Annotated in this window: 54 protein-coding genes and 1 pseudogene (1 of these 55 cut by a window edge); 23 read left to right on the plus strand and 32 right to left on the minus strand. The window is 44.8% G+C overall.

Annotation, left to right across the window (positions count from 1 at the left end; genetic code table 11):
• The 11 genes and pseudogenes from DXC57_RS09805 to DXC57_RS09855 form a co-directional block, all read right to left on the minus strand.
• Positions 1-2,038: the 5' portion of an AAA family ATPase gene (locus DXC57_RS09805; RefSeq protein WP_118652390.1), read on the minus strand. The gene continues 86 nt to the left of window position 1, outside the view; only the first 2,038 of its 2,124 coding nucleotides appear in the window; its start codon is at positions 2,036-2,038; the stop codon falls past the left edge of the window.
• Positions 2,039-2,101: 63 nt separating this feature from the next.
• Positions 2,102-2,551: a very short patch repair endonuclease gene (locus tag DXC57_RS09810; protein ID WP_118652392.1), complete on the minus strand. Its 450-nt coding sequence runs from the start codon at positions 2,549-2,551 to the stop codon at positions 2,102-2,104.
• A gap of 1 nt (position 2,552) precedes the next feature.
• Positions 2,553-3,728: a type II restriction endonuclease gene (locus tag DXC57_RS09815; RefSeq protein ID WP_118652394.1), complete on the minus strand. Its 1,176-nt coding sequence runs from the start codon at positions 3,726-3,728 to the stop codon at positions 2,553-2,555.
• Positions 3,729-4,877: a DNA (cytosine-5-)-methyltransferase gene (gene dcm, locus DXC57_RS09820; protein ID WP_118652396.1), complete on the minus strand. Its 1,149-nt coding sequence runs from the start codon at positions 4,875-4,877 to the stop codon at positions 3,729-3,731.
• Positions 4,878-5,090: 213 nt separating this feature from the next.
• Positions 5,091-5,558, minus strand: coding sequence for a hypothetical protein (locus DXC57_RS15730; protein ID WP_243101442.1), 468 nt, complete (start codon positions 5,556-5,558; stop codon positions 5,091-5,093).
• Between the two features lie 146 nt (positions 5,559-5,704).
• Positions 5,705-6,382 (minus strand): annotated as a pseudogene (locus tag DXC57_RS15735) (plasmid recombination protein); the annotation flags it as partial.
• Positions 6,383-6,804: 422 nt separating this feature from the next.
• The gene (locus tag DXC57_RS09835) at positions 6,805-7,038 is read right to left on the minus strand and encodes a complexin-2 (protein ID WP_118652400.1); all 234 of its coding nucleotides are present in this window, start codon (positions 7,036-7,038) and stop codon (positions 6,805-6,807) included.
• Between the two features lie 98 nt (positions 7,039-7,136).
• Positions 7,137-8,267 carry an AAA family ATPase gene (locus DXC57_RS09840; RefSeq protein WP_118652402.1) on the minus strand — a complete coding sequence of 377 codons (1,131 nt, stop codon included), beginning with the start codon at positions 8,265-8,267 and terminating at the stop codon, positions 7,137-7,139.
• On the minus strand, positions 8,264-8,587 hold the full coding sequence (locus DXC57_RS09845; protein ID WP_118652404.1) for a mobilization protein: 324 nt from the start codon (positions 8,585-8,587) through the stop codon (positions 8,264-8,266). The genes DXC57_RS09840 and DXC57_RS09845 overlap by 4 nt, the downstream gene beginning before the upstream one ends.
• The gene (locus DXC57_RS09850; RefSeq protein ID WP_118652512.1) at positions 8,571-9,671 is read right to left on the minus strand and encodes a site-specific integrase; all 1,101 of its coding nucleotides are present in this window, start codon (positions 9,669-9,671) and stop codon (positions 8,571-8,573) included. The genes DXC57_RS09845 and DXC57_RS09850 overlap by 17 nt, the downstream gene beginning before the upstream one ends.
• Before the next feature lie 20 nt (positions 9,672-9,691).
• Positions 9,692-9,871 (minus strand): DNA-binding protein, encoded by a 180-nt coding sequence (locus DXC57_RS09855; protein WP_118652406.1) that lies wholly within the window; start codon positions 9,869-9,871, stop codon positions 9,692-9,694.
• Positions 9,872-10,191: 320 nt separating this feature from the next.
• On the opposite strand from DXC57_RS09855, the gene DXC57_RS09860 reads away from it, so the two are divergent.
• The 14 genes from DXC57_RS09860 (at position 10,192) to DXC57_RS09930 (ending at position 24,381) form a co-directional block, all read left to right on the plus strand.
• Positions 10,192-10,719: a helix-turn-helix transcriptional regulator gene (locus tag DXC57_RS09860; protein ID WP_118652408.1), complete on the plus strand. Its 528-nt coding sequence runs from the start codon at positions 10,192-10,194 to the stop codon at positions 10,717-10,719.
• Positions 10,720-11,582: 863 nt separating this feature from the next.
• Positions 11,583-11,897 (plus strand): YdcP family protein, encoded by a 315-nt coding sequence (locus DXC57_RS09865; protein ID WP_015552526.1) that lies wholly within the window; start codon positions 11,583-11,585, stop codon positions 11,895-11,897.
• A 21-nt stretch (positions 11,898-11,918) separates the two neighbouring features.
• Positions 11,919-12,296, plus strand: coding sequence for a YdcP family protein (locus tag DXC57_RS09870; RefSeq protein ID WP_009009569.1), 378 nt, complete (start codon positions 11,919-11,921; stop codon positions 12,294-12,296).
• A 38-nt stretch (positions 12,297-12,334) separates the two neighbouring features.
• Positions 12,335-13,732, plus strand: a complete 1,398-nt coding sequence (locus tag DXC57_RS09875; RefSeq protein ID WP_118652410.1) for an FtsK/SpoIIIE domain-containing protein — start codon at positions 12,335-12,337, stop codon at positions 13,730-13,732.
• A 163-nt stretch (positions 13,733-13,895) separates the two neighbouring features.
• Entirely contained in the window at positions 13,896-15,107 is a 1,212-nt protein-coding gene (gene mobT / locus DXC57_RS09885; RefSeq protein ID WP_244353836.1) for a MobT family relaxase, read from the plus strand.
• Between the two features lie 51 nt (positions 15,108-15,158).
• Positions 15,159-15,380, plus strand: coding sequence for a hypothetical protein (locus tag DXC57_RS09890; RefSeq protein ID WP_002570387.1), 222 nt, complete (start codon positions 15,159-15,161; stop codon positions 15,378-15,380).
• A 187-nt stretch (positions 15,381-15,567) separates the two neighbouring features.
• Positions 15,568-16,074, plus strand: a complete 507-nt coding sequence (locus DXC57_RS09895; protein WP_011861920.1) for a superinfection exclusion B family protein — start codon at positions 15,568-15,570, stop codon at positions 16,072-16,074.
• 72 nt (positions 16,075-16,146) lie between these two features.
• Positions 16,147-16,641 (plus strand): antirestriction protein ArdA, encoded by a 495-nt coding sequence (locus DXC57_RS09900; protein WP_015552522.1) that lies wholly within the window; start codon positions 16,147-16,149, stop codon positions 16,639-16,641.
• A 16-nt stretch (positions 16,642-16,657) separates the two neighbouring features.
• Positions 16,658-17,155 carry an antirestriction protein ArdA gene (locus tag DXC57_RS09905; RefSeq protein ID WP_109258194.1) on the plus strand — a complete coding sequence of 166 codons (498 nt, stop codon included), beginning with the start codon at positions 16,658-16,660 and terminating at the stop codon, positions 17,153-17,155.
• Between the two features lie 92 nt (positions 17,156-17,247).
• A complete protein-coding gene (locus DXC57_RS09910) occupies positions 17,248-17,640 on the plus strand; it encodes a conjugal transfer protein (RefSeq protein WP_005427021.1) in 393 nt (130 codons plus the stop codon).
• Complete coding sequence (locus DXC57_RS09915; RefSeq protein WP_015552521.1) at positions 17,624-20,074, plus strand: ATP-binding protein; 2,451 nt, start codon at positions 17,624-17,626, stop codon at positions 20,072-20,074. The genes DXC57_RS09910 and DXC57_RS09915 overlap by 17 nt, the downstream gene beginning before the upstream one ends.
• A gap of 716 nt (positions 20,075-20,790) precedes the next feature.
• Positions 20,791-22,455 carry a hypothetical protein gene (locus DXC57_RS09920; RefSeq protein WP_347501993.1) on the plus strand — a complete coding sequence of 555 codons (1,665 nt, stop codon included), beginning with the start codon at positions 20,791-20,793 and terminating at the stop codon, positions 22,453-22,455.
• Positions 22,452-23,456, plus strand: coding sequence for a bifunctional lysozyme/C40 family peptidase (locus tag DXC57_RS09925; RefSeq protein WP_015552520.1), 1,005 nt, complete (start codon positions 22,452-22,454; stop codon positions 23,454-23,456). The genes DXC57_RS09920 and DXC57_RS09925 overlap by 4 nt, the downstream gene beginning before the upstream one ends.
• A gap of 16 nt (positions 23,457-23,472) precedes the next feature.
• Positions 23,473-24,381, plus strand: a complete 909-nt coding sequence (locus DXC57_RS09930) for a conjugal transfer protein (protein WP_118652412.1) — start codon at positions 23,473-23,475, stop codon at positions 24,379-24,381.
• A 75-nt stretch (positions 24,382-24,456) separates the two neighbouring features.
• Here the strand turns inward: DXC57_RS09930 and DXC57_RS09935 are convergent, their stop codons facing one another.
• On the minus strand, positions 24,457-25,017 hold the full coding sequence (locus DXC57_RS09935) for a TetR/AcrR family transcriptional regulator (protein ID WP_015552518.1): 561 nt from the start codon (positions 25,015-25,017) through the stop codon (positions 24,457-24,459).
• 179 nt (positions 25,018-25,196) lie between these two features.
• Between DXC57_RS09935 and DXC57_RS09940 the strand changes: the two genes are divergently transcribed.
• Positions 25,197-25,892, plus strand: coding sequence for a hypothetical protein (locus tag DXC57_RS09940; protein WP_015552517.1), 696 nt, complete (start codon positions 25,197-25,199; stop codon positions 25,890-25,892).
• Between the two features lie 32 nt (positions 25,893-25,924).
• Here the strand turns inward: DXC57_RS09940 and DXC57_RS09945 are convergent, their stop codons facing one another.
• Positions 25,925-26,281, minus strand: a complete 357-nt coding sequence (locus tag DXC57_RS09945; protein WP_009009558.1) for a helix-turn-helix domain-containing protein — start codon at positions 26,279-26,281, stop codon at positions 25,925-25,927.
• Positions 26,282-26,881: 600 nt separating this feature from the next.
• On the opposite strand from DXC57_RS09945, the gene DXC57_RS09950 reads away from it, so the two are divergent.
• From DXC57_RS09950 to DXC57_RS09970, 5 genes are all read left to right on the plus strand, one after another.
• Positions 26,882-27,301 carry a sigma factor-like helix-turn-helix DNA-binding protein gene (locus DXC57_RS09950; protein ID WP_009255078.1) on the plus strand — a complete coding sequence of 140 codons (420 nt, stop codon included), beginning with the start codon at positions 26,882-26,884 and terminating at the stop codon, positions 27,299-27,301.
• A complete protein-coding gene (locus DXC57_RS09955) occupies positions 27,298-27,537 on the plus strand; it encodes a helix-turn-helix domain-containing protein (RefSeq protein ID WP_015552516.1) in 240 nt (79 codons plus the stop codon). The genes DXC57_RS09950 and DXC57_RS09955 overlap by 4 nt, the downstream gene beginning before the upstream one ends.
• A 221-nt stretch (positions 27,538-27,758) precedes the next feature.
• The gene (locus tag DXC57_RS15525; RefSeq protein WP_172749838.1) at positions 27,759-27,908 is read left to right on the plus strand and encodes a hypothetical protein; all 150 of its coding nucleotides are present in this window, start codon (positions 27,759-27,761) and stop codon (positions 27,906-27,908) included.
• A gap of 202 nt (positions 27,909-28,110) precedes the next feature.
• Entirely contained in the window at positions 28,111-28,305 is a 195-nt protein-coding gene (locus tag DXC57_RS09965) for a DUF3173 domain-containing protein (protein WP_011861908.1), read from the plus strand.
• A 36-nt stretch (positions 28,306-28,341) separates the two neighbouring features.
• Complete coding sequence (locus tag DXC57_RS09970; RefSeq protein WP_015552515.1) at positions 28,342-29,526, plus strand: site-specific integrase; 1,185 nt, start codon at positions 28,342-28,344, stop codon at positions 29,524-29,526.
• Positions 29,527-29,836: 310 nt separating this feature from the next.
• Here DXC57_RS09970 and DXC57_RS09975 read toward each other — a convergent pair whose 3' ends face one another.
• The 8 genes from DXC57_RS09975 to DXC57_RS10010 all read right to left on the minus strand — a co-directional run bounded on the left by DXC57_RS09975 (position 29,837) and on the right by DXC57_RS10010 (position 37,065).
• Entirely contained in the window at positions 29,837-30,334 is a 498-nt protein-coding gene (locus DXC57_RS09975; protein ID WP_009247521.1) for an aminoglycoside nucleotidyltransferase, read from the minus strand.
• 84 nt (positions 30,335-30,418) lie between these two features.
• Complete coding sequence (locus DXC57_RS09980; RefSeq protein WP_009247522.1) at positions 30,419-31,963, minus strand: ATP-binding cassette domain-containing protein; 1,545 nt, start codon at positions 31,961-31,963, stop codon at positions 30,419-30,421.
• 453 nt (positions 31,964-32,416) lie between these two features.
• Positions 32,417-32,794, minus strand: a complete 378-nt coding sequence (locus DXC57_RS09985; RefSeq protein ID WP_009247523.1) for a TnpV protein — start codon at positions 32,792-32,794, stop codon at positions 32,417-32,419.
• 26 nt (positions 32,795-32,820) lie between these two features.
• Positions 32,821-33,981 (minus strand): plasmid recombination protein, encoded by a 1,161-nt coding sequence (locus DXC57_RS09990; protein WP_009247524.1) that lies wholly within the window; start codon positions 33,979-33,981, stop codon positions 32,821-32,823.
• A gap of 334 nt (positions 33,982-34,315) precedes the next feature.
• Positions 34,316-35,470 (minus strand): AAA family ATPase, encoded by a 1,155-nt coding sequence (locus DXC57_RS09995; protein WP_009247525.1) that lies wholly within the window; start codon positions 35,468-35,470, stop codon positions 34,316-34,318.
• Entirely contained in the window at positions 35,460-35,795 is a 336-nt protein-coding gene (locus DXC57_RS10000; RefSeq protein ID WP_009247526.1) for a hypothetical protein, read from the minus strand. The genes DXC57_RS09995 and DXC57_RS10000 overlap by 11 nt, the downstream gene beginning before the upstream one ends.
• A complete protein-coding gene (locus DXC57_RS10005; protein WP_009247527.1) occupies positions 35,785-36,876 on the minus strand; it encodes a site-specific integrase in 1,092 nt (363 codons plus the stop codon). Before DXC57_RS10005 ends, DXC57_RS10000 begins: the two co-directional genes overlap by 11 nt.
• The gene (locus DXC57_RS10010; protein ID WP_009247528.1) at positions 36,877-37,065 is read right to left on the minus strand and encodes a transcriptional regulator; all 189 of its coding nucleotides are present in this window, start codon (positions 37,063-37,065) and stop codon (positions 36,877-36,879) included.
• A gap of 448 nt (positions 37,066-37,513) precedes the next feature.
• On the opposite strand from DXC57_RS10010, the gene DXC57_RS10015 reads away from it, so the two are divergent.
• On the plus strand, positions 37,514-38,044 hold the full coding sequence (locus DXC57_RS10015; RefSeq protein WP_009247529.1) for a helix-turn-helix transcriptional regulator: 531 nt from the start codon (positions 37,514-37,516) through the stop codon (positions 38,042-38,044).
• Between the two features lie 292 nt (positions 38,045-38,336).
• On the opposite strand, the gene guaA is transcribed toward DXC57_RS10015, so the two are convergent.
• The 8 genes from guaA to ftsH all read right to left on the minus strand — a co-directional run bounded on the left by guaA (position 38,337) and on the right by ftsH (position 52,112).
• Positions 38,337-39,878 carry a glutamine-hydrolyzing GMP synthase gene (guaA, locus tag DXC57_RS10020; RefSeq protein WP_118652414.1) on the minus strand — a complete coding sequence of 514 codons (1,542 nt, stop codon included), beginning with the start codon at positions 39,876-39,878 and terminating at the stop codon, positions 38,337-38,339.
• A gap of 667 nt (positions 39,879-40,545) precedes the next feature.
• The gene (uvrA, locus tag DXC57_RS10025; RefSeq protein ID WP_118652416.1) at positions 40,546-43,398 is read right to left on the minus strand and encodes an excinuclease ABC subunit UvrA; all 2,853 of its coding nucleotides are present in this window, start codon (positions 43,396-43,398) and stop codon (positions 40,546-40,548) included.
• A gap of 300 nt (positions 43,399-43,698) precedes the next feature.
• Entirely contained in the window at positions 43,699-44,502 is an 804-nt protein-coding gene (locus tag DXC57_RS10030; RefSeq protein WP_182457282.1) for a formate/nitrite transporter family protein, read from the minus strand.
• Positions 44,503-44,832: 330 nt separating this feature from the next.
• A complete protein-coding gene (locus DXC57_RS10035; RefSeq protein WP_022360158.1) occupies positions 44,833-45,795 on the minus strand; it encodes an ABC transporter permease in 963 nt (320 codons plus the stop codon).
• The gene (locus DXC57_RS10040) at positions 45,792-46,868 is read right to left on the minus strand and encodes an ABC transporter permease (protein WP_022360157.1); all 1,077 of its coding nucleotides are present in this window, start codon (positions 46,866-46,868) and stop codon (positions 45,792-45,794) included. Before DXC57_RS10040 ends, DXC57_RS10035 begins: the two co-directional genes overlap by 4 nt.
• A complete protein-coding gene (locus tag DXC57_RS10045; RefSeq protein ID WP_107000563.1) occupies positions 46,865-48,421 on the minus strand; it encodes an ABC transporter ATP-binding protein in 1,557 nt (518 codons plus the stop codon). Before DXC57_RS10045 ends, DXC57_RS10040 begins: the two co-directional genes overlap by 4 nt.
• 191 nt (positions 48,422-48,612) lie before the next feature.
• Positions 48,613-49,806: a BMP family ABC transporter substrate-binding protein gene (locus DXC57_RS10050; RefSeq protein ID WP_107000564.1), complete on the minus strand. Its 1,194-nt coding sequence runs from the start codon at positions 49,804-49,806 to the stop codon at positions 48,613-48,615.
• 428 nt (positions 49,807-50,234) lie between these two features.
• On the minus strand, positions 50,235-52,112 hold the full coding sequence (gene ftsH / locus DXC57_RS10055; protein ID WP_118468261.1) for an ATP-dependent zinc metalloprotease FtsH: 1,878 nt from the start codon (positions 52,110-52,112) through the stop codon (positions 50,235-50,237).
• Positions 52,113-52,372: 260 nt separating this feature from the next.
• Here ftsH and DXC57_RS10060 point away from each other — a divergent pair, with 260 nt between their 5' ends.
• Together DXC57_RS10060 and DXC57_RS10070 are read left to right on the plus strand one after the other, a co-directional pair.
• The gene (locus DXC57_RS10060; RefSeq protein ID WP_118524508.1) at positions 52,373-52,873 is read left to right on the plus strand and encodes a MarR family transcriptional regulator; all 501 of its coding nucleotides are present in this window, start codon (positions 52,373-52,375) and stop codon (positions 52,871-52,873) included.
• 202 nt (positions 52,874-53,075) lie between these two features.
• Positions 53,076-54,023, plus strand: a complete 948-nt coding sequence (locus tag DXC57_RS10070; protein ID WP_243101444.1) for a tyrosine-type recombinase/integrase — start codon at positions 53,076-53,078, stop codon at positions 54,021-54,023.
• 476 nt (positions 54,024-54,499) lie between these two features.
• Here DXC57_RS10070 and DXC57_RS10075 read toward each other — a convergent pair whose 3' ends face one another.
• The 3 genes from DXC57_RS10075 to DXC57_RS10085 form a co-directional block, all read right to left on the minus strand.
• Positions 54,500-55,252, minus strand: coding sequence for an amino acid ABC transporter ATP-binding protein (locus DXC57_RS10075; protein WP_022360149.1), 753 nt, complete (start codon positions 55,250-55,252; stop codon positions 54,500-54,502).
• Entirely contained in the window at positions 55,242-55,931 is a 690-nt protein-coding gene (locus tag DXC57_RS10080) for an amino acid ABC transporter permease (RefSeq protein WP_022360148.1), read from the minus strand. Before DXC57_RS10080 ends, DXC57_RS10075 begins: the two co-directional genes overlap by 11 nt.
• Before the next feature lie 118 nt (positions 55,932-56,049).
• A complete protein-coding gene (locus DXC57_RS10085; RefSeq protein WP_118524506.1) occupies positions 56,050-56,883 on the minus strand; it encodes a basic amino acid ABC transporter substrate-binding protein in 834 nt (277 codons plus the stop codon).
• Between the last annotated feature and the right edge of the window lie 788 nt (positions 56,884-57,671).

A 57,671-nucleotide genomic window follows, 5' to 3' on the forward strand; every position in this document is an offset into this window, starting at 1 on the left:
AATCATTTTCAATATGATACGTTTCGTCTATGAATTTATACCAAGCACCATCCATTTGCGTAATTCTAACTTCATTGTGAGTTAATATTTCATTCATTTCTCTAAATAACTGCACTTTTAAATACGCATTAGTTTCAGCGTTATATAAATTTTTAACACCCTCTTTGGTATAGATATTATTTTTAAGTTCATCATAATCAAAATCTGGAATATACTCCTTAATCTTAGATATTCCCATAGCAATGTCTCCCGGATCAATGTCAATATATGTATTATTTCCCAGCTTTCTCTTTATTTCATTTGCATGAATGAGGCAAGATAAAATTTCATACACAAAATCCCAATCTCCATTCCGCCCATTTAATTCACTTAACTTTCTTAAAAAAGCCACACGACTAACTATGTTTATATCTGTATTTTTTGCAATTTCACTACACTCTATTGTAATAAGTTTCACATCAGAATTCGGGTCTATCTTATGCGCTTTAACAATTCCATGTTCATTACAAACAAAAGAAGCCTGTGCCTTTTCTTCCCCTAATTTTCCTACTACGATAAAATCTGTAATAGGCTCAAAGTCATGTGTTAAAAACAAAACTGTTTTTCCCTCTAGAGAAACATCCCGTTTTCCAATATTCTTAAACATTCTATGAAGAATAGCATACTTTTTATTAGTATCAAATGATGAAATTGGATCATCCAGTATGATTAAATCTGGATTTTGCATAACAGCATAATACATGAACAGAATTAATGCAAAAGCATTTTTCTCTCCCCAACTTAAATGATCTCGTATCTTTGTCACATCTGTTCTTTCTTCGCTAAAACATTGTTTTAATATTGTACGACTATTATTTTCATCCTCCGCAAGTATCACTAATTCATAGTTTATGCCCGCCGTTTTCAAGAACTCATTAATATCCGTTTGCGATGCTTGTATAGTTGCTTGCATTACGCCTTTCAATGCACCCATTTCTCTTTTTAATACTGCTGCTTCTGAACGTAATTCAAGCACCTGATCATTTATTCGCTTAATAACATTTTCAATCTTTTCTCCACCAAAAATCTCAAAAAAATTTTTCGGAATTTCCATTTCATTAATCTGTTGATCAAGTTTAGAGATATCTGCAAGAACAATCTTCCTGTTTCCAAACTCGACAATAGCCGCAAACCGTTTTAACATTATGTCCAATTCCAATAATAATTTTTCAAGAATGGCCGATATAATATCTTCTGGAACATCTGTTTTTACATAAGATACCAGTTCATCGTACTTCTCCGGTTTAATATATATTCTCAAACTTTCAAGCAAATCTAATAAGTCTTTAAGATTTTGCGAATCAGCTTTTTTATAAGTCTTCTTAAATACCTCTTTTCTCTGATTATGTACAGACCTGTTTAATGTTTCTGAACAATATGGACAGCCATCTCCGACATCAAAGGCATCTCCCTTAGATTTCCAATCTATCCATGGAATATTGATCTCTGTATTTGTAATAAACGGTCTGTAACTATCCAGCTCTTCTGGTATATTATACAGATTACTTTTAGACAACACGCTTTTATATACACCTGTTTTACTAAGTTTTCCATTAGTATTACGTTTAAATTTGCCTGCAATTTGCTCTAATAATCTCTGCAACCCTTGTATCTCTTCATCTTGCTTCATAATATTATGTAAAGCTTGAAGATGTCGATCAAGCTGTGCCTTTTTTTGAGAATAATTAGGTGTTTTCAAAAACACTTCAAATGAATTCTGTATTACTTCATCTTCTTTAAAAACAATATCCCTGACAAAATCTTCATTAAACACCAGTATCTTTCCAACTTCCGGACTGATTGAAACAGATGCTGGATTCTCTGTAAAAAAAGACTGTAATTCTTCTATTTTTTGTGGTTCCTTTGAAAATTCTATTGCTTTTGCAATCGTTGTTTTTCCAGTACCATTTATTCCATAAAGGATGTTAAGTTTTCCATCCTCAATAGTTAATTCTCCCTCTGCAATATTATTGCAATTTTCTATTTTAATCTGGTACATTAAACGCCTCCTCCCTTGCAACTTTCAAAAATCCTAAAATAATCTTTCATTCAACACAGTATATTAGATTTCCAGAAACATTTGGTTTCTCTCCAAAAACTCTTCTATCTCTTTTAAATATTTTTCACAATCGGCTAAATTTTTTTTCATTCTCTTAACCGTACATTCCCACACAATCAGACACTTAATCCCCTTATCCTGCAATTCCATTCCGACAACATGATCTCTTTTTACATTCGCTTCAAATTTCTTCTGCCAAAATTCAACTCTTGATTTTGGCATATACGCATATTGACAGCCAGTATGTCTGTGCCAGAAACATCCGTGAACAAAAATAGCAGTATTATATTTACGCAAATAAATGTCCGGGTGTCCGGGTACTTTACCGGAATTAAGACTGTATCTGTATCCCTTCGCAAAAAGCAATTTTCTGAAATACACTTCCGGTTTTGTATTTTTTGAGCGGATAGCCGCCATGTTCTTACTTCGTTCCTCCGGGCTTTTTATATCCATCTTATTTGCCCTCTATTGTTTTTACATACTGAACAAACCGGGCCAATGTCCATATTCTGTTTCTGCGATCCTTTGGATATGTCGCTATATAAGGTTTCGGTACAACCAGTATAACATTCTCCGCCTGCATTTCATCCATCTGTGCCCCGGATATTCCCTGTTGAAGCGTACACAGATATTTCGGCTTGTCCCGCAAGCGATCCGCTTCGTTCAGCACCTGCCTCCACCTGTCCTTACAGGTTGTTTTTGCTGCCAGAGAAATAATATAATCTGTTGAAAAATCATAGTCATGATATGCCTCCTGTGAGGGAAACAGAAAATCCGGCTTCTTATTTCCTTCCGTAACGGCCTGCGACGAATACTCTATACCATTCCCGTCAAATATTGCCGATAAATGATGTTCAAGGCTTTTACCCGCCCGACTTTTTCTGCGATTCAGCACTACATTAGCAACTCTTACAAATTCGTCCACCGACTGAAATCCTTTTGTAATTATATCGCCATATCTTGCATATTCCAGTGCCCTGAAAAGAGTATATTCCATATTTGTCCAACTGATAATTTTTTCATCAGGATTAGTGAGAATATATTCCACATGATCATATGCCTTTTCTTCAATCGTTCTTGCCGCCGCTGACATTACATCCGATGTCGGAAAATCCACATCAAGTCCGCTGATAAACTCCTGTATTGCCAATTTTTCCTGTGTTTCTGACGATATTTTCCCGGTATCAATAAGACTGTTCGTTTCTGTAGGGCTGATTCCAAATGTGTCAAGAAATTCTTCTATTTCCTCATCCGTTTCCAGAAAATATCCGCAATAATCAAAATCCGTCTGTTGTGTAAATACAAACAACGCTCCTGTCTGCTCAGGCTTCAAAAATGGAAATCCTCTTCCAAATCGTGTGATTCTCAACTCATTTTTACTTTCATAATATGTAAAACAGCTTTCTGTTTCAAAATCATCCTGCCATCTGATCTTCACTGTCCTTTTGGGGATTCCCGCCTGTTCAAGTTCCTGTTTGCTAAACATCATTTCCATAGCTGATTTTGAAATCAAAATACCAGACTGATGACCGCCTGTTGCGCCCGTATCATTTGCAGAAAGAAATTTACAAAATCCTTTTTCACTGTTAAGAACAGATTTTATCGTCTGTCCCGCGTATCCTGTAGTCATCTAAATCACCATCCTCTGTAATTCTTTTCCCTCTGCCAAGTCCATTTCTTCCATTTTCTTTACTATCAGCTTTGCTACGTTTTCCATCAGCGGCACTACGACAGAATTTCCGAACTGCTTATATGCCTGTGTATCAGATACAGGGATTTTGAAATCATCCGGAAAGCCCTGTAATCTCGCACATTCACGCGGTGTCAGCCGCCGAGGATTTTTGCCCTCCTGTGCAATCAGTATTTCCGAACCGTCTTTGTAATATCTCGCGCTGATTGTTCTTGATACACCATCCAATGGAGCAATACCATATCCAAATCCATTTCCTGCAGCTCTGTGCTTTTCTGCATAATTTTGAAGATATGTCCAGAGTTTATCCGACAATGTATATTTCTCATCAACATTTTCATCCAGAATATCCCGCATAACAGGTTTGGGAAATTTAGGTGTCAGTTTAAAATCAAACTGTACATTTTTCCCATACTTCTGACGGTCAAATCCCACAATAAGAATACGTTCCCTGTGCTGCGGCACATAATTTTGTCCGTCCAGTACAGAATAGAACACACTATAGTTCAATTCTTCCAATGATTCCAATATTACTTTAAATGTTCTGCCCTTATCATGGCTGCACAAATTTTTTACATTCTCCAGCATAAAGGCTTTTGGTCTTTTTTCTTTTAATATCCTGCAAACATCAAAGAAAAGCGTTCCCTGTGTTTTATCCTCAAATCCTGTTGCTCTGCCAAGACTGTTCTTTTTGGAAACACCCGCAATGGAAAATGGCTGACAGGGAAATCCGGCTACCAGAATATCGTGATCTGGTATAGACGAAGCTGGCACCTGCGTAATATCTCCCTCCGGCTGTTCTCCAAAATTAGCAAAATATGTCTGCTGACTGTATTTATTCCACTCATTAGAATAAACACAATGCCCGCCGGCCCTCTCAAAAGCAATTCGCATTCCACCTATTCCGGCAAACAAATCAATAAATGTAAACTGACGATCTTTCACTGCTTGCTGCTTTCTTCTCATATCAGTAACATAATACGCAACTGCCTCTCTCACACAGTCCTGCATTGTCTGTTCCATCATCACAGAATATGCGTTCAATTCATTATATAACTCATCATCAACCCTTAAATGTACCTGTTTCATTCACATCACTCCTGGGAAATATTTTATACCTGATTTTTCCCTTATTATACTATCAAACCAACTCAAAATCAAGCAAAATCCACCGAACGTATATTCTTTTTTAATTTCTCACCAGCCAGTCAGTAGTAAACTTCACGGCTACGCTGCTCCTGACTAACTAGCAGAGATTCACTTTATGACAGCTAAGAGGGCTTTAAAGCAGCCCTCCTCCTATCAGCGGGCATCCCGATTATGTTTTCTCCTTGCTGCCCGTTTCTGCTCGGCTTCTATCTGTTCCTGCTGCTTTACCCGGTTAATCACAGCATTAACCTGTTCAGAGCCGACCACAGCTTTTATACGCTCAAAATCTGTCGCCACTATCCTCAATTCCCGGTTTTCCTCCAAAACTTCTTCCAGCCTGTTTGTCAGCCGCTCGTTTCCGCTCCGTTCCCTGTTATACGCTGCTTGCAACTTTGTAAACTTATTTGAAATATCCAGATATGCCGAATAAACATAGCGCATGACTTGTACAATTTTCTTTACCAGCGGTTTTGCTTTCTTCTCCCGATACGACTTTGCAGATTCCATAACCGCCGCTTCTGGAAGCGTCTGCTCCGGGTCTGCGGAAAAATCTGCCGCCAGCTTCTCCATGTTCTTTACCATAGGGGCAAGTTCATTCATGCGCTTCTGGTATTTGTCCACCTGTTTCTGCGCTTTTTCTGCTTCCTGCCGGGACTCCTGTAAATCTTCCTGTAAGGAACGAATCTCATCATCAACATGTAACAACTGTTCTGCAAATCTTTGTTAATTTCTTGAAAAATGGCATTCTTTTCCTGTAATTCTGCTTTTTTCGCTTCCAGTTCTGCAACTTCCTTTGCCCGCTCCTTTTTCTCAAAATCCAGGACAGATAAATGCTTTTCATGTGTGCCTTTCTTCTCCCACTCAATCCCATGTTCCAGCATGACAACGGCAAGCTGTTCTTTCTCATAAGCCACCCACTGATTTAATTCTGTTTCTCGTCTTGTACCGCCTTTAAAGCCAAGAGCTGCTAACGCCTGTTTCAAAGATACTCTTGTATCAAGTCCCCGCTTGCTTCCTGTCGTATATGGTACAAAATCTATATGCAAGTGGGGCGTCGCTTCGTCCATATGAAGATAGGCACTGAACACCCTCAACGTAGGATTTCGCCGCTGAAAGTCCAGCATATATTTATCCAGCACCTTTGCCGCAAGCTGTCCACTCTCCGTCTTTGCTCCCATGTTGTCCTTATCCCCGATTTGCAGGATAATCTCATGGAATGGCTTTTCCTGCTTGCCGGAACGGATTTTCTCATAATAATTGTCAATCCGGCGGTCACTTCTGGTCTGTTTCTCATTGTACCGGGCGAGTGCTTCATCAAACAATTCGTGATATACGTCCTTAACATTTTTGTTGCAGTATTCCACGTTCAGACAGCTTCTCTCCAGGTCAGTATTCTTTGCATGGAATTTTCTGCTGTTATGGTTGACAGAACCTTTTCCTGTCATAAAGCTAATCGTTCGCTTCAATCAATATCCTTTCTCCCTGTTCGGGTAATCAGCGCCGGATACGGCGCATAGGCTTTGTTACTTTCGTCGAAAGCAACGCAAAAGCACTTTTGACAGCCGTTCCGTCCATCAAAAGCTGCCTTTGCGCTCTCCGAGGGTGCAAGACATCCGGGGGACGTCTGCTCTGCACCGACCGTAGCAGAGCGGACGTGCTTGCACGTCCATTTGGCGACTGCTGCGAGAGCCAGATGCCGCAAGGTATCTGGCGGGGGCAACAATCCTACGGGCTTCACTTTCGTAAAAATATTTGTTCACATTCTGGGTTCCCCATTCCGGCTGAATTATCATCAAATCACACCTTTCTCGTTGTCTGCTATCCACAGGAGCGTGACACGCTCCTGTCTGTTATCATCAAAGAAAAATTACCAGCGGAAGCTATCCGGCACTCCACGTTTTTCCAGATATTCCCGTCTGGCTTTTTCCCGTTCTTCCCGTGTGGGAGCAGTCTTATATTTCGCATATAATTCATGGCGAACCAGAGAATCCAATTTCCGTTCCACCCCCTGCCGGATTTCATTCAGACAATCATCTTCTTCCATTAGATGATAGCGGAGCAGAGATACAAATAATTCATAAGGGATTTGCACGTTTTTCATAAAAATCCTTTCTGCGTCGGTTTGCGTCGATAGCGTCGATATTTTCCACACCAGCCCGCTACCAAAAATACCGTCGCAACCGACGCATATCGCCGCTTTTATTCCTTTGCTTCAAGGCGTTTCAGAATGATTTTTCTTTCATGCCCCCGCTTATTATCATAGAAAATCCCATAGTCATTGAGTAACTGGCTGTTGACGGTATTCAATCTTCGTGAAAGCACATTCGCCTGTAGCTGTATATCCGGCAGTTGCTTTACAAGTTCTGTCGCTGTTCCCTCCCACTCCTGTCTGTCCTCTATCAGAAACGCATTGATTGCCTCTAAAAGCGGATTCGGTGGCTGTTTCCACAACTCTGTTTCTGCTTTCTTGAATTTCCATACACAACGCTCCCTGTCAAATTCTATAGTCAGTTCCTGATCCGGCTGGTCACGCCCCACAATATCCATCACTGCTTTATTGTCTGTCCGTTTCTTTTTGTGCATGATAAATGCCCCATCTGCCGCACCCAACAGTCCATTTGTGCCGGAAATCATATCAAAGCTATCCTCCGATTCCAGCTTGCGTGTATGATGAACCACTAACAGGCAGATACTATATTTATCGTTGAATGATTTCAGCTTTGTCACAATCTCATAATCGCCGGAATAGCTGTATCTGTCCCCGCCGACTTCACGCACTTTCTGGAGCGTATCAATGATAACCAGCCTTGCGTCTTTATGCTCTTTCAAAAATTCTTCTAATTGCCTGTCCAACCCCTCATTCAAAGTCTTTGCCTGTGTTGCAAAATACAGATTATCGGCACACTCTACACCAAACATACCAGACAGTCGGCGTTGAAGTCTTGCATAATCATCTTCCAATGCCAGATACAGCACTGTTCCTTTCCGCACCGGGTAATCCCACAACGGAATCCCCATTGCCACATGATAGGCAAGCTGTGCCATGAAGAATGATTTTCCTACCTTTGGCGCGCCTACAAATAGATATGTGCCACCATAGAGAAAACCGTCTACAATCGGTACTCTCGGCACAAAAACAGTATCATACAATTCCGGCATGGACATGGTATGCAGTCCGCTATTCCCGGATTTCTCTGGGTTTTTGGTGGCTTGCTGATTGATTTGTTCCTGTGAATTTGCTATAATTTCATTGTGATTTTTTACATTCGGCTGCGCCCCATCTGCGCCAACAGATGATACGGGAGCAGTCGTTTTCATTTTTCCCATCATTCATCTTCTCCTTTCAATCCCTCTAACGTAATTGCAATTACCTGCAACGTATAGAGCAGTTCATCATTATCCGGGCTTACTGTTTCCAGCCGCTTTAATTCTTCATAGATAGCTGCCATCTGATTTTTTAATGCCTTATAAACTCTCGGATTTCCCTGTACAACCACATCCCTGCACGTCAATCGTCTTATGATATATTCCTGCTTTGTCAAACCAGACAATGCTACCAAATCATTAAGCAGCTTTGCTTCTTCATCCGATACCCGAAATGCTACGGTATGATTTCTCCAACGCCCTTTATAATCAAGACTTCTTTCCATTGCTGTCCTCCTTTTCCATTCGCTCCATTTCCAGCTTTTCTGCCATTTCTGTCTGAACCGTCGGAAACAAATGAGCATATCTGTAAGTAATTTTTTCTGCTTCGTGTCCTACCCGTTCTCCAATCGCCAGCACTGAAAATCCCATATTTATCAGCAGTGCTACATGGCTGTGACGAATATCATGCACCCGAATCTTTTTCACTCCCGCCTGTTTTGCCCCTCGTTCCATCTCATGATTGAGATAAGATTTCGTAACCGTAAACAGCCGTTCATCCGGCTTGATTTCATAGAACATTTTGATATACTCCTGCATTTCTTCGCAAAGAAACGGAGACATTTTTACAGTACGATTGCTTTTCGCTGTTTTGGGGCTTGTAATAATATCACGCCCTTTGGAACGATAGTACGTCTTGCTGATCGTGACCGTCTGTTTCTGAAAATCAAAATCAGCAACAGTAAGAGCCAACAACTCGCCGGAACGGATACCGCACCAGTAAAGCATTTCAAAAGCATAAAAGGAACGTGGTTTATCCATCATGGCTTCTGAAAATTTCAGATACTCCTCTTTTGTCCAGAAGTCCATCTCCTTCGGAATTTCATTGCCTATTGTGCCAGCCCGTCTTGCCGGATTGTAAGGCAGGTTATAAAAGTTTACAGCGTGATTAAAAATTGCTGTAAGCTGTGCGTGTATTGTCTTTAGAAAATCAGCAGAATAGGGCTTCCCTTTCTCATCCCGATACGCCATAAGCTCATTCTGCCATGCGATAATGTCCTTTGCTTCAATCTCTGCAATCTTCCGATTTCCAAAATACGGTAAAATCTTTGTGCGAATTACCTGGCTTTTGGATTCCCATGTGCTTTCCTTGACACGCTGTTTTTTATCTGCTTCATAACGTTCAAAAAAACTGGCAAATGTCATATCCAGTTTGGAGTTCTGTTTCAGCATAACCTCATGTTCCCAGACTTGTGCCTCTCTTTTTGTTGCAAACCCACGTTTCTGCGTCTGCTTCCGTTCCCCTTTCCAATTCGTGAAACGATAAATTACCCGCCACGTTCCCGTAGCATTGTCTTTATATACAGCCATTTCCATCATCCCCTTCCAACTTAATCGCTGTAACAGACCTTCTTATGAAAGAAAGTAGTGTTTACACGCCCCGCTACTGTCATATACCCTTGTTTCTGCAATTCTGCGTTCAGTTCCCTCACAACCTGATAGGCTTTAGACTTTGATACCCGTAATTCTGTTGCTACTTCTTCCACCGTCATAAATGATTTTTCTTCCATCCATACCCTCTCCTTTCCTAAAATCCCTGCCGTTCTCTCCTCCCCGTTCTGACAGGCAACCCTGTGCGGCGCTGTGCCAGTCCCTCTGTATCAGGGACGCTCGCTTCTTTTGAAGGTCGTGGCGTTTGTTCGGTTTGGACGATCATTTAGTTTTTAACTCTTTTTATTTAAGTTATTATTTTATAATACTAAACAAATTCCGTTAAGTCAGGTGGTTTTCAGAAGAATATTAACTTTTTTTATTTAAGTTTTACATGCTATTTCTATTTCATCATGTTATACTAACTTCAACAGAAATGTTTAATATCGGAGGTTTTATTATGGCAATCGGCAAAAGAATCCGCTTTTTCCGCAATCGGAAAGGCATGACGCAGAAACAGTTAGGCGAACTCCTCGGTTTTCTGGGAAAGACCTCTGATGTCCGTATGGCACAGTACGAATCAGAATCCCGAACACCGAAACAAGACCTTGTAAAGGAAATGGCACATCTCCTTGACGTAAGTCCTCGTGCAATCACTGTGCCGGAAATAGACAGTTATATCGGACTTATGCACACGCTTTTTGCGTTGGAAGATATGTATGGCTTGAAAATCGGAGAGATTGACGGAGAAGTATGTCTGCGGTTAGATAAAGCCACCGGAACAACCTACACCACCATGTTTGATATGTTCCACGCATGGCAGGAACAGGCTGCCCGTCTGAAACAAGGTGAGATAACCAAAGAAGAGTACGACCAGTGGCGGTACAAATATCCCGAATCAGACACCTCTAAACAAGGTAGAAAAGTAGTCCCATCTCAAGAACTCAGCGACCTTATCTTACAGGATTTACAATCCGAATCCGACTAATTTTTAACTTCTACATACAAAAAAACCTTACTGACTTTCAGCTTTATTTCTGAAAATCAGTAAGGTTTTTCTGTTATTGAAGTATTCTATTATCTAATGAGTGATACCTGAAATGTTGCCAAATCGTTGCCAATCATTAAACAAATATACTTGCAATCCGCATAAATAAAGGCTTTTTCAAAGGCATTTAATCACTCAAACTCCAGACAGACAGTATGCTATATAAGTGAAAATCATTGATTTTAAGGCATTTTCAGGAACTATCAACCACTAAAATCTATGTGAAAAAAAATAAAAAATGCAATAAAAATGCAATCGAAGTACATTCAGATTTTATAAGATAGACCAGCAAACCTCAATATCATCCAAAAATAGACGTTCAACAATGAGCGTCTATTTTTTGTTTCAAAATTAAATGGGGCTGAAAACAGCCCCGATGGGAATTGGAGATTTGACCCTCCCGGATTCTTCATGTCATGCCAGCCGTAATTTTTTCCATTGCCCCTGCACATTTTAGCAAAAATTCCCAGAAATTCCGTCGCCCACCATAATGCTTTTTACAGTTGTTATTATTGTCATAAGCGTACCTCCTGATATTATAAATCTCCACTGAAATCTACTTTTAAGTTGTTGGGAGTACATGACAGAGCTACATGAGAAAACACAAGCTAACAATCCTAACCATGACTATTTAATTTTTAACACCTAGATAATATCACAACCCTGTAATTTCTTCAATAGCCCCAGAAAGGATGTGATACCACGAAGAAATCACCACCGCCGGAGCGTTCCCCTCCGGCTTCCAGACCGGAACCCGAAACCTACCATCAAACACAACATTCAGAAAGGACAGGTACATCTATATGGAATTAAAATTTGTTATCCCCAACATGGAAAAAACATTCGGCAACTTGGAGTTTGCCGGAGAAGACAAAACAGAACAGAGAAGAATCAACGGACGCATAGCGGTACTCTCTCGCAGCTTCAACCTTTATTCAGACGTACAGAGGGCGGATGATATTGTGGTTATCCTCCCTGCCGAAGCCGGAGAGAAACATTTTGACTTTGAGGAACGTGTAAAGCTCGTCAATCCCCGTATTACCGCAGAGGGCTATAAAATCGGCACAAGGGGCTTTACCAACTACATTTTACACGCTGACGATATGGTAAAAGCATAAGGAAAAGGAGGACATCAAACTATGAGATTAGCAAACGGAATCGTGATTGACAAGGAAGCAACATTCGGGGCATTGAAATTTTCTGCCCTCCGCCGTGAGGTTCACCTCCAGAATGAAGACGGCTCGGTATCAGAAGAAATCAAGGAGCGTACCTATGACTTAAAATCCAGAGGACAGGGGCGTATGATTCAGGTTTCTATCCCTGCCAGCGTGCCGTTAAAGGAGTTCGATTACAACGCAGAGGTGGAACTTATCAATCCAGTGGCAGATACCGTGGCAACGGCTACCTTTCAGGGAGCAGAGGTGGACTGGTACATCAAAGCAGAGGATATTGTCCTGAAAAAAGGGGCTGCCATGAATCCGCAGACACCGAAGAAAGACGCTCCCCCTGTAAAATAGCAGCTAAATAAGAGAAAAGCGAAAGGAGGATTGTTCCCATGAAGCAGCTTTTTCCCCGTGGAAAACGTATCCGCCCCACGGATAAAGACCTTGTGTTCCATACTGCCCTTGCCGCCCTGTTCCCTGTCTTCCTGCTGGTTGTCCTGCTGTTTCATACAGGGCAAATAGCCGGAACCAACTGGCAGGAAGTGTCCCTCTCCCAGATAGTACAGGATGTAAACATCCCTTACCTGTTATTTAGTATGGGCGTGGCAGTGCTGGTGTGTCTTACAGCCGTTCTTCTGTTCTGGCGATACCGCAGGGACGAAGTAAAGCAGCTCATCCACCGCCAAAAGCTGGCAAGGATGGTATTGGAAAACAAGTGGTATGAATCGGAACAGAGAAAGGAAGACGCTTTTTTCAAGGACTTGTCTTCCAGCCGTTCCAAAGAAACCATCACTTACTTTCCCAAAATCTACTACCGGATGAAGCAGGGCTTGCTCCATATCCGTGTGGAAATCACCTTGGGGAAATATCAGGAACAGCTCTTAAACTTGGAGAGAAAGCTGGAAAGCGGCTTGTACTGTGAGCTGACGGATAAGGAATTAAAGGATTCCTATGTGGAGTACACCCTGATCTATGATACCATTGGAGGTCGTATTTCCATTGAGGATGTACAGGCAAAGGACGGCAGGCTCCGGCTCATGGAAAATGTCTGGTGGGAGTATGACAAGCTCCCCCATATGCTCATTGCCGGAGGAACCGGCGGCGGAAAGACCTATTTCATCCTGACCCTCATTGAAGCCCTGCTCCGCACTAACGCCGTCCTGTTCGTGTTAGACCCAAAGAACGCCGACCTTGCGGATTTACAGGCGGTTATGCCGGATGTGTACTACAAAAAGGAAGATATGCTCGCCTGCATTGACCGTTTCTATGAGGAAATGATGAAACGCAGCGAAGACATGAAGCTCATGGAGAATTACCGGACAGGGGAAAACTACGCTTACTTGGGACTTCCGGCAAATTTCCTTATCTTTGATGAATATGTGGCATTTATGGAAATGCTCGGCACAAAAGAAAATGCCGCTGTTCTCAACAAATTAAAGCAAATCGTTATGCTTGGGCGGCAGGCTGGTTTCTTCCTGATTCTCGCCTGCCAGCGTCCAGACGCAAAGTATCTGGGGGACGGAATCCGTGACCAGTTCAATTTCCGTGTGGCTCTGGGGCGGATGTCGGAAATGGGCTATGGGATGATGTTCGGGGAAACCACAAAGGACTTCTTCCTAAAGCAGATAAAGGGGCGTGGCTATGTGGATGTGGGAACTAGCGTTATCTCGGAGTTTTACACGCCCCTTGTACAAAAAGGACACGATTTCCTCAAAGAAATAAAAAAACTGACAGACAGCAGGCAGGGAGTGCAGGCGGCGTGCGAAGCGAAAGCCGCAGAAGCGGACTGACCTGCTGTGGCTGGTGTGCCGCAAGGCACGCCAGCATAAACCCCTCGTATCTAACAGAGGGGTACAAATCGACAGGCAACAACCAAACAACAGGGCAGAATCCCATGGTACACAAGGGATTTTCCCATATCCGGCGTGTGTCAACAAGGCTCTGAAAGTTGACATACGCTTTTTTAGACAGGAGGGATTTTCACTGAATGAAGAAACATGGGTACGGGACATCAAAGAAAAACGGGAAAGTTACGGTATCTCACAACAGAAACTTGCCCTAGCTGCCGGAATCACCCGTCCGTACCTGAGCGACATTGAAACAGGCAAGGCTCACCCGTCCGAAGTATTACAGGAAGCCATCACGGAAGCTCTGGAACGATTCAACCCAGACGCTCCCCTTGAAATGCTCTTTGACTATGTGCGGATTCGCTTTCCCACTACGGATGTGAAGCATATCGTGGAAGACGTGCTGCGGCTAAAGCTCCCCTACTTTATCCATGAAGACTACGGTTTCTACTCTTACACAGAGCATTACTATCTGGGGGATATTTTCGTTCTGGTATCACCGGAACTGGAAAAAGGGGTGCTGCTGGAACTGAAAGGGCGTGGCTGCCGCCAGTTTGAAAGCTATCTGCTGGCACAGGAACGGAGCTGGTATGAGTTTTTCATGGATGTTCTCATGGAGGACGGCGTGATGAAGCGGCTTGACCTCGCCATCAATGACAAAACGGGAATCCTGAACATTCCCCATCTGACAGAGAAGTGCCGGAATGAGGAATGTATCTCGGTCTTCCGCAGCTTCAAAAGCTACCGCAGCGGCGAACTGGTACGGCGTGAGGAAAAAGAATGTATGGGGAACACCCTGTATATCGGCTCCCTCCAAAGTGAGGTGTACTTCTGCATTTACGAAAAGGACTATGAGCAGTACAAAAAGCATGATATTCCCATTGCGGACGCAGAGGTAAAGAACCGCTTTGAAATCCGGCTGAAAAATGAGCGTGCCTTTTACGCCATCCGTGACCTGTTAGAACATGACAATCCAGAACGGACAGCCTTTCAAATCATCAACCGCTATGTCCGGTTCGTGGACAAGGACGATACGAAACCCCGTTCTGACTGGCGTATCAGTGAGGAATGGGCGTGGTTCATTGGGGAACACAGGGGAAGCCTGAAACTGACAACCAAACCGGAACCCTATTCCTTTGAACGCACTCTGCACTGGCTCTCCCATCAGGTAGCACCCACATTAAAGCTGGCTCTCCGTCTGGATAAGATGAACCACACCCAGATTGTCCATGACATCATCACCCATGCAAAGCTGACGGAGAAGCACGAAAAAATCCTGAAGCAGCAAGCCGCCGCTGCAAAAGAGGTGGTGCTTTAACGGCGGCAATTTTGGAACCTAAGAACTCTTACAGGAAAGAAAGGAGCTTTTATGAATTTCGGACAGAATCTTTACAACTGGTTTTTATCCAACGCCCAGTCCCTTGTGCTGCTGGCAATCGTGGTAATTGGACTGTACCTCGGATTTAAGAGGGAATTTTCCAAACTTATCGGTTTTCTGGTAGTTTCCCTTGTAGCGGTTGGGCTGGTCTTCAATGCGGACGGTGTAAAGGACATCTTACTGGAACTGTTCAATAAGATTATCGGTGCATAGAAAAACCCATTTTACACTTCCGTTATGGAGCAAGCTCTGATTGCTTCATGGCGGAAGTCCACTAGGGGCTTGGGGAGCGTAACTCCCCAAAAGAAAGAAGATGTAATATGATAGTGTATGATAATTGAGATAAACTAAGAATGGTGGTATAATTTCTTTATATAGTAATTGAAAGCGGAGGAAATGTATGAAGGATTTTATTGATTTTTTGAAATTACCACCGAACATTTTAGGAGCTTTATCTATTGCCAGTGGTACATTATTATTATTGCCTCAAAAGTTAGCCCAAAAGTTTTATATTATAAATTTTCGAGAAAAATATGGTTTTACAATAGGCATTGTTTTTGTGATTTCCACAGCCTTACTAATAGTTTTATTACTATCTAAAATTTTTCATTTCTTTTATGACAAGTATGCTTCAAAGAGATTAGGAACTGCTCAGATTAAATATTTGAAAAATATGACACCAGAACAGGTGACAATCATTCGGGAGTTTTTACGTGAACCAACTCACACCCTGCCATTACCCATGAACAATGGATTAGTAATAGAACTTCAACATTTACAAATATTAACCCCTGCCGGACAAACTCATTTAGTAAGTATGTTAGACCCACAAATCAATTATTTTTTACAACCTTGGGTAATTAAAAAAATCAATAGTGATGAAGAATTAAAGCGAATATTTTATTAGAAAAATGGCAACTGACAAACAAAGTTAGTTGCCATTTTTGTTCTAAGAAAGGACGTGATACTAATTGAGAAAATGAGAATCTACATCCTGAACACCACACGGTTTTACCATGAGGATTTTGAGGAGTACCCTGGGGCATGGTTTTCCTGTCCCGTGGATTTTGAGGAAGTCAAGGAACGTCTTGGCGTTCAGAGTGAGGAAGAAATCGAAATTGAAGACTATGAGCTGCCGTTTCCGTTGGAGGGCAACACAAGGCTCTGGGAAATCAACGCCCTTTGCCGGATGGTACAGGAAATGCAGGGAACGCCCCTCTATTATGAAATGGATGTGGTACAAAAGCGGTGGTTTTCCAGCTTTACGGAATTTATCGACCACAAAGACCAGATACGCTGCTATCCGGTTCAGGACGGGGAATCCCTCGCCCGTTATCTGGTGCAGGAGGTACAGATATTTGGAGAAGTACATCCAGACCTGTTGAACCATATCGACTACGCTTCCATTGGTCGGGAGCTGGAAACCAGCGAAAACTATCTGTTTACGGACAATGGTATCTTTTATTACCGCTAAAAGGAGGTGGAGGAACTTGGAAGAAATGCGGATTTACATTGCCAACTTAGGAAAATACAATGAGGGCGAACTGGTAGGGGCATGGTTCACGCCGCCTGTGGATTTTGAGGAAGTCAAGGAACGTATCAGTTTGAATGATGAATATGAGGAATACGCCATCCATGACTATGAACTGCCCTTTGAGATTGACGAATATACCCCCATTGAGGAAGTCAACCGCCTGTGTGAAATGGTGGAGGACTTACCGGAGTACATTCAGGAGGAACTATCAGAGCTGCAATCCTACTTTGGCAGTATCGAAGAACTCTGTGAGCATGAAGACGATATTATCTGCCATTCCGGCTGTGACGATATGGCGGATGTGGCTCGCTACTATCTGGAAGAAAGCGGACAGCTTGGAGAACTTCCGGCACACTTACAAAACTATATCGACTATGCAGCCTATGGGCGTGACATGGAATTGGAGGGAACCTTTGTTGTCACGAACCACGGCGTATATGAAATCTTACGGTAGACCCGTCTGTATCTCTTTCAGGAAATACAGGCGGATTTTTTATTCAGGGGCGGCTCTTTTGCTGTCCCCATCTTTTAGAAAGGACGGACAACATGAAGAAAATACGAAGCTATACCAGTATCTGGTCGGTGGAAAAGGTACTCTATTCCATCAATGATTTTAAGCTGCCATTCCCCATCACGTTCACACAGATGGCGTGGTTCGTGGTATCGGTGTTTGCAGTTATGCTCTTGGGGAACCTCCCTCCCCTTTCATTCATTGACGGGGCATTTTTAAAATATTTCGGCGTACCTTTTGCCCTCACTTGGTTCATGTGCCAGAAGACCTTTGACGGGAAGAAGCCTTACGGCTTCCTGAAATCCGTACTGGCATATCTGGTACGCCCGAAACTGACCTATGCAGGAAAACCCGTGAAGCTGGAAAAGGAATATCCAGCACAGCCCATCACGGCAGTAAGGAGTGATATTTATGGCATATCCGATTAAATATATCGAAAATAACCTTGTGTTCAACCATGACGGGGAGTGCTTCGCTTACTATGAGCTGCTTCCCTACAACTATTCCTTTTTAAGCCCTGAACAGAAATATCAGGTACACGATTCGTTCCGGCAGCTTATCGCCCAGAACAGGGACGGGAAGATTCACGCCCTGCAAATCAGCACCGAATCCAGCATACGGGCAGCACAGGAACGCTCCAAACAGGAAGTAACAGGCAAGTTAAAAGATATTGCCTGTGCAAAGATTGACGCACAGACCGAAGCCCTGATTTCCATGATAGGGGAAAATCAGGTGGACTACCGCTTTTTTATCGGCTTCAAGCTGCTTGTCAATGAGCAGGAAGTCACCATGAAGCAGTTTCGCAGGGAAGCAAAGACCGCCGTTTCCGATTTTCTCCATGAAGTCAACCACAAACTCATGGGAGATTTTGTTTCCATGAGCAATGAAGAAATCTGGCGGTTTCAGAAGATGGAAAAGCTGCTGGAAAGTAAAATCTCACGCCGCTTCAAAGTCCGGCGGCTTAACAAGGACGATTTTGGCTATCTGATTGAGCATTTATACGGGCAGACCGGAACCGCCTACGAAGATTATGAGTATTATCTTCCGAAGAAACGGTTTCAGGAGGAAACGCTGGTGAAATACTATGACCTCATCAAACCCACCCGTTGTCTGATAGAGGAAAACCAGCGGTATCTGAAAATCGAACAGGAAGACGGGACAGTTTATGCCGCCTACTTTACTATCAACAGCATTGTAGGGGAACTGGACTTCCCATCCTCGGAAATCTTTTACTATCAGCAGCAGCAATTCACTTTTCCCATTGATACCTCTATGAATGTGGAGATTGTGACAAACCGGAAAGCCCTCTCCACGGTGCGGAACAAGAAAAAAGAGCTGAAAGATTTGGACAACCACGCATGGCAGAATGACAGTGAAACCAGTACAAACGTGGTGGACGCTTTAGACAGCGTAAATGAGCTGGAATCCACCTTAGACCAGAGCAAGGAATCTATGTATAAGCTGTCCTATGTGGTGCGTGTGACGGCTCCCGACTTGGAAGAACTGAAACGCCGCTGCAATGAGGTGAAAGATTTTTATGACGATTTGAACGTGAAGCTGGTTCGCCCCTTTGGAGATATGCTGGGGCTGCATGGGGAATTTCTCCCTGCCAGCAAGCGGTATCTGAACGATTACATCCAGTATGTCACCAGCGACTTCCTCGCTGGTCTTGGCTTCGGGGCAACCCAGATGTTGGGGGAACCGGAGGGCATTTATATCGGGTACAGCCTTGATACGGGAAGAAACGTGTACTTAAAGCCTGCCCTTGCCAGTCAAGGAGTAAAAGGCTCCGTCACTAACGCCCTTGCTGCCGCTTTTGTCGGCTCCCTCGGCGGTGGAAAATCATTCAGCAACAACATGATTGTCTATTATTCCGTATTATTTGGGGCACAGGCTCTCATTGTTGACCCGAAAGCAGAACGGGGACGGTGGAAAGAAACCCTGCCGGAAATCGCCCATGAAATCAATATCGTAAACCTGACTTCGGAGGAACAGAACAGGGGCTTACTTGACCCGTATGTGATTATGGAGAACCCAAAGGATTCCGAATCACTGGCAATCGACATCCTGACTTTTTTAACAGGCATTTCCAGCCGTGACGGAGAGAAGTTCCCTGTTCTTCGGAAAGCCATCCGTGCGGTAACAAACAGTGAGGAACGGGGGCTTTTCAAGGTGATTGAAGAACTTCGGGCGGAGGGAACCACCATCAGCACCAGCATAGCCGACCATATCGAATCCTTTACGGACTATGACTTTGCACACCTGCTCTTTTCGGATGGGGATGTCACACAGTCCATCAGCCTTGAAAAGCAACTCAACATCATTCAAGTGGCGGATTTGGTGCTGCCGGATAAGGAAACCTCGTTTGAAGAATACACCACAATGGAGCTACTTTCCGTGGCAATGCTCATTGTAATCAGCACCTTTGCCCTCGACTTCATCCATACCGACCGCAGCGTGTTTAAGATTGTGGATTTGGATGAAGCATGGAGCTTCTTACAGGTGGCACAGGGCAAGACACTCTCCATGAAGCTGGTTCGTGCCGGACGTGCCATGAACGCAGGCGTTTACTTTGTCACCCAGAACACGGACGATTTGCTGGATGAAAAGCTGAAAAACAATCTGGGCTTGAAATTTGCGTTCCGTTCCACAGACATCAACGAAATCAAGAAGACCCTTGCCTTTTTCGGGGTGGATTCCGAAGATGAAAACAACCAGAAGCGGCTCCGTGACTTGGAAAACGGACAGTGCCTTATCAGTGATTTATACGGGCGTGTGGGAGTCATACAGTTCCATCCTATCTTTGAAGACCTGTTCCATGCCTTTGATACCAGACCGCCCGTAAGAAAAGAGGTGGAATGATGGTGATACATAGAACTTCCAACGGGCAGCAACTCCCTGTTCCCTATTCAGCCAAAAAGGGGTTATCTTGGAAAATAGCAGGAAAAGTGATTGGCAGGGTACTTCTGGCACTCCTGCTCATCCTCCTGCTGCTTGCAGTCTTCGGCACAGCCGCCCATGCTGCCGGACTGGTGGATGATACGGTGGACGCTGCCAACGAATACAGCAAATATCCTCTGGACAACTACCAGCTTGATTTTTATGTGGACAGCGGATGGGACTGGCTCCCGTGGAACTGGCTGGACGGTATCGGAAAACAGGTGATGTACGGGCTGTATGCCATCACAAATTTTATCTGGACAATCAGCCTGTACCTTTCCAACGCCACGGGGTATCTGATTCAGGAAGCCTACTCGCTGGACTTCATTTCCTCTACGGCGGATTCCATTGGGAAAAATATGCAGACCCTTGCAGGCGTTACCACAGGCGGCTTGTCCTCGGAGGGATTTTATATCGGGTTCCTGCTGATTCTCATTCTGGTGGTGGGGCTTTACGTTGCCTACACAGGGCTTATCAAACGGGAAACCACAAAAGCCATCCATGCCGTTGTCAATTTCGTGGTGGTGTTCGTGCTGTCCGCTGCCTTTATCGCCTATGCCCCTGATTATATCGGGAAAATCAATGAATTTTCCGCAGACATCAGCAATGCCAGCCTGACCCTTGGTACAAAGATTGTGCTGCCGAACTCGGAAAGTCAAGGAAAAGACAGCGTGGATTTGATACGGGACAGCCTGTTTTCCATTCAGGTCAAGCAGCCGTGGCTCCTGCTGCAATACGGCAACTCGGATATGGAAAGTATTGGGGCTGACCGTGTGGAACGCCTGCTCTCAACCAGCCCAAACGAAAACAACGGGCAGGACAGGGAAGAAATCGTGGTGGTGGAAATCGAAGACAGGGAAAATACCAACCTTACCATCACAAAGACCATCAACCGCTTGGGAACCGTCTTCTTCCTGTTTATGTTCAATATCGGTATCTCCGTTTTTGTATTCCTGCTCACGGGGATAATGATTTTTTCACAGGTGCTTTTTATCATCTATGCCATGTTCCTGCCTGTGAGCTTCCTCCTTAGCATGGTTCCCTCTTTTGAGGGAATGTCAAAGCGTGCCATTACGAAACTGTTCAACACCATCCTTACCAGAGCCGGAATCACTCTGATTATCACGGTAGCGTTCAGCATTTCCACCATGCTCTACAACCTGTCTGGGGAATATCCGTTCTTCCTGACGGCGTTCTTGCAGATAGTGACTTTTGCCGGAATCTATTTCAAGCTGGGAGATTTAATGGGGATGTTCTCCTTACAGAGCGGCGATTCTCAAAGTATGGGAAGCCGTATCATGCGAAGACCCCGTATGCTCATGTACGCCCATATGCACCGTTTACAGCATAAGTTAGGACGTTCCGTGGCGGCTCTTGGGGCTAGAACGGCTGCATACCACGCAGGAAAACAGGCTGGCTCAGACCAGAGAAATGCTTCCCACTCCGGCTCTTCCAAACGGACACAGACAGACCACAGCAGACCAGACGGACAGGCAGCACTGGAAAAGGAATCCGTATGGAAACGGGCTGGTTCTGCGGTAGGTGCGGCGGCAGATACCAAAGATAAGATAGCCGATACTGCCGGACAGCTTCGGGAACAGGCAAAGGATTTGCCCGTCAATGCAAAGTACGCCCTTTACCACGGGAAAACACAGGTATCAGAGGGAGTACGGGATTTTACTTCCAACGTGACCCAGACCCGAACTGCCAGAGCCGAACAGCGAAACGCACAGGCAGAAAGCCGCAGACAGACCATTGCAGAACGCAGGGCGGAACTGGAACAGGCAAAACAACCGCAACAAAGAGCTTCCGAAGCACCCAAAGGGGCAGCTCCTGTCCATGAACGCCCTGTTACTGCAAAACAGCCAGAGGATTTTCGACATCATGCAGATACCACTCATGCAGGAAAACCAGCCATGCAGCCAGCTTCCCCATCCATCAGGGAACGGGGACAGGTTTCTTATGGGGGAACTGTGGCGGAACGGGCTTCGGTTCCGGTGGTAAAAGCAGCTTCCATCCACCATGAACAAACACCGCCTGTAAGGACAGAACGCCAGATACTCCCTCCGATTTCCCCAGACAAACCAGAGGAAAGACAAAAGACAACTCCAACCATCACCCTTGCTGCTCCCCGTCCGGCAAGACCTGTCCAAAACGATACGGCTCCTGTGATACCGGAAGTAAAACGGGCTGCCCCTGTGGTAAAAGAATCGAACTTTACCATCCGGCGTACCACAGCCAGAAAGGAGTGGACAAAAACGGTAAAAACGGCTGCCAAACAAAAGAAAGGGGAGAAACCATGAAGTTAAGACACCTTTTCTTTGCCTGTTCCGGCGTGTTCGTGATGATGTTCTCCCTGCTCCTTTTGGTGGTGATTGTCTTCTCGGATGAGGAAGACGGCGGAAGCGGCGGAAACCTTATCTATGGGGGCGTGAGCGTATCACAGGAAGTCCTCGCCCATAAACCTATGCTGGAAAAGTATGCAAAGGAATATGGCATAGAGGAATACTTAAATGTGCTGCTCGCCATCATTCAGGTGGAATCCGGCGGCACGCTGGAAGACGTTATGCAGTCCTCGGAATCTCTGGGGCTTCCCCCGAACTCCCTTAGTACAGAGGAATCCATCAAACAGGGCTGTAAATATTTCTCGGAACTGCTCGCAGCGGCAGAAACAAAGGGCTGTGACTTAAACAGCGTGATTCAATCCTATAATTACGGCGGCGGTTTCCTAGACTATGTGGCAGGACACGGAAAAAAATACACCTTTGAACTGGCAGAGAGCTTCGCAAGGGACAAATCCGGCGGAAAGAAAGTCACCTACACCAACCCTGTTGCGGTAGAGAAAAACGGAGGCTGGCGGTATTCCTACGGAAATATGTTCTATGTCCTCTTGGTATCGCAATACCTGACCGTGGCACAGTTTGATGATGAAACGGTGCAGGCTATCATGGAGGAAGCCTTAAAGTATGAGGGATGGACGTATGTGTACGGGGGTGATTCTCCCTCCACTTCCTTTGACTGTTCGGGACTGGTGCAGTGGTGCTATGGCAAGGCAGGAATCGCCCTGCCACGGACAGCACAGGAACAGTACAATGTAACGCAGCACATCCCCCTGTCCGAAGCAAAAGCAGGGGATTTGGTCTTTTTCCACTCCACCTACAACGCCGGAACCTACATCACCCATGTGGGACTGTATGTGGGAAATAACCGGATGTACCATGCCGGAAATCCCATTGGTTATGCAGACCTGACAGGCTCCTACTGGCAACAGCACTTTGCCGGAGCCGGACGAATCAAACAATAAGAAAGGATGAACCGATATGATTCAGATTAGAAAAGAGGATAACCAGAAAAAGCAGAAAGAAAAGAAACTGAAAGTTTACAAAGTCAATACCCACAAAAAAACTGTGATTGCCCTGTGGGTGCTGCTGGCAGTGAGCTTCCTGTTTGCCGTCTATAAGAATTTCACGGCGATAGACATTCATACTGTCCATGAAACCAAAGTAATTGAAGAAACCATCCTCGACACCCACAAGATAGAAAACTTTGTGGAGAATTTCGCAGAAGTCTACTATTCATGGGAACAGTCTGCCGCTTCCATTGATAACCGGACAAATGCTTTAAAAGGGTATCTCACCGGAGAACTGCAAGCCCTGAATGTAGATACTGTCCGAAAGGACATCCCCGTATCGTCTGCCCTGACTGATTTTCAGATATGGGAAATCACAGAAGAAAAGGAGCAGCATTATCAAGTGACCTATACGGTGGAACAGCATATCACAGAGGGAGAATCCGTTAAAACTGTCCGTTCCGCTTATCAGGTGACCGTCTATGTGGACGGCTCTGGAAACCTGACGATTATCCAGAATCCAACCATTACCAGTGTTCCCGTAAAATCCGGTTACACTCCCAAAGCGGTACAAAATGACGGTACGGTGGATTCCATCACCACAGAGGAAATCAACGAATTTCTCACTACCTTTTTCAAGCTGTACCCTACGGCAACCGCAAAGGAGCTGACCTATTATGTGAATGAGGGCGTGCTGAAACCTGTGGGGAAAGAATACATTTTCTCGGAACTGGTGAATCCAGTTTACAATCGAAACGGAAATCAGGTGACAGCTTCCCTTGCAGTGAAATATCTGGATAACCAGACCATGACAACACAGGTATCGCAGTTTGACCTTGTGCTGGAAAAGAACGGGGAAAACTGGAAGATTGTGAAATAGTTATAGAAAAACGTGCATTTCTCATTTGAGATTTGCACGTTTCTCTTATAAAGTATTTCTTTTTAAAATTTATCATTAGTCTTTATATTTTTGATTAGCTCCCAATAGTAGTGTGTCAATTGCTTCGGATAATTCTTTTCTTACTTTATCAGGATTAGAAAAAGCATATCTTAATTGTAAAGTTGTATAACCATGAAGCATACCTGTTACCATGTTCAAAATTTCAGTGGTCTTATCTGGATTAAAGCCACATGAGCAAATAAGTGTTTTAAGTAAAGATAGATAATCATTAAAAATGATTGCTGTTTCCTCTGTTCCATTCCAACTAGCCCATTGAATTATTTCATAAACACCGGGATGTTCAATCATATAATTAAGATATTCAACTGCCACTAATTTTAATGCTGAATCCCCTGTCTTACCGATTACTGCACGAATCATTTTTTCATTCATAGTACGCATACCACTATGTGCTATCTCCCTAAGAAGTTCATCCAAACTTCCTATATGATTATATAAGGAGGGGGTACGAATCCCTAAATTTTCAGCAATAGCTTTCAAAGAAACATTATGAAGTCCATTTCTATCAGCCATATCAGAAGCAGTTTTTATAACTTCGGCTTTTGTAACTCGCATATTCATTTTCCTCTTTCTACACATCATTTACTTCATTTTAAGTAATCAAATTAATGAAGTCAATAATTTGGTTAGAAAAAATGAACTCTTGTATTGACAAACAGTCTTATAATATTTAAAATTACTAATGTAATTAGTTTTTATACTATTCAAATTAGTTTACGAAAGGAAATACAAATATGTGTACAAGATTTGTGTATAATGGAAAAGAAACCATTGTTGGGTTCAATTTTGATATTGACCTTTCTGAATGGGAACATACTGTAATTGCCGAAAAGGACCGTTTTTTTATAGGGATAAAAATGTCCGATAATAAGTACCACTCTTTTCATGGAATCAATAGAAATGGGAATGTTGGCACATTGTTGTATGTACATGGAAATGACAATGCACAATTTTGCGGTAATGAATCATGCTATACAATAGCTGATTTGACAGAAAACTTTATAAAAGGCAATCTCTCTTTTGACGATTCATTGGAAATAGTGAAAAAAAAGAAAATTACTTATGCTCCTGACACTACTATGCAGGCTATGTTTTCGGATAGAACTGGGCGTGTTCTCATTATTGAACCGGGGATTGGGTATCGTTTGGAAAAAGAAAAATATTCCTTAATAACAAATTACTCCATTCTAAAACCAGAATTGACTAATCCATATGTTTTATCTGGGGATAACAGATATGAAAAGGCAAAGGATTTACTGCAAGGATATGGAGAAAACTTCTCTATTTCCAACGCCTTTGATGTACTTAGGTCAGTACGTCAGGAAGGACTTTGGGCAACCAGAGTTTCTTTTGTATATTCCGTTGCTAAAAATAAGGTATATTATGTGTTGAACAATGATTTCAAAAATATTGCAGAGTATCAATTCTAATATCACTGCAATTATAAACAAAAGTGGAGGATTTACATTTCCCCCACTTCCTTAGATTTGACAATACCATCTGCGACGCTTTCCATAATAACAAGGTCAGCGTCTGTGAAATTGTCTATTTTGTTTTCTAACTGCCTGCGTTTGGTACTTTTCACCTGACTGCTGGCAGGCAAGAAAAACTCATCCACTGATACATTCAGCAGAGATACAAGGTCGTAAAGCACCTGTAAGCTGGGATGCTGCCCTTTGTTCTCAATATTGGTTAAATAACGTGGGTCAATCTCAATCATTGCTCCCACCTGTTCACGGGTCAAACCCTGTTTTTTACGGGCTTCTTTTATGGCAAGCCCCAAAGCCCTGAAATCATATTTATCTTCTTTTTTACGCATAATACACCACCTCTGTACATTTTACTGTTCCTGTTATAATAGTGACAGGTATAGAAAAACGTATTGTACAGTTGTACAGTTCCTATTATGTGTACCAAAGATAAAACTATGCTGCTGAAACGGAAATAAAAAAAACCGTTATTTGGCAGTACACTTTTCTTGCGTCAAAATCACATAAGCCTTTCCAGACGACGGTTTAATAAAAGCCGCCGTCTTTCTTTTTTCCAGAACACATGGAGGTTGTATTAAAGTCAGCTTTTTTTAGGCTCCGGCGGCTTACAGGAGGAAGCCGCTATGCAAAATATTTTCTTAAATATATCTACATTCGGTAAACCGTTAAAAAAAGCCATCCACCTACGCTAGAAAAGTCTGACCTGCAATATGGTTTTTCACAATACATAGTAAGAACTATCGAAGCACACAAGCAGAAATATCGTCTGTTTGCGTGCTTTTTTAGTTGGAAGAAAAAGTTTTTAAATTTTTCTTCTCAAAACGCAACTGCACCCCCTGTCCTGTCGGGACTAAGAGCGAAAAGGGGGAAAGAAGCAGAAATTCCTATCAACTCGCTCCCTTTCAAGGCTGGAAAGGGGGTGAGCAATGATGAAGCCATCTGAATTTCAGACAACCATAGAGAACCAGTTTGATTATATCTGTAAAGTCGCTATGGAGGATGAACGCAAAGACTATCTCAAAGCGTTGTCCAGACAGTGTAAACGGGAAACCCTGTTCTGTGATATGGACGATTACACCGTCAATCTGTTTTCTTCCGAAGACACCTATCCCTCCCATTTCCATACTTTTGAAATGGATGGATTTACTGTCCGCATTGAAAACAGCCTATTAGCAGAAGCATTAGAAAATCTGGATGGAAAGAAACGTGACGTTATCCTGAGATATTATTTCCTCGGATTTGACGATACGGAAATTTCAAAAATTCTGGAAGTCAACCGTTCTACCATCCAGAGAAGAAGACACGCCGGACTGGAATTTATCAAAAAATTTATGGAGGAAGAAGCATGACAGCAAAGCACCCTATGATTCCGTTTCCTGTAATTGTAAGGGCTGCGGACGGTGATATTGAAGCAGTCAACCAGATTGTACGCCATTACAGCGGTTTTATTGCCAGCCGTTCCATGCGTCCCATGAAAGACGAATATGGCAATACTCTCATGGTTGTAGATGAAACCCTACGCCGCCGGATGGAAACACGTCTGATTGCAAAGATTTTATCTTTTGAAATCAGGGAACCAAAGTAAAAATAACGCTCTCCTGTGGAAGCATGGACAAGCCCATGCTTCCCAGACAGAGCTTGCCAGCCTATTAAAGTGCATTATCACCAGTGCATTTTAACAGGCTGACAAAGCCGGATTGTTCCTTGAAAAAGAAAGCGTCTAATCAACGCAGCATAAAGCAGCCGAATACGTTTCGATAGAAAGAGAGCCGTTGGGCTGGCACGCCGTGACCCACCAAAGGAGGGATGAAACCGGATAGCGATTCCTGCCAGCGTTCCATAAGCAGCTTACCGCAGAGCTGCCGCCATGACCTTTCTATTGTGATAATGATACTTCCGTACAGCCTTAGTCCGTGTGATGATGTAGCACCGCTGGCAAAGGGTACGGCTGGATGAGAACCATGCAGGGGTGAGATTCCCATGAGCTTTAGCGAAAGCTGCTCGGCTTGCTTATATACTATTTTGAATTAGAATTTTTCATTCAAAATCAAATAACTATTCGCAGGAAATACAATCTTAATATTACTTTTGCCACAAAATCTGATATAATATAGACAGATATTGAGGGTTCCATATCTGGTCTATGGAAAGGAGGAATATGATTACAGTAACAAAAAAAGACTTAATAGAACTGGGTTATGGGACTTCATTCGCAGCAGACATCATAAGAGAAGCAAAAAAACTTATGATTTCAAAAGGGCATACCTACTATCAGTCACGCAAACTGGACAGGGTTCCCAGAGAAGCTGTGGAAGAATTGTTAGGGATTACTTTTACTGATAAATCAAACTGATTGTACTTCTTGCACATTTATGTAAGGAGTGAAATCATGGCAAAAGACCCTATTAAGAAAGCAGAAAACGGAACTTATTATTTTAGAGCAAACTTAGGTTTCCACCCGATTACCGGAAAACAGATTCAGAAATACAAAAGCGGATTCAAGACAAAAAAGGAAGCCAGAGAAGCATATTCAAAGCTTATGCTTACATCCACAGAGGAATTGACAGAAAAGAAACAGCAGCTATCCTTTCAGCAGTTCATTGAAGAGACTTACCTACCTTGGTATAAAACACAGGTAAAGGAAAGTACCTATCTGAACCGCCGTTCTACCATTCAGAAACATTTTTCATACTTTTACAAAATGACGGTGGATGAGATAGAACCCATTAACGTCCAAAACTGGCAGCTTGAACTCGCAAAAGAATTTAGTCCAAACTATATCCGTATTGTACAGGGTATGCTCTCCATTGCCTTTGACAGAGCAGTTGTTCTCGGTCTTGCAAAGAAAAATCCGTCACGAATGATAGGAAACATCAAGAGCAAGAAAACAAAAGTGGATTTTTGGACACTGGATGAATTTCAAAAGGTAATTTCCCTACTCTACAAGGGCGATTATTACGAACATTACCTTTTCATTTCATACTGGCTCCTGTTTATGACTGGAATGAGAATCGGAGAAGCCGCAGCCCTGCAATGGTCGGATATCAACTTTGAAACCGGACTTTTAAGTATAACGAAAACGCTGTACTATAAAACAATAGACGAATACAAATTTGTGGAACCAAAGACACAAGCCAGTATTCGCACTATCTATATTGACACAGATACCATTAAAGAATTAAAAGCATGGCAGGAAGTACAGCAAAAGGTTTTAAAGGACTGTGACCTTGTACTAAGCTATAATGGGATTCCCACCAGTAAGCACACCCTCCCACGGGCATTAGAAAAACTTGCTGGATTGGCAGGCGTACACCGTATCAAAATTCATGCACTCAGACATTCCCATGCTTCCCTGCTCATCAGTATGGGAGAAAATCCTTTATTGATTAAAGAACGTCTGGGGCATGAAAAGATACAGACCACGTTAGGAACCTATGGACATTTATATCCCAACACCAACGTGGAAGTTGCCAAAAAATTAACTGGCGTTCTCACTTATACTCCGGCAACAACCAGTGTTGCCGATTACACCAGCAATCAGCATACAGCAATCTATCACAGAGCAGTTGAATAAAAAAATGCAATCAAAATGCAATTCTAAAAGAAAAGAGCCTCAAAACCCTTGAAAATAAAGGCTTTGAAGCTCTGCTCCAACTATTCAAACTCTACAAAGACTAACGCTTTTTGTTTAGGAATTATTCTCTGTAATGTTTCTCGTTCTTTTGATTATTTGATATATCCATATTATCCTGCCTATACGAGCTAATGTTATCATTTTGTTATCGGCATTGATAACACCTACTCGATAACTGTGGATAATAACTATATGTAGCATGTCAAATTATAAGCTATTTTGCTTAGAGATTCAACACAAAACTGAAATTTTACTTTTCCTTATATTCATCTGGTATTGCTATTTGAAATGTTTCACACAACAGCATCACATCATGCACATCATTTTTATCGTGTTCATATCCCAAATGAAGCATTACCTGACTCAATGGTTCAATACAAGAAACAGTTATATCTCCAACTTTTCCAATACCGGAAAAAGTTTTTGATGGAAATATATCTCCCTCATAAACAATTCCGTCATCTGTAAATTCAAAACAATGTAAATCAATGATTCTTTGTTTATCATCTTTCCAGACAGTATGACCATCCGTTGTATAATCAGTATTTACTTCCTCAAATCCATGCTGCTTAATCACATAAATATAATCATGATAATGTTTCAGTTCAACAAACAAATCAATATCATTGTGTATTCTTGATTCTCTTTTAAGAAGTGCATCAACACCCCATCCGCCATCTAAATATACTTTAATTTCGTTTTGCAAAGCATATTTTATAATTTCACATGCATCTTCTGTACGTACCATAATCTATCCTCCAAATTCAAATCTTTGTATGCTTTCCAACTCACTAAAAGCCTGAAATTTGTCAGTCTTTCATCCTTTTTGTTATCAATCACCAATTAGCTGTAATCCATTAGGATTTAGCTGATATATTTTATCGCACACCTCTTCAATATACTTTCTATCGTGAGAAATGCTAATGACAGCCCCCGGAAATTCTCGGAGCATTTTTCTTATTACCGGACCGGACAATGGTGAAAAATTTCTTGTCGGTTCATCCAGAATAAGAACATTTGCACCACTTAAGCTCATCCTCAAGAGAAGCACTTTCGCCTTTTGTCCGCCTGATAACTCCCGAATCGGATGCTCCATTTCATCTGGTGTGTATTTAAGTGAACCAAGGTATGTTCTAATTCTTGTACGCTCTTCTTTATCTCCTGTTTTATCAAGGTAATCAACCGGTGTAACATCCAAATCCAGCAGGTCTTCATAAGTTTGAGGCATATATTCTGCTTTAATGTCATTCCGATTTAGGAGTTCTTCCGCTATCTTTTTTAGAAGAGTCGTTTTTCCTGCCCCGTTGGCTCCTATCATACAGATTTTTTCTGAACCTTTTATTTTTAAATGAATTCCTTCTGCTAAAATTCTTTTGCCATCCGGAGTCACAAGCTTTGAAAGTTCATATTCTATGACCGTTTTTCCTGCGGGAATGTGTGAGTTTTCATCCCCTAATTTGACAAAGATTGCTTCTTCCTGTTCCGGCATCTGAGTCATATTTTCATCTTCTTTTTCAAATCTTCGTTCCATTGCCTTAACCGTATGCATTTTGTCCTTTAAGTTTTTGGCAACAGACGGTGCTTGTCTGGTACAACTTCTTAATGCACCTTGTACACTCTGCATAACTCTTTGATATTTTTCATCGCGAATCTTTTTCTCCCTACGGTCACTCAGTGCCCGCTGTTTTTGGATTTCAAATTTATGAAGCCGTTCTTCCACATAGCGTCTATAGGGAAGCTTTGCCACGGTATATCTCGCCTTTGTTTTTCGTATAATCTGCTCGATATGTATCACCATGTTGGCAGTACGCTCTATCAGCGTTTCATCGTGTGAAATAAAAAGCACAATGTGCTTCCAGTCATTTATGATTTTTTCCAGTAATGTAAGCGTCGCAATGTCGATGTCATTGGAAGGTTCGTCCAACAACAGCACAGAAACATCGCGAATGAAAAGCCTCATAAGTTGTGTCTTGACTTTTTCGCCTCCTGAAAGACTACCCATTGTCTGGTTACTGTAGAAAAAATCATTTTTCATTCCAAATTTTCCCGCAATAACAGACAATTCTTTAGGCGTTTTCTCCCAGAATATTTCCTCTTCAGAAAAATATTCGTATATTGTTTTTTCCTTATCTTCATCGAGCATCTCCTGCGGAAGATAACCAAGACGTTCGTGTCCCATTATCCTTTCCCCATCTGCTTCTATATAGTTTTCTACAAGCGACGGATTGTATATCCACTTCATTAATGTCGATTTCCCATTTCCCTCTTCTCCAATAATAACTGCCTTATCTCCATCATTTAGCACAAGGTTGAAATCATTAAGAATTATTCTCAGGTCTTTTTTATGTGTTAAATTTAATTTTTTTATCTGCAACATTAAAGTTTCTCCTTTTCGAAGTCTGAGCCAATTATTATTTTGAACACACAAAAACGAGTCTTTTTTGCATACGCAAAAATAGACTCGCTAAATAGACCCTTATTTCTTTTCCAAAAGGAAAACAAAGGAAATGCCTCTTGCGATAATCCAACTTAAGCGTACACAAAACAAACCTATTCTCTACAGGCTCAATAACTATATGTGTCTTACTTAAATCAAATTATCTATTAATCATTTCCTCACCTTACACAAAATGTGCCTTTCTTTCTTCTAATGGCAATACTATCATACTGTATTTTTTGTGTCAATACATTTCACCTTATGGAAGTGCAAATTAAAATTTTCACTTCCTAATTATACATCCAACCATTACGAAATTCAATCTTTCACAACCTCTTTACAACCACAACCACAGCACTCCAGCAAACGCAGGAGCACCATACCGTAAAACGCTTATGTGTAAATCAACTCCGTTCCTACAACTTCCCTCACACAAGCCTGAATATTATTCATTCTTCCAATCCATTCGTAGGGATTATCTTTCTTTAATTGTTCCGTCACATCTTGTCTGTCGGCATATTCCTTTACCAGTCGAAGAAACATATCCTCTGCTTGCTTATCGACTTCTGCAAGATAACTATGCAGCTTTCCGCTTGTCAGCAGGTTCATATATAACACTTTATAGTGTTCCTTTAAATGCCTTGCATGTCGTTTCCCCCATAAACCAATCGGCTCTATTTCTTCTTCGGCTGGTACTGTGATGTTCGGCAATAAATAATCACCCACCTGTCTATAAGTTCCGCCCATTTCTTCAAAAATTGTCTTTGTCATTTTCCTTTTCCTCCTGTGATTTTTGTCTATCGTGATCGTGTATTATCACGCTTGCGACCTTTAACTGTTCTTGCCTGCTCCAACAAATCATCTATCTGTTTGCGACCAAAAACCTTACGGAGCAGGCTGTAATCTTTATTTTCTGCTTTTAGGATTTTGTTTTCTTCGGTCAATCTTTCATTGACTTTCTCCAAACGCTGATTGGTGCGGTATAACTGTGCATTCGCTGTATTCAGCCTATGATAGTTGTCCCACCCCTCAAAGCAGCGGGCAAGCACCGTTTTGACAAGTTGCTTCAATTTCCTTACAACCGGCTCTGCCATTTTGGTTTTATATGCCTTTGCAGTCATAAATTTCTCTGGTTCTGGCAACTGATATTTCGGTGCAGTATCAAGCTCTATTTCAAGATTTGACAGCTCGTCTTTTGCCTTATCATAGTTCAATACTCGTTCCGACAACACATCAAATTCAATCTGTTTCTGCTCGATTTTCGCACCTAATGCCGCCACTTCTTTTTCTCTTTCCTGCTTTTTATAATCCAAAACAGAAAGATGTTTTTCGTGTGTGCCTAAATGTTCCCACTCAATCCCATAACGTTCCATCACCGCCGCAAGCTGTTCTTTTTCGGACTGTATCCATTGCGACCACTCCGTATCGCCACGACTGCCGCCCTTAAAACCTTGCGTTGCAAGAGCCTGCTTTAGTGACACTCTTGTATCAAGTCCACGCTTGCTGCCTGTGGTAAAAGGTACAAAATCTATGTGCAGATGTGGTGTAGCTTCATCCATATGCAGATGAGCCGAGAACACCCGAAGCTGTGGATTTCGCTCCTGAAAACCCTGATAGTATTCATCTAAAATCTGCTTTGCCAGTTCTCCGTTTTCCGTATCGGCGTTCATATTTCCCTTACCGCCCACCTGTAAAATGATTTCGTGGAACGGTTTTTCCTGCTTGGAACTTCGGATTTTTTCATAATAATCTTTTATCTTTCGGTCTGACCTTATCTGCTTGGCATTGTATCTTTCCAATGCTTCATCAAACAATTCGTGATAAACTGTCTTTATATTTTCATTGCAGTAGTCGATATTGAGATGAGTACGAGTTCCGTCTACATTTTCTGCTCGGAACTTTCGGCTATTGTGATTGACCGAGCCTTTACCGACCATTGCACTTATCGTTCTCTGCATTTTTTCATCTCCCATCTGTAAATTTCAACATTCTCAGGTTTTGTTACTTTTGTCAAAAGTAACGCAAAAGCACTTTTGACGGGTACACCCATCAAAAATGCGACCTGTAAACAGGTTTTGCGTTCTCCGAAGGCTCTCCGAGGGGTGAGCGTGTGCCGGTGGCACACACGCCTGCGAACCGACCGAGCCAGCAGGCGAGACCAAAGAGCCGCCTTTGAAAAGGCACTCTCTGCACACTCCCCTAAACTTTATCCGGTGTCAAAGTGTGACGATGGTGACAATGTTTTTCACAGCGTGCTGCTCTCAAAAACATTGACACCTTTGACACCGTTTGTCACGCCGTCTGCTCGGTTTCTTTCCAAAGTGAAACCTTTCTTCCGTCGTGTGTGCGGCTGTTCTGATAACGGATACCGTAATCACGAAACAGCCTGCTTGCGTTGATACTGAGCCTTAAAGAAAGTACATTCGGCTTTATATCCACCGCAAGCCTTTCGCAAAGTTCCGAAGCAGTTCCTTCCCATCTGTCACTTTCCGAAAAGAGCGTATCCGCTATCTTCTCAAGCAGAGGTTCGGGCGGTTCTTTCCACATCTCCGTTTCCGATTTTGCAAAGTTCCACACCAATCGCTCGCTGTCCCTTACAAGATGGATTTTCATATCCTGCTGGTCTCTGCCAGCAACATCAAGTGTGGCATTGTTGGAAGTACGCTTGTCCTTACTGAGAACAAATGCACCGTCTGCCGCACCCATCAGACCATTCGTGCCTGAAATCATATCGAATATATCTTCCGATTTTTGTTTGCGTGTATGATGAACAATAAGCATTGAAACCTTGTAACTGTCTGCCAACGCTTTCAGCCTTGCCACAACATCATAATCACTTGCGTAGCTGTAATCTGCTCCGCCTGCTTCACGCACACGCTTTAAGGTGTCTATGATAATCAAGCCTGTGTCTGGGTGTTCCCTCATAAACCCTCTTATCTGTTCTTCCAGTCCGCCATTGACCGTTTTACATTCCGTTGCGAAATACAGATTGCCTGTCTCCTTTGCACCGAACATCTGAAACAATCGCTTCTGCAAACGTGGGTAATCATCTTCAAGGGCAAAATAAAGCACCGTTGCCTTACGCACCTTATACTCCCAAAGCGGTGTGCCTGTGCTGATATGATAGGCAAGCTGTGCCATCATAAAGCTCTTTCCCACTTTCGGGGAACCTACGAAAAGGTAAGTTCCCCTTTGGAGCAGACCGTCGATAAGTGGTGTCTGAACCTCAAACACCGTATCATACAGCGTTGTCATTGATACTGTTTTCAGATAGGAAGGGTCTAACTGTCTGAGTATTTCCCTTTGCATTTCTTCAAAAGATTGCTCGTACCCCTTGAAATCCGTATCCTGATTGACTATACTATTGTCAGTACATTTGGAAAGTGACTGTTCCGCATCTGTTGCCGCAGATACATTTGGAATAGTCATTTCTTTTTTATTCTCCATTCGCATCCTCTCCTTTCAAACCGCCGAGAATAATGGAAATCAGTTCTATTACACTCAGCAGTTCATCATCCACACCTTTTCCTGCTTCAATCCTTTTCAGTTCCGCAAGGACTGTGGCAAATTCCGTTTTCAACGCCTTATACACTCTCGGATTGCCCTGTACCACCACATCCTGATTTAAGCAACGGCGGTAACAATACTCCTGTTTTGGCAATCCTGATAGAGCTACAGCTCTGTTAATGAGTTCGTTTTCTTCGGGCGATACTCGAAACCCTACTGTGATATTCCTCCAACGATTTTTGTTATCTCTGTTCTTAGCTGACATTTTCAAAATCTCCTTTCCCTAAATCATCTAATTTTTCTGCCATCTCAATCTGCTTTGACGGAAAGAGGTGTGCGTACTGATAAGTAATATCAATACTTTCGTGACCAACTCGGTCAGCAATCGCCACCGCAGAAAAGCCCATATCAATCAAGAGTGAAATGTGGCTGTGACGGAGATCGTGAATGCGGATACGCTTCACGCCTGCCGCCTTTGCCCCTCTGTCCATCTCGTGATGAAGATAGCTTTTCGTCACCGTAAAGATACGGTCTTTCTTCTTCAATCCGTAAAGCATACCGAGATATTCTTTCATTTCCTCACACAGAAACTTCGGCATTTTAATCGTGCGGTTGCTCTTTTTCGTTTTCGGAGAAGTAATCACATCCTGCCCTTTCAAACGCTGATAGGATTTATTGATTGTGACTGTTTCCTTATCAAAGTTGAAATCTGCCGGAGTCAAAGCTAACAGCTCGCCCTCTCGGATACCGCACCAGTAAAGCATTTCAAACGCATAAAAGGAAACAGGCTTGTCCATCATCTCAAAAGAGAATTTCTTGTATTCTTCCTTTGTCCAGAACAGCATTTCCTTGTGTTCCTCACGTCCCATATTTCCCACCTTTGCCGCAGGATTGGAACGCAGTTCATAGTAGCGGACAGCGTGATTGAAAATGGCGGACAACTGATTGTGCAGCGTTTTCAGATACGTCTGTGAATAAGGCTTTTTCTTCTCATCACGATAGGCAAGCATTTCATTCTGCCAAGTAATAATCTCCTTTGTGGAAATCTCGCTGATTTTCAGTTTCCCGAAATACGGAAGTATCTTTGTGCGTATGATATGCTCTTTGGTAAGCCACGTGTTTTCCTTCAAACGGTTCTTCACATCATTGATATAAAGCTCCGTAAAGGCTTCAAAACTCATATCAAGGTCTGAAGAAGTCTGCAATTTGAACATTCTTTCCCATTCCTGTGCTTCTCGTTTGGTAGCAAAGCCACGCTTGCATTTCTGCTTGCGTTCCCCTTTCCAGTTCACATACCTTGCCATCACATACCAAGTACCGTTATCTTCATTCTTAAATACCGGCATTTACATTTCCCCCTTTCCTGCTCCGTAGAGCCTTTCGTAAAAATACTGGCGATTTACACGCCCTGCAATCGTAATAAAGCCCTTTGCTTTCAATTCCTCATTTAATTGTCTGATGAGTTTATATGCATAAGGTTTTGATACGTTTAGTTCCTGAGCCACATCTTCGGCTCGGATAAATCTGTTTTCCATATCCTTTTTCTTCCTTTCTTAAAATAATTTTTTGCTTGCCGCTTTCTCCGTGTTAAAGTTCCAACAGGCACTCCTGCTTGTCGGCAGGCGCTGTGCTGTCCCAATGCACCGCAGTACATCAGGCGCTCGCTCGTATAGGGGTTCCCGAAAAGTCGGAGACTTTTGGGGAAGAGGAGGAGCAGTGCAGCGAATGAGCTTTTGTGCTTGCACACAAGCGAACGATACGGAACTTGCTCCGACGAGGTCTTGGCGGTTTGGCTTTTCGGACGGTCATTCAGTTGTCGCATTAAGCATATTTGTTTAATTCGTAATTTATTTTACTAAACATATTTGCTATTGTCAAGTGGTTGCAAAGAAAATATTAAACATTTTTGTTTCGGTTTTTCTTGACTTCCACTAAACATTTCTGCTATACTTATTTCACTAAATATAAAAGGAGCGTATCATTATGGCTATCAGCGAAAGAATACATTTTTTCAGACTAATGCGTGGTATGACACAAAAGTATCTCGGTACAGCAATCGGTTTTCCAGAAAAGAGTGCTGATGTGCGTTTGGCACAGTACGAAACTGGTACACGCAAACCGAAAGCAGACCTTACAAATGCATTGGCACAGGTGCTTGATGTTTCTCCACAGGCTCTTGATGTTCCTGACATAGACAGCTATATCGGTCTTATGCACACTCTGTTTACCCTTGAAGATATTTACGGTCTTACTGTCAGTGAAGCAGACGGAGAGGTATGCTTAAAGGTCAACAAGGACAAAGGCAGAGAAGCATATGAACTCCTCAAAATGCTGTATGCTTGGAAAGAACAGGCAGACAAGCTATCTTCCGAAGAAATCAACAGAGAAGAATACGATAACTGGCGTTACCATTATCCAGAGTTCGACACCACACAGCGTTGGGCAAAAGTTCCATCACAGGAATTAAGTGACGCTCTCGTGGAAGCATTCAAAGACCACTTGAAAGATAAATAAGCACCTACAGGACCTGCCACTGGCAGCTCCCTACAGATGCTTTGGCAACGACAAAAAAGCCCTTAACTATGGTTATTAACCACAGCTAAGGGCTTAGTTTATAATATGGAATTTGTTCAGAGCCAAGCTCCGAACTTTAGTCTGCAAGCCACCTGTTAATTGTTCCGTTACCCATAAACCACTGGATAACAAGAATAATGGCACTTGCTATGACTGTTATCAATTTGTTATCAAAAGACTAATCGAAATCGCTGAAACCCGCATAAACACTGGCTTTTTTAAGCAACTCGATTTATTCAAATTCAATCGTAGCCGGCGGTTTCCCCGTACAATCATACAGTACGCGGTTTACACCTTTTACCTCATTGACAATTCGGCTTGTGACTTTTCCAAGTACTTCCCACGGAAGTTCTGCGGATTCTGCGGTCATGAAGTCGGATGTGAGGACGGCACGAAGTGCGATGGCATAGTCATAGGTTCTGACATCGCCCATGCAGCCTACGGAACGCATATTGGTCAGGGCTGCGAAGTACTGACCGAGTGTGCGATCGATACCTGCTTTTGCGATCTCCTCGCGGTAGATAGCGTCTGCATCCTGTACGATGCGTACCTTCTCTGCGGTTACCTCACCGATGATACGAACGCCAAGTCCCGGACCCGGGAACGGCTGACGGTATACCAGATTTTCCGGAATACCAAGCTCCAGACCGGCGCGGCGGACCTCATCTTTAAACAGCATACGCAGCGGCTCGATGATCTCCTTGAAATCTACGTGTTCCGGAAGTCCGCCTACGTTGTGGTGGGACTTGATAACAGCGGATTTTCCAAGACCGGACTCAATCACATCCGGGTAAATCGTACCCTGTACGAAGTAATCTACTTTGCCAATCTTCTTTGCTTCTTCCTCAAATACGCGGATGAACTCTTCGCCGATGATCTTACGCTTGCGCTCCGGATCGGTTACACCTGCCAGCTTGTCGTAGAAACGCTGCTGTGCATTGACACGGATGAAGTTCAGCTTGTACGGACCGTTCGGACCAAATACTGCCTCTACCTCGTCACCCTCGTTTTTACGAAGCAGACCGTGATCGACGAATACGCAGGTCAGCTGGTCGCCGATCGCTTTCGCCATCAGGACGCCTGCTACGGAAGAGTCTACACCGCCGGACAGAGCCAGAAGGGCACGACCATTTCCTACTTTTTTACGGATTTCTTCGATGGATTTCTCTACGAACGCATCCATCTTCCAGTCACCTGCACAATGGCAGACACCGTATACGAAGTTATGCAGCATCTTGGAGCCTTCCTGTGTATGAAGTACCTCCGGATGTGCCTGGATGCCGTACCAGCCTTTTTCTTCATTTTCCATACCTGCAATCGGGCAGACCGGAGTATGGGCTGTCACACGGAAACCTTCCGGCATCTTGGAAATATAGTCGGTATGGCTCATCCAGCATATGGTCTTCGGGGATACACCCTCATACAGCTTAGATGTTGTGTCTACCTCTACCTCAGTCTTTCCGTATTCGCTGACCGGTGCTGTGGCAACCTCGCCACCTAACAGGTAGGACATCAGCTGTGCGCCATAGCAAATACCCAGTACCGGGATTCCCAGATCAAAGATTTCCTTTGAACATCTCGGAGATTCCTCCTTGTATACACTGTTCGGTCCGCCGGTGAAAATGATACCCTTCGGGTTCATCTCTTTGATTTTTTCCAGCGGCAGGGTGTAAGGATGAACCTCACAATATACGTTACACTCTCTTACTCTTCTGGCAATCAACTGATTGTACTGTCCGCCAAAGTCCAGTACAATGATCATCTCTTTCTCCACGAGTATTCCTCCTATAATTTTATGCTGCGATCCGTACTTCATCAACTTGTAGCTTCGAATCAACTTCCAGGATTTATGGTCACACGCTTGCACAACATGTGAACTGTAACAGTCATACTGCTACCGCAGGTAATCACTCCGTTCCAGCCCCATCGCCGCCAATCGAAAAATAACCGGTCGCAATCTGTTCAGCAGCTATACCACGTTCTCTTCCTGTCAATTCCTGTAACTTTTATTATAAAATACCCGGCAATTAAAGACAAGCCATTTTTACGGTATTTTCAGGCACTTTTTTCAGAAAAATGCTTTTCGATTCAATTCAAGTCGAACATCCGTGAGACTTGGCGCGTGATTCTGGTCAGCGAAGCATCGGCAAAATCCGCTACCAGTATGATATCGTACGGAATTTTCAGTGCAGAAAATTCCTATCCGCAAGTAAAAATGCATATTCTATGCAGAATCACTGCGCATCCTCGCGGAGCGTTTATCTCAATCGGAGACCTAACTCCCACTGAGACAAATTTGTTATTACTCGCCACCTAAAGAGGTGGGGCTTCTCAACTGAGAGCAAAGGATGAAAATTATTATACTATTTGCATTGTGCAGATATGCACACCCTGCGCTTTCATCTCGGTAATTGAATTGCCGAGGATTCCTGCTTATTGTCCTAAACATTTAAATATTTCTTCACATACTTCCCCGTATACGATCCCGGCGTCGCTGCCACCTCTTCCGGTGTTCCTTTCGCAATCACGGTTCCGCCGCCCTCGCCGCCTTCCGGTCCGATGTCGATCAGGTAGTCAGCAGTTTTGATGACATCCAGGTTATGCTCAATGACAACCACGGTATTTCCACCATCCGACAAACGTCTTAATATCTCAATCAGACGGTGTACGTCGGCAAAATGAAGTCCCGTAGTCGGTTCGTCCAGAATATAGATCGTCTTGCCGGTTCCACGCTTGCTCAGCTCCGTCGCCAGCTTAATTCGCTGTGCCTCACCGCCGGACAGCTCGGTGGACGGCTGTCCCAGGCGGATATAGGAAAGTCCTACATCGTAGAGTGTCGCAATCTTCCGGTGTATGGACGGCACATTTTCGAAGAATTTCATCGCCTCCTCAACCGTCATATTGAGGACATCATAGATGCTTTTCCCTTTATATTTGACCTCCAGCGTTTCCCGGTTATAGCGCTTGCCGCCGCAGACCTCACACGGCACATAGATATCCGGCAGGAAATGCATCTCGATCTTGATGATACCGTCGCCGGAGCACGCCTCACAGCGCCCGCCTTTTTTATTGAAGCTGAAACGTCCTTTATTGTAGCCTTTTGCCTTGGCATCCGTAGATGCCGCAAACAGATCCCGGATCAGATCAAATGCCCCCGTATAGGTTGCCGGATTGGAACGCGGCGTCCGCCCGATCGGAGACTGGTCGATCGCGATAATCTTATCGAGCTGCTCGACGCCCTCGATGGATTTATGTTTTCCCGGAATCGTATGTGCTCGGTTCAGCTTCTTTGCCAGCGCTTTATAAAGAATCTCATTGACAAGTGAGCTCTTTCCCGAACCGGAAACGCCGGTGACGCAGGTCATCACGCCCAGCGGGAATTTGACGTCGATATTTTTAAGATTATTTTCCGCTGCGCCTTTTACCGTCAGCCAGCCAGCCGGTTTTCTCCGCTCGGACGGCACCGGAATCTGAATGCGCCCGCTCAAATATGCGCCGGTGATCGATTTTTCATTTTTCATAATCTCTTCCGCTGTGCCGATCGCCACGACCTCGCCGCCGTGTTCGCCCGCGCCCGGACCGATGTCCACGATACAGTCTGCCGCGCGCATCGTATCCTCGTCATGCTCAACCACCAGAACTGAATTTCCCAGATCCCGCAGGTGTTTCAGGGTATCCAGAAGCTTGTCGTTGTCCCGCTGGTGAAGTCCGATACTCGGCTCGTCCAGAATATATGCCACACCGACCAGACCGGAGCCGATCTGGGTTGCCAGGCGGATTCGCTGCGCCTCGCCGCCGGACAACGTGCCAGTCGCACGCGACAGGGAAAGGTATTCCAGACCGACATTGATAAGGAAGCTGATCCTCGCCCGAATCTCTTTCAAAATCGGCGCACCAATCGCCTGCTGCATCGGCGTCAACTCCAGCGCATCGATAAATTCGCGGAATTTGACGATCGACATATCGGTCGCCTCGAAAATATTTTTCCCACCAACCGTGACTGCCAGAGATTCCTTCTTTAATCGCTGCCCCTTGCAGGCTGGACACGGCGTGATCCGCATAAATGTCTCATATTCCGCCTTCATTGAATCAGAGAACGTCTCGCGGTATTTGCGGTTCATGCTCTGAATCAGCCCCTCAAAGGCAATATCATAAATTCCCTCGCCACGCTGTCCACGGTAATACACCTTCACAACCTTGCCGCCGGTTCCGTAAATTAAAATATCATGGATCTCCTTCGGATAATCTTCAAACGGGGTATCCAGACTGAAATCGTATTCTTTTGCCAATGCATTTAAGATCGCGCCGGAAAAGCTCGTTTTGTCCGTGCAGGACTGCCATCCCATCGCCGTGATCGCACCCTGATTGATGCTCAGGGTCTTGTCTGGAATCATCAGATCCTCGTCAAACTCCATCTTATATCCCAGACCGAAGCAGTCCGGGCACGCACCAAATGGGTTGTTGAAAGAGAAGCTGCGCGGCTCGACCTCATCCACGCTGATACCGCAGTCCGGGCAGGAAAAATTCTGGCTGAACGTCAGGGTATCGTGCTTTTCTTCGCCATTTTCATCCCGCACCGCCGTATCGGTCAGCATCAGACCATTGGAGAGACCCATGACCGTTTCAATCGAATCCGAAAGGCGTTTCTCAATCCCCGGCTTGACCACCAGGCGATCGACCACAATCTCAATATTGTGCTTGATATTTTTATCCAGCGTGATCTCCTCGGAAAGCTCGTATAAGCTGCCGTCCACCCGCACACGGACATAGCCGCTCTTCTTTGCCTGCTCCAGCACTTTCTCGTGGCGTCCTTTCCGACCGCGCACGACCGGGGCAAGAAGCTGGATCTTTGTGCGCTCTGGCAGCGCCATGATCTGGTCAACCATCTGATCGACCGTCTGACGGCGGATCTCACGACCGCACTTCGGGCAATGCGGAATACCGATCCGTGCGTACAATAGACGCATATAATCATAGATCTCCGTCACTGTGCCGACCGTCGAACGCGGATTCCGGTTCGTCGATTTCTGGTCGATAGAGATCGCCGGGGACAAGCCCTCGATGCTCTCGACATCCGGCTTTTCCATCTGACCTAAGAACTGACGCGCATAGGACGACAGGGACTCCATATACCGCCGCTGCCCTTCGGCATAGATCGTGTCAAATGCCAGAGATGATTTACCCGAACCAGAAAGTCCGGTCAGGACGACCAGCTCATTTCTCGGAATATCAATGGAAATGTTTTTCAGATTGTGCTCATTGGCACCTCGTATCTTTATATATTGCTTCGCCATATCTGTACCTCAATTATCATTGACTCTGCTCTGTTTTATCATGTCGCTGCTGACTTATTTTATAGTCATTATAGTCACAGTCTTCCCTGTAATTATGCTTAGTATAACACATTCCAAAAGTCTTTGCAAACATTTGTTCTGTTTGATAAAATTGAATCAGCTAAACATAGATATTCCTTGGGAATAGAAGTCAAACTTTTCATCAATTCTAATACAAAAAGGGCACCTCCGCCCAACTCCAAACCTAACATGGAGACCAGACAAAAATACCCTTTCGCCCTATTTCATTTTTTCACGCATTCATTTTATTTCACGTTTTTTCGTCCCCCGAAGATACACCAGCCAGTACCCGCCTCCAATTACCAGCATCCCGCCGATCATATTTCCGATCGTAGCCGGAATCAGATTATTGAGAATAAAGGTTCCGATCGTCAGCCCTTCCGCTGTCAGACCGTACTCGCCCATGATCATCAGCCCCGCCGGGATGTAAAACATATTGGCGATGCAATGCTCGAAGCCGCAGAGAATGAAAATCGCCACCGGCGGATAAAGCGCCAGAATTTTGCCAGATACCTGCTCGGAGCTCATCGCCGCCCAGACTGCAATACAAACCAGCACATTACAGAGAACCGCACGGCACAGCACCTCCGGCAGAGTCAGGGTCACCTTGGAAACGGCTGTATTCAGAAGAACCTGCGCCAGATCGCCGCCGTACAGGCTTGGAATATGCCCGTAGACAAATAAAACCGCCACAAAGATCGCGCCAATCAGATTTCCCAGATAGACAAACAGAAGATTTTTAAACAGTCCGCCCACGGAAATCCGTTTCTGCAGCGCCGAGATCGTCATCAGGCAGTTCCCAGTGAAAAGTTCCGCCCCGGTGCAGACCACCAGCGCCAATCCTGCCGGGAATACGAGTGCCGAAGCAATCCGCGATGCCGAGGCATTTGTCATTGCTGCCGAGGCAACCGACGCCCCTGCGCCTGCCAGCGCGATGAACATTCCGGCGAAAAAGCCGAGTATCAGCATATGAGACACCGGAAGTTCCGCCTTTTTTCTGCCCGTCTCCACATAATTTTCTGCAATCTGTTTCGATGCAATCATAGATTTTCCTCCCATCAGCCTTTCTATGTCCGAAATTCATTTTTCAAATTCTTCCTTTTATCTTCTGAATTTCCGAACCTGCCACATCGTTTTATAACCTTTCCTTCCATTTCAAACAGAAAAAGACGCTTTTCGTCCGATCTTTCTGTTCTATCCCTTTAAAATCTTTGACAAACAACCGTCTTTTCTATTATTTCTATATCATTTCTGATGTCGTCTTATCATCTCAAGCCGCCATCTGACATCACCTATCAATGGCTTCCCTTATTCTTTCATGTGACTATTTTTTGTAGTTCTCCCACAAATCTTATAAGCTCCCCTTCATTTTTTCTACCGTTCCTCCCGGAAATAATTCTCACCCAGATGCGCCGGAATATGTGCACCCTTATTCTTACGCATAGATGCGATCACCAGCACGAGGGCAGTGATAATGAATGGAAGTGCATCGAAAAATGCCGTCGGAATTGCATACGTATTTTTCGGCACATAGTATTTCAGCACGCGCAGCGCCCCGAAAATAAAGGAACCGTAAATAACATTGATCGGTTTCCACGCCGCGAAGATAACGAGGGCAACGGAAATCCAGCCAAGACCGCCGACGCTGTCGCGCAGCCACACGCCGCCGTTGATGATCATCGAGCAATATGCGCCGCCGATACCGCAGATCGCACCGGATAGCAGGATATTAATGTATCTCCACTTTGTAACTTCGATACCTGCCGCATCTGCTGCGCCCGGATTTTCTCCGATCGCCTGCACATTTAAACCAACCTGTGTTTTATATAAGTAGAAACTCGCCACAATCGCGATGATGATTCCAAGATAAACGAACGGGTTATAGGAGAATAATAATTCTCCGACCACCGGCAGATCGCTGAGTCCCGGGATGTGGATGTTACGCATCTGTGCCGTCACCGCATCCGGAAGTTTCAGGGTGCCGTTCTCTGATTTTTCCAGCATAAAGACGCCGATAAAATTGGCTAATCCGACGCCGAAAATCGTCAGGGTCAATCCCGTTACATTCTGATTTGCCATAAATGTGACAGTCAAAACACCGTAAATCAATGCCGACAGCATTCCAGCCACCGCCGCAGCTAACAGCGCCGCAACAAAGTTATCCGTCTGATAGCCGACCATGAATCCGGCGCACGCGCCAATCGACATCATGCCCTCGACGCCCAGATTCAGGTGTCCGACCTTCTCACTCAAAATTTCGCCAACCGTGCCAAACAGGAAAGGCGTACCCGCCAATACAGCCGCCACCAGAAATTTAATTACGATCTCGCTGCTCATGCGCGTGTACCTCCTTTTCCGCGAAATACAAATTGATACCGTATAAACAGTTCACATCCCAGAATGAAGAACAGTATGATTCCCTGCAGCACATCCGCGCAGTCCGAGGACAATCCGAATGAAGACTGAACTACGCTGCTTCCTTTTTCCAGCACGCTGAACAAAAAGGTAACCAGCAGAATCACCGGCGGATTCAACTGTGCCAGCCATGCCACGATGATCGCCGTAAATCCGACACCTCCGGCAACTGCCGTCGTCAGCGTGACATCCGAACCGGTCGCCTGCACCATGCCGCCGATGCCGCAGACAGCGCCGGACAGAAACATCGTCCGCAGAACCACTTTTTTTACATTCATGCCGGCATAGCGGGCTGTCTCCTGGCTCTCTCCCACGACGCTGATCTCATATCCCTGCTTGGAACGATTTAAGTAAACCGCTATCACTACCACAAGAATCAGCGCAATCACCCAGCCGAACTGGATGCCGAACACCTTATCGAGCGCCGCATTCTTATTGAAACGGGCAATCTTCGCATATCCCTGGGAACCTGGGTCACGCCATGCGCCCTCTCTCAAAAATACGATGACATTCAGCGCGATATAGTTTAACATCAGCGTAAACAGCGTCTCGTTCGTATCATACCGGGTCTTAAACCACGCCGGAATGAGTCCCCACAGACCTCCGCCGATCGCGCCTGCCAGAAACATCACGATCACCAGCAGCCAGTGATTCCAGTTCGCATGGAACAGTGCAAAATACGAGGCAAAAATACCGCCCATAATGATCTGTCCCTCGGCTCCGATGTTCCAGAATTTCATTTTAAATGCCAGCGTCACGCCCAGCGACGCAATTAAAAGCGGAATCATGATTTTGACCGTTGCCTGTATCGCCATCTCGCTTCGCAGCGCTCCGGTTACAATCGTCTGATAAATGACAAATGGATTCTGCCCAATCAGCAGGATAAAGAATCCGCCTGCCACCAGAGCCAGCACGATCGCCTCCAGACGGAGGATCAATGTTTCTCTTTTTCCAAGTTCCGCCTTTTTTACAACGCGGATCCACGGTTCTTTCATGCCTGTTCCTCCTTCTTTTCGGATGCCATACTCTTATCCAGCCCCAGCTCGCCCGCTTCGGTACCGGTCATCATCAGTCCCAGCTGTTCTTTCGTGAGCTTCTTCGCATCCACAATACCCGTGATCTTTCCATGGCAGAGTACCATGATCCGGTCTGAAAGCTCCAGAAGCACATCCAGATCCTCGCCGATATAGACAACCGCCACGCCCTTTTTCTTCTGCTGGTTCAGGAGGTCGTAAATCAGATAGGAAGAATTAATATCAAGCCCTCGCACCGGGTAAGCCGTGATCAGCACCTGCGGGCTCGACTCAATCTCACGTCCCAAAAGTACCTTCTGGACATTGCCCCCCGACATCATACGCACCGGCGTATCAACGCCCGGCGTCACGATTCCCAGTTCTCCGATCAGGCGTTCTGCCATCTCCCTCGCCGGTTTCCGGTCTACAAACAATCCTTTCCCTTCCGAATAGGACTTGAGCAGCATATTATCAACCATCCCCATTGAAGCAACCAGTCCCATGCCGAGACGATCCTCCGGCACGAAACTCATACTGATTCCGAGGCGGATGATCTCCGCCGGAGTCTTACCGATGATATTTTCCTTACGGTACAAAATAGCGCCCTTTTTCGCGTCCATCAACCCGGTCAGCGTCTCGCAGAGTTCTTTCTGACCGCTTCCGGCAACACCGGCAACGCCCAGAATCTCGCCTGTTTTAATCTCAAAAGAAATATCATCCAGCGCCACGCCGCCGTCACTCTTATCGACGGTCAGATCGACAATCTTCAAAATAGTCTCTCTCTTCTCCATCTCCGGGCGCTCGATATTCAGGCTGATTGGTCGTCCAACCATAAGCTCCGTAAGTTTCTTCTCATCACATCCGGCGGTTTCTACCGTCTCGATGCTCTTTCCTTTTCGCAGAATCGTGACACGGTCACTGATAGAAAGGACCTCATTTAATTTATGGGTAATAATAATAATCGCACAGCCCTGTTCCCGCATCCGGCGCAGGATTTTAAACAGCCGCTCCGTCTCCTGCGGCGTCAGGACTGCCGTCGGCTCGTCCAGAATCAGGATCTGGGCGCCTCTATATAATACCTTCAGGATCTCGACCGTCTGCTTCTCGCTGACCGACATGTCGTAGACCTTTTTCTCCGGTTCAATTTCAAGTCCAAATGACTGTCCAAGCGCTTCAATTTTTTCCCGCAACGCCTTTCTTCCCAGCCGTTTTCCCTTGGTTCCCAGCACGATATTATCCATCGCACTGAACACATCCACCAGTTTGAAATGCTGATGAATCATACCTATTCCTAAATTTCTCGAATCTACCGGCGAATTTATGGAGACTTCTTTTCCTCCAACCAGAATCGAACCGGCATCTGGGTGGTAGATACCGGAAAGCATGTTCATGAGCGTTGTCTTACCGGAACCATTTTCTCCCAAAAGTGCCATAATCTCGCCGTACCGGACGGTCAGATCAATCTTATCGTTCGCCACGACGCTTCCGAATGCTTTCGTGATCTGCCTACACTCAATGGCATACTGTTCTGTCATATCGTCACCTCAAATGAATATTTAACCAATTTTTTATCAATTTCCTAAAAAAGAAAAAAGAGGTGCCGCAAATGAAAGTGGATCCATTTGAAGCTGCCTCCTTTTATCTGTTATATACTCTTGAAATCTGCAACACCCGGAAGTGTTTCCGAACCTGTTTCAGCATCGCTTCCAGGTATATAATTCCGTGATTATTTCTCTACGATGTTCTTGAAGTACCAGTGAATATTGCCTGTGATATCTGCATCAGACATATGCTCGCCCTCGGTGCCAACGGTGGTTCCGTCGTTGCACTCGATCACGCCATCAAATACATCCCAGTCGCCAGACTCGATCTTCGCACGTGCCTCATCGATCTTCTCCTGCGTACCATCTACGCACAGGTCAGATAACGGGGAAATGTCTACCAGACCTTCCTCCAGACCGCCGAAGTAGTTCTCGCCTGTCCATGTACCATCAATCAGATCCTGTACAGCTTTGGTATAGTAAGCGCCCCAGTTCCAAACGGTGGAGGTCAGAACTGCCTTCGGAGCATCCTTGCTCATATCAGAGTTGTAACCAACACCAAATACGCCAGCTTCCTCAGCTGCCAGCTGCGGGTTCGGTGTATCGCAGTGCTGTCCAATGACATCACAGCCCTCGTTGATCAGGGCTACGGCTGCCTGTTTCTCACCTTCCGGATCGTACCAGCTGTTGGTGGTCTTGATGTAAACGGTTGCATCCGGGTTTACAGAATATACACCCATTGCAAATGCGTCACATCCGCCGGTAACCTCGGCATTGTCCTTGCCCCAGGCGCCGACATAACCGATCTTATTGCTCTCTGTCTTTAAACCAGCCGCGATACCAGTGAGGTAACGAGACTGATAAATCCGTCCAAAATAATTGTTAAAGTTCACACCGTTGGATTTGTAGCCGGTTGCATGGGAGAAGATAACGTCCGGATATTCTTCTGCCAGTGCCTCGCATGCATCCATGTAGCCCCAGCTTGTCGCGAAGATAATCTGGCATCCTTCCTCGACACACTCGCGCATTGCTGTCTCGATGGCAGTCTGATCATCGTCCGCTACGTTGTTCTTGCGGATAATCTGATCATCCTCCAGACCAACGGCTTTCTGCATCGCTACGATACCCTGATCATGCGTATAGCTGTAACCGGAACCATCCGCCGGATTTCCAATATGAATCACTCCGACCTTCAGATCCTCTTTAGCAACTGCCGGCATCACGCCCTCTGCTGCCTCGCCTGCTTCTGTGTCTGCCGCGTCAGCTCCCTTTTCCTCCGCTGCCTTCGTATCTGCTGTATCAGAAGACGAAGAAGAACAGCCTGCACACAGGGACAGCGCCATGGCAGCGCTCAGTAACACGCTTACTACTTTTCTCATAACATTTCCTCCTAAGAATGCCTGCGAATGCGGTTCTTTCCCTTTCTCATCGTTTGTCAGAATTCCCTCGCGGAACCTGAAATCCGAAAATAAAACCGCATTCCCGAAAATTTGGATCGATACAGGAGATATTATTGCATATTTACAGACGATTTTCAAGGAATTTGCCTGATTTTTACTGTGATATTTATTAATTTCTTTTCATAAGTTTTACTTATTTCTGTTTTCCTCCTGTAATCCCCCGATATGCAGGAAGGGAACACCGGAGGAATCAGCTGCCAGCATCTTTTTTCGACGCAGATAACACAAAAACAGGCACCAGACATTTCCTTTCAAAATGCCTGATACCTGCTCAGCTCACTGTAACTGATTTCTCTTATAACTTCGGCAAACACGTAACCGTCCACCTTATAATACACGGCTCTGTTTTAAGCCTCTGCCTCGCCATCTTCTTTCTTCTCTTCCAGAATCTTCATAAACTCCTCACCGGTGATCGTCTCCTTATCCAGAAGATAGTCTGCCAGCTCATGAAGCTTATCCTCATGCCCGGAAAGAATAGCTTTCGCTTTCTCATACGCGCTCTTTACCAGCGCAATCACTTCCTCATCGACCCTCGCCGCCGTCTCTGCCGAACAAGCCAGGGAAGTATCGCCGCCTAAGTAGGCGTTGTTGACCGTCTCGAGCGCTACCATGCCGAAATGGTCACTCATGCCGTAACGCGTCACCATCGCACGGGCGATCTTGGTTGCCTGTTCGATATCATTCGAAGCCCCTGTCGTGATAGAATGGAAGATCAGCTCCTCCGCCGCACGGCCGCCGGTCAGTGTCACGATCTTGTTGAACGCCTCTTCCCTGCTCATCAGGAAGCGCTGATCCGCCTCCACCTGCATCGTATATCCGAGTGCCCCAGAGGTTCGCGGCACAATCGTGATCTTGTGGACCGGAGCCGAGTGCGTCTGCAGCGCCGCTACCAGCGCATGACCGATCTCATGGTAGGAGACAATCTTCTTCTCATCCCCGGAAACACCGGCATCCTTCTTCTGATATCCGGCAATAACCGTCTCGACACTCTCTTCCAGATCCTGCTGGGACACGGTCTTTCGTCCCATCCGGACTGCCCGCAGCGCCGCCTCATTGACAATGTTTGCCAGCTCCGCGCCGCTCGCACCGTTGGTGGCACGGGCGATCTCATTGTAATCCACACTCTCATCCACTTTAACCTTTTTGCCATGGACTTTCAGAATTGCCTCACGGCCTTTCAGATCCGGCAGCTCTACCGGAATCCGGCGGTCAAAACGTCCCGGACGAAGCAACGCCGGATCGAGGGATTCCGGACGGTTGGTCGCCGCCAGAATGACAACACCCTTCTTGCCGTCAAAACCATCCATCTCAGTCAGAAGCTGGTTCAGCGTCTGCTCGCGCTCGTCATTGCCGCCCATGCCGGCGCCGTCACGCTTCTTACCAATCGTATCGATCTCGTCGATAAATACGATACACGGCGCTTTTTCATTGGCCTGTTTAAATAAATCACGCACCTTCGCCGCACCCATGCCGACAAACATCTCAACAAATTCCGAACCGGAGATCGAGAAGAACGGAACGTGTGCTTCCCCGGCAACGGCCTTCGCCAGCATCGTTTTACCGGTTCCTGGAGGTCCGACTAACAGGGCGCCCTTCGGCAGCACCGCACCGATCTCCGAGTATTTTTCCGGCTTATGCAGGAAATCGACAATCTCTTTTAATGCATCCTTCGCCTCTTCCTCGCCAGCCACATCTGCAAATGTGATACCCGTCTCGGATTCTGCATAAATCTTCGCATTCGACTTGCCAAACGTCATTGCGTTGCCAGGTCCGCCACCCATCCGTTTCATCAACGAACGTCCCATGAGCTGTCCGATTCCCACAAAGAGAACCAGCGGCAGGATCCAGGTCAGCAGGAAATTCAGCAGCGGTGACGCCTGTGTGTTGATCTCCGCACTGTATTTCACATCCTTACCATCCAGCAGATCATACAGGTTGACACCCGGAATCTCGCCGGTTTTATAGGTGACATTCCACGCTGTGTTTTTATTGTCATTTTTTAGCGTATAAACGATCTCATTGTTCGTCGTCACATACACTTCATCGACATTATCTTCCTTCAACTGATCGCTGAACTGGTCAAACCGCACCTGCTGCGTCCGATCCATCATAGATGGAAAGAGGAAAATATTTAACAGCATGACAATCAGCATAACCAATCCATAATAATATAAAAATGATTTTCTGGGCGGCTGCTTTCCGCCGCCGTTCGTGTTCTCTACCATAGATTGTTCTCCTTATTGTGAGTCTGTGACAGATGGTTTCTGTGTTTCTGTCACATCGTTTCGTGATACATTAACATATACAGCATTCTTTGTTATTTGTCAATCCATAATAGTAAATATTTATTTACTTTTTATATTTGTTGACCTTTTTGTCTGGATGTGCTAGAGTACAAGTAAATTGATGTTTCCTTGTTTGCAATTTATGTTTGTGAAATGGACCGCATTTTATTACTTTGATATTTAAATTTGGAGGTTTTCCTATGAATCCAGGCAAAAAAAATTCAAATCTTTTAAAAAACACCGGTATCCACTTCCTGGAGTTTGCACTCGGCTTTCTCTCCCTGGCGAAATGCCACTACCAGCCAAGCCATGATATGAAAGTCAACTCGCTTCCATTTTTTGCCCTGATCGCGCTCGACAGCTGGGCAGATCAGGACTATACCATGTCTGAGCTGGCGGACAAGCTGAGTATCACAAAGCAGCAGCTCTCCCATATGATCAAGGTTCTTGAGGAACGCGGTCTGGTCGAGCGGATCCATGATACAGCCAACCGCCGCCGCGTCTACATCCGCATCTGCGATTCCGGCCGTGAGATGATGAACCAGATGAAGCAGGAAATGCTGTCTTCCACCCTGTTTGGGCTGCGCTCTTACACCCCGGAAGAACTGGCATCGATGGACGAGTGCCTGTGCCGCCTGATGGAATTAATGAAGAAATTCAACTGTGAAACCGATGAACCTGCGAAGAATGTATCCGTATGATAAAGACACCGGAGACACTTTTTTCTCCGCTTTCTTTTAAATCCTGTATAATTGACTTTTGTAACGTCCAGCAGCATTCCGGATTGATTTCTCTGCCATTTCATCCTTTCATCCGTTCCGGCGTGTTCCACGCCCCGGCAGAGTTTTCTTTCTGTGCCAATGGACGTTTCTCAATGATACAGAAAGAAGGTTCCTACATATTATGCCACAAATGATAGAAAATCATATTTTTCCACACGCTACTCATAGCAAGCACACTCTCCCCCTCTCATCCAGGCAAACTTCTGCTGCCATTCCACGCCTTTCCGGTCAAACGCGCGCTGCCGCACCTGCAAGAGCCCAAAAGGCCGCGGACGAATTTGCCCGCTACCTGCTCACGCGCAACCTTGCCGATGAGACACTCCGCGCTTACACTTATGCGGTACGGCAGTATTTTACCTATTACCGTGACATTACCTACCCCAATTTAAAGCTATACAAAATCTTTCTGCTCGAACACTACAAGCCGCAGACCATCAACCAGCGGATCCGGGCTTTGAATGCCTACCTGGATTTTAAAAAGCTCTATCCCGGGCATCTTCCCATGGTAAAAATCCAGCAGAAAACCTATCTGGATCACATGATCAGCGAGGCGGATTATGAATACCTGAAACGCTGCCTGCTTCGGGATGAACGGTACACTTACTATTTTCTCATCCGTTTCATGGCGGCAACCGGCGTCCGGGTCAGCGAAGTGATTCAGTTCCAGGCAGAAGATATTTTCTCCGGCTATAAGGACATCTATTCCAAAGGAAATAAAGTCCGGCGCATCTACATCCCACAGTCACTCCGAACCGATACCCTCAAATGGCTTTCCTTTCTCCACAAATCCCACGGTCCCATCTTCCTCAACCGCTTCAGTTCCCCCATCTCTCCAGGCGGCATCCGCAGCCAGCTCAAAACCATCGCCCTCTCCTACCACATGACACCGGAAATGGTACATCCGCATGCATTCCGCCACCGGTTTGCCAAGAGTTTTATCGAAAAATGCGGCGATATTTCCCTGCTGGCGGATCTGTTAGGACACGATAGCATCGAAACAACCCGGATTTACCTGATGAAATCGAGTCAGGAACAGCAGACGGTGATTGACCGGGTGGTGACGTGGTAGGCACAGGCGTGTGAAAACCATAAAAGGGGAAAGAACTGCCATTTTCCACAATTCTTTCCCCTTTATTATAGATTTATTTTTTCTCTGCTTCCACAATCACGAGCTCATATGGAAGTGCTTCCTCAGCGCTATCGGTTCTAATGTTTTTAACTGACCGTTCTACCGCATTCTTTTTTTCTCTTGCTTCCCACTATCCAGCTTTGTCTCAACATTCTGTTCCGCCTTCTTTTCAGAATCTTCCTCCTTTTCTGCTGTTCTACTAATAAGACGATGGGAAATTTCATTTGGTTTTACATATTTGCAATTTTTTTAACAACTTTTCTTTCCAAATAAATATTTTTCAAAACGGAAGTTAGAAGAACCAGATGGATAATAGAAAACGCATAAAGATATTACAGGCATAAAAAAAGCCCGGCAGAAAGAAAATGTGCTATGACATTCTCTCCCTACCGGACTTTTCCTAATATTAAATTTCCTTACAGCACCTTACTCAAAAATGCCTTCAATCTTTCGCTCTTTGGATGCTCAAAGAACTCCTTCGGTTCGTTTTCTTCGATGAAGTTGCCGCCCTCCATGAACATAACGCGGGTTGCCACCTCGCGGGCGAAGCCCATCTCATGGGTAACCACGACCATCGTCATGTGTTCCTCGGCAAGCTGACGCATTACGTTTAATACCTCGCCTACCATCTCCGGGTCAAGCGCAGAGGTTGGCTCGTCAAAGAGCATCACATCCGGATGCATTGCCAGTGCGCGTACGATCGCCACACGCTGTTTCTGACCGCCGGAGAGCTGTCCCGGATAGGCGGATGCCTTTTCCTTTAATCCGACACGCTCCAGAAGTTTCAATGCCTCCGTCTCCGCCTCGTCCTTCGGGCGTCCGAGCAGTTTCATCGGTGCCAGCGTCATATTATCAAGAATCGTCATATGCGGGAACAGGTTGAACTGCTGGAATACCATTCCCATTTTCTGACGGAGTTTGTCAATGTTTGTCTTCGGATCCGTGATATCCGTTCCCTCAAAATAGATGTGTCCGCCGGTCGGTGTTTCCAGCAGGTTCATGCAGCGCAGAAATGTGGATTTACCGGAACCGGATGGTCCGATCACGCAGACAACATCCCCCTTGCGTATCTGGGTGGAAATATTGGTCAGGACCTTTAAATCACCGAACGCCTTGGAAAGGTCATTGATGTCAATTATCACTTCTCCGTTTTGTACGTTATCGTTCATTCTTTCTCAGGCTCCTTTCCAGATTCTGTGCAAAGTGGTTGAAGATCATCGTCAGCGCCAGATAAACAGCAGCCACGATCAGAAGCGGTGTCCACGCGTCATACGTTCTGGAACGGATGATATCACCGCCCTTTGTCAGATCCTGCACCGCCACGTAACCGGCTACCGAAGTCTCTTTCAGAAGAACAACAAACTCATTGCAAAGCGCCGGAAGTACGTTTTTAAACGCCTGCGGCATAATAATATAACGCATCGTCTGGACATAGTTAAAACCAAGGCTTCGACCTGCCTCCATCTGTCCCTCGTCGATCGACATGATACCGGAACGGAAGATCTCCGCTACATATGCCGCCGAGTTAAGACCAAACGCGATCACACCGACAAAGACGCCGGCAAATACACGCGATACAAAAATACAGTAATAGAAAATCATCAACTGAATGACAACCGGCGTTCCCCGGATGACCGTCAGATATACCTGGCAGACACCATTTAAAAATTTCATTTTACCGGTTTTGTCGTGAGTCGCACGGACAATCGCAATCAGCAGACCAAGGGCAATGCCGATCAGGGTTGCAAATAACGTGATGATCAGGGTATTTTTCAGGCCCCCTGTCAAATACTGCCACCTGTCATCCTTGATCAGGTTTAAATATAAGGCCTGCTTGAGTTTCTCCAATCCGTTTTCCTCCTTGTAAGATGATATAGACCCGAAAAAGGGCTGCTGCCGAATTTCATCTTTTTCATTCTGCAGCAACCTTTTTCTTAATCAAACAGATGTAGCTTTTTCTGTCAAATTATTCAGCGGTAATGTATTTTGCAACGATCTCGTCCAGTTTTCCAGACTCTTTCAGGTTTGCGATGGATGCGTTGATAGCGTCCAGAAGCTCTGTATTGCCCTTCTTAACTGCGATTGCGTACTCTTCTTCTGCGTACGGTGTTTCCAGAAGCTTTAAGCCGTCATTCTCGTCTACAAATACCTGTGCCGGTTTGTTGTCAATGATAACTGCATCGATCTTGCCAGTGGACAGTGCCTGTACTGCATCTGCGCCCTTGGAAAATCTCTGTACACTCTCCTCGCCGAAATCATCGGTGGAGTAAAGGTCACCGGTGGTACCCTGCTGAACACCGATCTGTTTGCCCTTTAAATCATCCAGGGATTTGATGTCGCTGTCCTCGGTTACGATAACAGACTGAACGCCGGTTGCGTAAGTGTCAGAGAAATCCACCTGGGTCTGACGATCCTCGGTAACAGTCATGCCTGCTGCTGCGAAATCAGCTTTGCCAGACTGAACCTCCGGGATGATAGAATCGAATGCTACGTCGGTGATTTCCAGAGATGCTCCCATATCCTCGCAGATAGCGTTTGCAATATCTACGTCGATACCTACGATATCATTTCCATCGTGGTACTCATACGGTGCGAACTCAGCGTTGGTGGACATAACCAGAGTCTTTCCTGCAAATGCGCTGTCGCCAGCCTCTGCTGCCTCGCTGCCCTCTGCTGCCTCTGCGGTTGTCTCCTCATTCTCCTCTGCGGCTGCGGTTGTCTCTGCCGGTTTGGAAGAGCATGCTGCTAACGATGCTGCCATAGCAGTTGCCATAGCGATTGCTGCTAATTTCTTTTTCATAATAAATTCCTCCTCATTTCTATTCGCTGCTTTTGTATTTTTATGCAGTAAATACGAATATTCTTACTTTTATTACTGTATCTAGGAATACATTATACCGCATTTTTATAAATAATCAAGCCTGAATTCCTGTTTTTTACAGGGTTTTGTATGATTATGCATTCTTTTCCAATTTGTACGGTTCCAGTTACGGACAGATCTTGTTGTTAATTCTTGGCACGGGAGTTTAATAGTTGCATAATCAAAAAACGCAGAGTCTTTTTATATTTGTCATTCCTACACGAAAGCAAATGCCCGCACTTCTTACTCCGTATGTACGGATCTTCTGGATGATTCGGTTGGTGAAATTTTGAAAGTAAATGAAAGCAGATGACAGCTCGAAGAATGTTTCCGGTTTCCGAACGGATTATCAATTCATAACGAACAGTAAAATGAGAACAATTCCAAAAATGGACAAGGAAGAAAAAAATACTATAGTCTGCAACAGCAACAAAAATCGCTGCACCCCAGCAAATACAAGGGTTACAGCGATTTTATTTTCACTCAACTGCCAAAGACTGGTGTATCTGAACCTGGCTTTTCTATGGTCTTTCCGATGAATAGCTTGGCTGGCTTTTCATTGAGATTTCTTATGCTTTTTTTCGTTGACATTTAATACTGTTCAATGTATCATATAATCAAGAAATGGGTTTGTTACCGTACAGCTATTGCTCAAGCGGGGTGCTCGTTTCTTTTTTTATGTTCACCATGTCATACAGATATAAATTTCCGTCTGCAGCATTTCGTAT

This window comes from Clostridium sp. TF06-15AC (assembly GCF_003481165.1).
Lineage (GTDB): Bacteria > Bacillota > Clostridia > Lachnospirales > Lachnospiraceae > Otoolea > Otoolea fessa.

Excerpts from the sequence above, each read along its gene's own strand:
- DXC57_RS09810 (WP_118652392.1), bottom strand. The coding sequence starts at position 2,551 with ATGGATATAAAAAGCCCGGAGGAACGAAGTAAGAACATGGCGGCTATC.
- DXC57_RS09815 (WP_118652394.1), bottom strand. The coding sequence starts at position 3,728 with ATGACTACAGGATACGCGGGACAGACGATAAAATCTGTTCTTAACAGT.
- dcm (WP_118652396.1), bottom strand. The coding sequence starts at position 4,877 with ATGAAACAGGTACATTTAAGGGTTGATGATGAGTTATATAATGAATTG.
- DXC57_RS09835 (WP_118652400.1), bottom strand. The coding sequence starts at position 7,038 with ATGAAAAACGTGCAAATCCCTTATGAATTATTTGTATCTCTGCTCCGC.
- DXC57_RS09840 (WP_118652402.1), bottom strand. The coding sequence starts at position 8,267 with ATGATGGGAAAAATGAAAACGACTGCTCCCGTATCATCTGTTGGCGCA.
- DXC57_RS09845 (WP_118652404.1), bottom strand. The coding sequence starts at position 8,587 with ATGGAAAGAAGTCTTGATTATAAAGGGCGTTGGAGAAATCATACCGTA.
- DXC57_RS09850 (WP_118652512.1), bottom strand. The coding sequence starts at position 9,671 with ATGGCTGTATATAAAGACAATGCTACGGGAACGTGGCGGGTAATTTAT.
- DXC57_RS09855 (WP_118652406.1), bottom strand. The coding sequence starts at position 9,871 with ATGGAAGAAAAATCATTTATGACGGTGGAAGAAGTAGCAACAGAATTA.
- DXC57_RS09860 (WP_118652408.1), top strand. The coding sequence starts at position 10,192 with ATGGCAATCGGCAAAAGAATCCGCTTTTTCCGCAATCGGAAAGGCATG.
- DXC57_RS09865 (WP_015552526.1), top strand. The coding sequence starts at position 11,583 with ATGGAATTAAAATTTGTTATCCCCAACATGGAAAAAACATTCGGCAAC.
- DXC57_RS09870 (WP_009009569.1), top strand. The coding sequence starts at position 11,919 with ATGAGATTAGCAAACGGAATCGTGATTGACAAGGAAGCAACATTCGGG.
- DXC57_RS09875 (WP_118652410.1), top strand. The coding sequence starts at position 12,335 with ATGAAGCAGCTTTTTCCCCGTGGAAAACGTATCCGCCCCACGGATAAA.
- DXC57_RS09890 (WP_002570387.1), top strand. The coding sequence starts at position 15,159 with ATGAATTTCGGACAGAATCTTTACAACTGGTTTTTATCCAACGCCCAG.
- DXC57_RS09895 (WP_011861920.1), top strand. The coding sequence starts at position 15,568 with ATGAAGGATTTTATTGATTTTTTGAAATTACCACCGAACATTTTAGGA.
- DXC57_RS09900 (WP_015552522.1), top strand. The coding sequence starts at position 16,147 with ATGAGAATCTACATCCTGAACACCACACGGTTTTACCATGAGGATTTT.
- DXC57_RS09910 (WP_005427021.1), top strand. The coding sequence starts at position 17,248 with ATGAAGAAAATACGAAGCTATACCAGTATCTGGTCGGTGGAAAAGGTA.
- DXC57_RS09915 (WP_015552521.1), top strand. The coding sequence starts at position 17,624 with ATGGCATATCCGATTAAATATATCGAAAATAACCTTGTGTTCAACCAT.
- DXC57_RS09925 (WP_015552520.1), top strand. The coding sequence starts at position 22,452 with ATGAAGTTAAGACACCTTTTCTTTGCCTGTTCCGGCGTGTTCGTGATG.
- DXC57_RS09930 (WP_118652412.1), top strand. The coding sequence starts at position 23,473 with ATGATTCAGATTAGAAAAGAGGATAACCAGAAAAAGCAGAAAGAAAAG.
- DXC57_RS09935 (WP_015552518.1), bottom strand. The coding sequence starts at position 25,017 with ATGCGAGTTACAAAAGCCGAAGTTATAAAAACTGCTTCTGATATGGCT.
- DXC57_RS09940 (WP_015552517.1), top strand. The coding sequence starts at position 25,197 with ATGTGTACAAGATTTGTGTATAATGGAAAAGAAACCATTGTTGGGTTC.
- DXC57_RS09945 (WP_009009558.1), bottom strand. The coding sequence starts at position 26,281 with ATGCGTAAAAAAGAAGATAAATATGATTTCAGGGCTTTGGGGCTTGCC.
- DXC57_RS09950 (WP_009255078.1), top strand. The coding sequence starts at position 26,882 with ATGAAGCCATCTGAATTTCAGACAACCATAGAGAACCAGTTTGATTAT.
- DXC57_RS09955 (WP_015552516.1), top strand. The coding sequence starts at position 27,298 with ATGACAGCAAAGCACCCTATGATTCCGTTTCCTGTAATTGTAAGGGCT.
- DXC57_RS15525 (WP_172749838.1), top strand. The coding sequence starts at position 27,759 with ATGAAACCGGATAGCGATTCCTGCCAGCGTTCCATAAGCAGCTTACCG.
- DXC57_RS09965 (WP_011861908.1), top strand. The coding sequence starts at position 28,111 with ATGATTACAGTAACAAAAAAAGACTTAATAGAACTGGGTTATGGGACT.
- DXC57_RS09970 (WP_015552515.1), top strand. The coding sequence starts at position 28,342 with ATGGCAAAAGACCCTATTAAGAAAGCAGAAAACGGAACTTATTATTTT.
- DXC57_RS09975 (WP_009247521.1), bottom strand. The coding sequence starts at position 30,334 with ATGGTACGTACAGAAGATGCATGTGAAATTATAAAATATGCTTTGCAA.
- DXC57_RS09980 (WP_009247522.1), bottom strand. The coding sequence starts at position 31,963 with ATGTTGCAGATAAAAAAATTAAATTTAACACATAAAAAAGACCTGAGA.
- DXC57_RS09985 (WP_009247523.1), bottom strand. The coding sequence starts at position 32,794 with ATGACAAAGACAATTTTTGAAGAAATGGGCGGAACTTATAGACAGGTG.
- DXC57_RS09990 (WP_009247524.1), bottom strand. The coding sequence starts at position 33,981 with ATGCAGAGAACGATAAGTGCAATGGTCGGTAAAGGCTCGGTCAATCAC.
- DXC57_RS09995 (WP_009247525.1), bottom strand. The coding sequence starts at position 35,470 with ATGGAGAATAAAAAAGAAATGACTATTCCAAATGTATCTGCGGCAACA.
- DXC57_RS10000 (WP_009247526.1), bottom strand. The coding sequence starts at position 35,795 with ATGTCAGCTAAGAACAGAGATAACAAAAATCGTTGGAGGAATATCACA.
- DXC57_RS10005 (WP_009247527.1), bottom strand. The coding sequence starts at position 36,876 with ATGCCGGTATTTAAGAATGAAGATAACGGTACTTGGTATGTGATGGCA.
- DXC57_RS10010 (WP_009247528.1), bottom strand. The coding sequence starts at position 37,065 with ATGGAAAACAGATTTATCCGAGCCGAAGATGTGGCTCAGGAACTAAAC.
- DXC57_RS10015 (WP_009247529.1), top strand. The coding sequence starts at position 37,514 with ATGGCTATCAGCGAAAGAATACATTTTTTCAGACTAATGCGTGGTATG.
- uvrA (WP_118652416.1), bottom strand. The coding sequence starts at position 43,398 with ATGGCGAAGCAATATATAAAGATACGAGGTGCCAATGAGCACAATCTG.
- DXC57_RS10030 (WP_182457282.1), bottom strand. The coding sequence starts at position 44,502 with ATGATTGCATCGAAACAGATTGCAGAAAATTATGTGGAGACGGGCAGA.
- DXC57_RS10035 (WP_022360158.1), bottom strand. The coding sequence starts at position 45,795 with ATGAGCAGCGAGATCGTAATTAAATTTCTGGTGGCGGCTGTATTGGCG.
- DXC57_RS10040 (WP_022360157.1), bottom strand. The coding sequence starts at position 46,868 with ATGAAAGAACCGTGGATCCGCGTTGTAAAAAAGGCGGAACTTGGAAAA.
- DXC57_RS10045 (WP_107000563.1), bottom strand. The coding sequence starts at position 48,421 with ATGACAGAACAGTATGCCATTGAGTGTAGGCAGATCACGAAAGCATTC.
- DXC57_RS10050 (WP_107000564.1), bottom strand. The coding sequence starts at position 49,806 with ATGAGAAAAGTAGTAAGCGTGTTACTGAGCGCTGCCATGGCGCTGTCC.
- ftsH (WP_118468261.1), bottom strand. The coding sequence starts at position 52,112 with ATGGTAGAGAACACGAACGGCGGCGGAAAGCAGCCGCCCAGAAAATCA.
- DXC57_RS10060 (WP_118524508.1), top strand. The coding sequence starts at position 52,373 with ATGAATCCAGGCAAAAAAAATTCAAATCTTTTAAAAAACACCGGTATC.
- DXC57_RS10070 (WP_243101444.1), top strand. The coding sequence starts at position 53,076 with ATGCCACAAATGATAGAAAATCATATTTTTCCACACGCTACTCATAGC.
- DXC57_RS10075 (WP_022360149.1), bottom strand. The coding sequence starts at position 55,252 with ATGAACGATAACGTACAAAACGGAGAAGTGATAATTGACATCAATGAC.
- DXC57_RS10085 (WP_118524506.1), bottom strand. The coding sequence starts at position 56,883 with ATGAAAAAGAAATTAGCAGCAATCGCTATGGCAACTGCTATGGCAGCA.